We start from the raw sequence: 57,671 nt of genomic DNA on the forward strand, positions 1-57,671 counted from the left end.
CAGGCTTTGGAAGAAGGAATTATAAAAGATTTAGTAGAAGCAGGAGCTGTTGTTTCAACTCCAACTTGTGGTCCATGCTTAGGTGGACATATGGGAATATTGGCTAAAGGTGAAAGAGCTGTATCAACAACTAACAGAAATTTTGTTGGAAGAATGGGGCATGTTGAATCAGAAGTTTACTTAGCAAGTCCAGCAGTTGCAGCAGCATCAGCATTAACAGGGAAAATCACAGATCCAGAGTTGGTTTAAGGAGGATATATATAATGAAGGTAACAGGAAAAGTTTTTAAATATGGAGATAACGTAGATACGGATGTAATAATACCGGCAAGATATTTAAATACATCTGATCATAAGGAGCTTGCGGCTCATTGTATGGAGGATATAGATTTAAATTTTGTTAAAAAGGTTGAAGAGGGAGACATTATTGTAGCAAACAAAAATTTTGGTTGTGGATCTTCAAGAGAACATGCTCCTATAGCAATTAAAGCATCTGGAGTAAGTTGTGTCATAGCTTCAACATTTGCAAGAATTTTTTATAGAAATGCTATTAATATAGGATTACCAATACTTGAATGTGAAGAAGCCGTTAAATCTATTAATGTAGGAGATAAGTTAGAAGTTGATTTCACAACAGGTGAAATAAGGAACTTAACTAAAAATGAAACTTACAAAGGGGAGGCTTTCCCAGCGTTTATGCAAAACATTATAGATAACGATGGATTAGCAGGATATATAAGAAATAAAAAATAAGAAATGTTTAATAAGCAGTAAATAAAACAGGGGGTTAGAAATATGAAATATAATATAGCGGTTATATCTGGAGATGGAATAGGGCCTGAGGTTATTAATGAAACAGTAAAGGTGTTAAATTTAATAGGAGAAAGATCTGGCAATAGGTTTGATTATAAGTATTTGTTGGCAGGTGGATGTGCTATAGATAAACTTGGCACACCACTTCCTGAGGAAACTTTAGATGAATGTAAGAAGAGCGATGCAGTATTGCTTGGGGCTGTTGGAGGTCCGAAGTGGGATGACCCAGAAGCAAAAATAAGACCAGAACAAGCTCTTTTAGGATTAAGAGGAGGGTTAGGTCTTTACTGCAACTTAAGACCAGCAATTCTTTATGCTCCACTAAAAGATGCATCACCACTTAAAGAAAGTATTATAGGTGATGGAATAGATATACTTGTAGTTAGAGAATTAACTGGAGGAATTTATTTCGGTGAAAGAGGACGATGTTCAGATAATGGAGTTCCAGCAGCATATGATACTGAAAAATATAATGAAGATGAAGTGAGAAGAATTGCAAAAATTGGTTTTGAATCAGCTATGAAGAGAAAGAAAAAAGTTACTTCAGTAGATAAAGCCAATATACTTGAAAGTTCAAGATTATGGAGAAAAGTTATTGAAGAAGTTGCAAAAGATTATCCAGAAGTAGAAGTAAATCACTTATATATAGATAACACTGCTATGCAACTTGTAAGAGATCCAAAACAATTTGATGTAATAGTAACTTCAAATATGTTTGGAGATATATTATCAGATGAAGCTAGCATGATTACAGGTTCTATAGGAATGCTTCCATCAGCTTCACTTGGAGAAAACAGTTTTGGAATGTATGAACCAATTCATGGTAGTGCACCTGATATTGCAGGAAAAGGTATAGCTAATCCACTCGCAACAATTCTTTCTGGAGCTATGATGCTTAGAAATAGCTTTAATTTAGAGGATGAAGCTAAGCTTATAGAAAAAGCTGTTCAAGAGGTTTTAGAAGAAGGATATAGAACAGGAGATATCATGAGTGAAGGAATGAAGCTTGTTGGAACAGAAGAAATGGGTAAATTAGTTATGAATAAAATTGAGAAAGGGATGTAACTTATGAGAAGTGACTGTGTAAAGAAAGGTGCTTCAAGAGCCCCTCATAGGTCTCTTTTTAAAGCAGCAGGACTTACAGAAGAAGAAATAGACAGACCTTTAATTGGGGTAGTAACATCACAAAATGATATAATACCAGGACATGTTCACTTAGATCAAATCGTTGAAGGGGTAAAAAAAGGAGTGCTTATGTCTGGGGGAACACCATTAGTATTTCCGACTATAGGAGTATGTGACGGAATAGCTATGGGTCATGAAGGAATGAAGTATTCTTTAGTTACAAGAGAACTTATTGCAGATACTATTGAATGTATGGTAAAGGCACATGGATTTGATGCTCTAGTTCTTATACCAAATTGCGATAAGATTGTACCAGGTATGATGATGGCAGCATTAAGGCTTAATATTCCAGCTGTAATTGTAAGTGGGGGACCAATGCTTCCAGGAAAATTTAAAGGTGGAGATGTTTCTTTAACAACTGTTTTTGAAGCTGTTGGAGCATTTGAAAATGGAACAATGCTTGAAGCGGATCTTAAAGAATTAGAAGATAACGCATGTCCAACATGTGGGTCATGTTCAGGAATGTTTACAGCAAATTCAATGAATTGCTTGGCAGAAGTTTTAGGTTTAGCTTTACCTGGAAATGGTACAATACCAGCAGTTTATTCTGAGAGAATAAGACTTGCGAAGCAAGCAGGAATGGCAGTTATGAATCTTTTGGAAAAGGATATAAAACCAAGAGATATAGTAACTGAAAAATCTATAGAAAATGCATTAACTGTAGAGATGGCACTTGGATGCTCATCAAATTCAGTTTTGCATCTAACAGCTATAGCTAATGAAGCTAAAATTCCAATAAATTTAGATATTATAAATGAAGTTTCAGCTAGAGTGCCGAACCTTTGCCACTTAGCACCTGCATCTCAAGTTCATATTATAGATCTATATTATGCTGGAGGAATTGGGGCAGTAATAAATGAACTTTCAAAGAAAGATCTTGTTTATCTAGATTGCATAACAGCAACAGGAAAAACTCAAGGGGAAAATACTGAGGGGAAATATGTTAAGGATTATAGTGTAGTTATGCCTATAGATAAGCCTTATAGTCAAACTGGAGGAATAGCAATTCTTAGAGGAAATCTTGCTGTAGATGGGGCTGTGGTCAAGAGGTCAGCAGTTGCACCTGAAATGCTTAAGCATGAAGGAGCAGCTAAGGTTTTTGATTCAGAAGAAGAATCTATAGAAGCTATCATGAGCAAAAAGATAAAATCTGGAGATGTTATTGTAATTAGATATGAGGGGCCAAAGGGTGGTCCAGGGATGAGAGAAATGTTATCCCCTACATCCGCAATAGCAGGTATGGGGCTTGATAAAGAAGTAGCTCTTATTACAGATGGAAGATTTAGTGGGGCAACAAAAGGAGCTTCTATTGGACACGTATCGCCAGAGGCAGCTGAAGGTGGAATTATTGCTTTAGTTGAGGATGGAGACATTATTTCCATAGATATAGAAAGTGGAAAGTTAGAACTTAAGGTATCAGATAAAATTCTTGAAGAGAGAAGAAAAAAATTAAAGCCATTTGAACCAAAGGTTAAGGAAGGTTATTTATCTAGATATTCAAAGCTTGTTAGCTCAGCCAGTACAGGAGCTGTGTTTAAATAATAGTAATGATAAATTAAGGTGTAGAGACTTATAAAAAATTATGTTTTATGAAAAGGAGGGGGCTAGATGATTTTAACAGGATCTGACATAGTAATTAAATCTATTATAGATGAGGGAGTTGATCTAGTCTTTGGATATCCAGGTGGTCAAGTAATTAACCTTTATGATTCATTATACAAATATCAAGATGAGATAAAACATGTTTTAACATGTCATGAACAAGGAGCAGCTCATGCGGCTGATGGATATGCAAGAGCTACTGGAAAAGTAGGAGTGTGTATTGCTACATCAGGACCAGGAGCTACAAATTTAGTAACTGGAATTGCAACAGCATATATGGATTCAATTCCTTTAGTTGCTATTACAGGAAATGTACCAATGAACTTGCTTGGAAAGGATAGTTTTCAAGAGGTAGATATAACTGGGATTACAATGCCTATAACTAAGCATAATTATATTGTAAAAGATGTAAATAAACTTCAAGATGTAATTAGTGAGGCTTTTTATATTGCGAGAGAAGGCAGACCAGGACCGGTTTTGATTGATATTCCTAAGAACATTCAAATTGAAAAAACTGAATATAAAAAGAAAACTCCGTTAAGTATTGGAAGAAAAGAATTCACTATTAAAGAAGAGAAGATTGAACAGGCAATAGAGCTAATAAATAAAGCAAAGAAACCATTTATATATGTAGGTGGAGGCGCGGTTATAGCAGGTTGCAGCAGTGAAGTTTTAGCGTTAGCAGAAAAAATAAATGCACCAATTTGTAGTTCTTTAATGGGGATAGGAGTAGTTCCGAAGGATCATCGTTTGTATACTGGCATGATTGGTATGCATGGAACTAAAGCATCTAATATAAGTGCAACAAAGAGTGATTTGTTTATAGCTTTAGGAGCAAGGTTTTCAGATAGAGTAGTTGCAAGTGGAGAGTATTTGAGTAATGCTAAGATACTTCATATAGATGTAGATCCAGCGGAAGTAAATAAAAATGTAAAGGTTGATTTGTCTGTTATAGGAGATTTGAAAAGTGTTTTAGAAAGAATTATTCCAAAGGTTAAAGAAAATAAAAATGAAGAGTGGTTAAAGAATGCAGAGCATTTAAAAAGTTTAAGTGCATATAAAAAAGATGAAGAAAAAGAACTTACTCCAGAATATTTCTTTGAAGTATTAAATTCGCTAGATGATGGTAATTTAATAATTTCAACAGAAGTTGGTCAGCATCAAATGTGGACAGCGCAATATTTTAATTTTAGAAAACCTAGAACCTTTATTTCATCAGGTGGACTTGGAACTATGGGATTTGGGCTAGGAGCTTCAATTGGAGCACAGTTTGGAAAACCGGGAAGTAAGGTTGTAAATATAGCTGGTGATGGAAGCTTTATGATGAATTGTCAGGAGCTTGCTACAGCTGTTAAAAATAATTTGCCAGTAGTAGTTGTTGTTATGAATAACAATGTTTTAGGAATGGTTAGACAATGGCAAACATTATTTTTTGATGGAAGATATTCTCATACAACATTAGATAGGGAAACTGATTTAGTAAAGCTTGCAGAAGCTTTTGGAGCAACTGGATATAGAGTTGTAGAAAGAAATCAGCTTAAAGGAGTATTGGCAAAAGCTTTAAATAGTAAGGGACCAGTGCTCATAGATTATAGGATTGATTATGATAAAAAAGTATTTCCAATGGTTGCACCAGGTGCGCCAATTAATCAAATAATATGTGAAGAAGATATTTAAATTTTAGGAGGAAAAGAAAATGGTAAAAATGTATTATGAAAAGGACACAAATTTAGACTATTTAAAGGGAAAGAAGGTAGCTATAATTGGTTATGGTAGCCAAGGACATGCGCATGCGTTAAATTTACATGATAGTGGAATAGATGTAGTTGTAGGTTTGTATAATGGAAGTAAATCTTGGAAGGTTGCCGAAAATGATGGATTGAAAGTTGCAACAGTTCAAGATGCAGTTAAGGAAGCAGATATTGTAATGATACTTGTACCAGATGAAAAGCAAGCGGCTATATATAAGGAACAAATAGCTCCATATTTAGAAGGTGGAAATGCAGTAGCATTTGCACATGGATTTAATATCAACTTTGGTCAAATAGTTCCACCTGCAGATGTAGATGTATTTATGGTTGCTCCAAAGGGGCCAGGACATATGGTTAGAAGAACATATACAGAAGGATCAGGAGTTCCTTGTTTAATAGCAGTTCATCAAGATGCATCAGGAAATGCTAAAGATTTAGCGTTAGCTTATGCTAATGGAATTGGTGGTGCTAGATCAGGAGTACTTGAAACTACTTTCAAAGATGAAACTGAAACAGATTTATTTGGAGAACAAGCAGTTCTTTGTGGTGGTGTTACTGCATTAATAAAAGCTGGATTTGAGACTTTGGTTGAAGCTGGATATGCTCCGGAAAATGCTTATTTTGAATGTATGCATGAAATGAAGTTAATTGTAGATTTAATGTACCAAGGAGGTATGGCTACAATGAGATATTCGATTTCTGATACAGCAGAATATGGTGACTACATGATTGGTGATAGAATAATCACAGAGGAAACTAAGAAGGAAATGAAAAAGGTTCTTACTGAAATTCAAGATGGTACATTTGCAAGGAATTGGTTGATGGAAAATCAAGTTGGTAGACCAAACTTTAATGCAAAGAGGAGAATGGAAGCTGAACATCCAATCGAAAAGGTTGGTGCTGAATTAAGAGGCATGATGGATTGGATAAATAAAAAATTAGATTAGTTTAAAGTCCTGCATATTGCAGGACTTTTTTTTATAAGGTAAATTGTTTAGCTTGACTAATTAAAAACGTTTACTAAAAATATCAATGTGAAGAAAAAGTGAAGATTTTTATAAAAAAGTTGCAATTTAATATAGAAATGATTATTATGTTAGTTAGCTAAGCTAAACAAAATGGAGGTGGATAAAATTTTGACTACTGAAGAATCAGTGCAAGGTGTTTTTTTTCAAGCAGTTAGATTGGCCTTTACGAGAAGTCATATTTTGCTTGGGGAAAAAGGTATTCATCCTGGACAACAACATGTATTACTAAAACTATTAAAGAAAAATGGTCAAAGTCAAAAAGATCTTGCTAAAGATATGGGAATAAAACCAGCCACAGTAACTGTCATGCTTACTAGAATGGAAAAGGGTGAACTTATAGAAAGAAAAAAAGATGATAATGATCAAAGAATTACTAGAATCTTCATTACCAAAAAAGGTAAAGAAGTTTGTGAAGAAGTAAAAAAGATTGGTAAACAAGTCGAGGAAGAATGCTTTGAAAATTTTACTATTGAAGAAAAAGTATTATTTAGAAGATTGCTAATGCAAATAAGAGACAATCTAACAAAGGATTGTCCTAATATGAAGTGTGAGTAAGAGAAGGGGGATGTAAAAATATATGTTGAAAATGATTAAGTACATGAAAAAGTCGGCAGTATCAGTTATAGCAATAATAGCATTATTAGTTTTACAAGCTGTATGTGATCTTGCATTACCAGACTATACATCTAATATAGTAAATGTGGGAATACAACAACATGGTATTGAAAATGCTGTACCAGAAGAAATAAGTAAGAGTGATTTAGATAATTTGTTCTTATTTATGAATAAAGATGATAAGGATAAGATTTTAGAGAACTATACTTATTTGGACAATGCATCACAAGCTACAAAAAAGAGTATAAGTGGCGATGAACCAGTATATGAGTTAAATACAAAGGATCAAACTACTATAGATGAGCTAAATAATATATTTAGTAAACCAATGTTAGTAGTTTCTGTATTAACTAAAAATAGTGATGAAACAGCTTCAATGAAGGAGCAAATGATAGCTAATTTTCCACCACAAATGGTAAAGGCAGCTAATGGAGATGTATTAAAGCTTTTCTCAATGCTACCAGAGGAACAATTAAGTAAAGTTAGAGATGATATTAATAGCAAATTTGAAGAAATGCCAGATACAATAATAACTCAAGGGGCTGTAGCTTATGTAAGAGATCTTTATGATGATCTAGGAATAGATACAGATGGGCTTCAAAAGAAATATATAATAATTGCAGGAGCACAGATGCTTGGAATAGCACTTGTAAGCATGATTGCAACAGTTGCAGTTGGATTTTTAGGAGCTAAAGTAGCAGCAAAGCTTGGTAGAGATCTTAGAAGTAAGGTGTTTAAGAAAGTAGTGTCTTTCTCTAATACTGAATTAGATAAGTTTTCAACTGCCTCATTGATAACACGTAGCACAAATGATATTCAACAAATTCAATTACTAATGGTAATGATCCTTAGAATAGTATTCTATGCTCCAATACTTGGACTTGGTGGGGTAATAAAGGTGCTAAATACAAATACATCAATGGCTTGGATTATAGGTGTAGCTGTGTTAGTTCTTTTAGCTGTAATATTGTTACTATTTGCAATTGTAATGCCTAAATTTAAGTCGGTACAAAAACTTGTAGATAAGTTAAACTTAGTTACTCGTGAAATTTTAACAGGTATATTAGTAATTAGAGCTTTCAATACAGAGAAGCATGAAGAAAAGAGATTTGATGAAGCTAATAAAAACTTAACTAGAACAAATCTTTTTGTAACAAGAACAATGTCACTTATGATGCCACTTATGATGCTTATAATGAATGCAATTACAGTGCTAATTGTGTGGAGTGGCTCACATAGTGTTAATGATGGAACTATGCAAGTTGGAGATATGATGGCATTTATAACTTATACTATGCAAATTATAATGGCATTCTTGATGATATCTATGGTATCAATAATGCTTCCAAGAGCATCAGTATCAGCAGGGCGTATTGAGGAGGTATTACAAACTGAATTAACTGTAACTGATCCTAAAGAAAAGAAAACATTTGATTCTAGTAAAAAAGGAATAGTTCAATTCAAAGATGTAAGTTTTAGGTATCCAAATGCAGATGAAGATGTAATAGAGAATATATCATTTGTAGCAAAACCAGGAGAGACTACAGCAATTATAGGTAGTACTGGTAGCGGGAAATCAACACTTATTAATTTAATACCTAGATTTTATGATGCTACTAGTGGTGAGATATTAATAGATGGAATTAATGTTAAAGATGTATCTCAACATGATTTAAGAGAAAAGATAGGATATGTTCCGCAAAAGGGAGTTTTATTCTCTGGAACAATAGAGTCAAACTTAAAATATGGTAAGAAGGATGCAACTGAAGATGAGGTTGAAAAGGCAGCTGAGATAGCACAAGCCACTGAATTTATTTCTTCAAAACCAGAGAAATTTAAGACGGAAATTTCTCAAGGAGGAACAAATGTATCTGGAGGACAAAAACAAAGATTATCAATAGCAAGAGCTATAGCAAAAGATCCACAAATATATATATTTGATGATAGTTTCTCGGCACTTGATTTTAAAACTGATGCAACTTTAAGAAAAGCGTTGAAGAACGAAACTTCCAATAGTACAGTGTTCATAGTAGCACAAAGAATAAGTACAATTTTAAATGCAGAACAGATTATAGTTTTAGATGAAGGTAAAGTAGTTGGGATAGGGAATCACAAAGAGCTTCTAAATAATTGTGAAGTATATAAGCAAATAGCTTTATCACAGCTTTCAAAGGAGGAGCTAGGAAATGAGTAATAGTGAAAAGAATAATAAGAGTAGAGGTCCAATGGGTATGGGTAGAGGCCCAATGGGAGGAAATGTAGAAAAGGCCAAAAACTTCAAAGAAACTATGAAAAGTCTTATGACTTATCTTAAGCCATATACATTATCTATAATAATAGTTGTAATATTTGCAATCGGTAGTACCGTATTTACAATAGTTGGACCAAAGATATTAGGAAAGGCAACAACAGAAATATTTAATGGTCTAGTATCAAAGACAACTGGTGCTGAGGGAGCCGGTATTGATTTTGATAAGATAGCAGGAATATTATTAACCTTATTAGGATTATATGTAGTTAGTGCATTATTAGCTTTTGTACAAGGATTTATTATGAGTGGAGTAACTCAAAAAGTTTCATATAACCTAAGAAAAGAACTTGCTGAAAAGATAAATAGAATGCCACTTAAATATTTTGATACAAGAACTCATGGAGAAGTTTTATCAAGAGTTACAAATGATATAGATACAGTGAGTCAAAATTTAAATCAAAGTATGACTCAAATGATTACATCTGTTGCTATGATTATTGGAGTATTAGCAATGATGTTATCAATAAGTATACCTATGACTATTGCGGCTTTATTAATACTACCTATTTCGATGGGGTTAATAGGCGCAGTTGTTAAGAAATCACAAAAGTACTTTAAATCTCAACAAGAATATTTAGGACATGTAAATGGTCAGGTTGAAGAAGTATACGGTGGACATAATATAGTAAAAGCATTTAATGGTGAAGAAGAAGCTGTAAAAGAATTTGATAAATATAATAACACATTATATGATTCAGCTTGGAAGTCACAATTCTTATCAGGTATGATGATGCCTATAATGACTTTTGTGGGTAATATTGGATATGTAATGATATCAATACTAGGTGGATGGCTTGCTATTCAAAAAGCAATTGAAGTTGGAGATATATTATCATTTGTTCAATATGTAAGGAGCTTTACTCAACCTATAGCGCAAGTAGCACAAATTGCTAACTTAATGCAATCAACAGCAGCTGCAGCTGAAAGAGTATTTGAATTTATAGCTGAAGAGGAAGAAGAACAAACTGTTCCAAATCCAGTATCTCCAAACGGCCTTGAAGGTAGAGTTGACTTTAAAGATGTTCACTTTGGATATAATCCAGATAAGACAATAATAAATGACTTTACTGCTAATATTAAGCCAGGGCAAAAGGTTGCGATAGTTGGGCCTACAGGTGCAGGTAAGACTACAATAGTTAAGCTTTTAATGAGATTCTATGATATAAATAGTGGGGATATATTAATAGATGGCAATAGTATAATGAACTTTAATCGTGGTGAATTAAGAGAGCTTTTTGGGATGGTGCTTCAAGACACATGGTTATTCAATGGAAGTATTAGAGAGAATATAAGATATGGTAAGTTAAATGCAACAGATGAAGAAGTTATAAAAGCAGCTAAAGCAGCTCATGTTCATCACTTTGTTAAAACATTACCTGATGGATATGATATGGAATTAAATGAAGAAGCTAGTAATGTATCTCAAGGACAAAAACAATTATTAACTATAGCTCGTGCAATACTTGCAGATCCTAAGATATTAATATTAGATGAAGCAACAAGTTCAGTAGATACAAGAACAGAAGTATTGATACAAAAAGCTATGGATAATCTTATGGAAGGAAGAACAAGCTTCGTAATTGCTCATAGATTATCAACCATCCGTGATGCTGATTTAATTCTTGTTATGAAAGATGGAGATATAATAGAGCAAGGAAATCATGAGGAGTTATTATCTGCTGGTGGATTCTATTGTGATCTTTATAATTCTCAATTTGAAAATTCAGAGATAGCTTAATATATATTAGTGGTATGAATTATGTTTATATTTTGTTATGTGGAGATGGATCTCTTTATACTGGATGGACAAATAATTTAGAAAAAAGATTCAAAGATCATTGTAATTCTAAAGGGGCCAAATACACTAGGGGTAGAGGCCCTCTAAAGATTGTTTATTTTGAAACTTTTGAGGATAAAGTAGATGCGATGAAGCGAGAATATGCTATTAAAAAGCTTAGAAGAGAAGAAAAGGATAATTTGATTAAAAATTTCAAAGAACATGTTGACATTGATTAGGAAAGATGTATAATTATATGTAATTAAATAAATAAGTTTATCTTATTAAGAGTGGTGGAGGGACTGGCCCTTTGAAGCCCAGCAACCTGTAATTATTTATTACGTGGTGCTAAATCCTGCAGGTTTATCCTGACAGATAAGAGGAATTAGTAGTCTCATTATGACTATATATTTGACTAACAATAGTCGCTTCTTATATAAAGAAGCGGCTTTTTTTATTTTGAAAGGGGGCTAATTATGAATTTGAATTTTGAAACAACAGTAGTAAGAGGTGCATCAGGAGGGGATAGGCATACTGGGGCAATAAGTTTTCCTATTTATCAAAGTGCAACCTTCAAGCATCCTGCATTAAATGAAAGTACAGGATATGATTATTCAAGACTTCAAAATCCAACTGTAGAAGAATTAGAAAAGACTGTAGCTTTATTAGAAAATGGAAGGTATGGGTTGGCGTTTGCAACAGGTTTAGCAGCTATAAACTGTATTGTGCATCTTTTTAAAGCTGGGGATCATTTAGTTATTTCAGAAGATCTATATGGAGGTACATTTAGACTTTTTGGAAGTATTTACAAGGAGCTTGGTATAGAATCAACGTTTGTAGATACTAGAGATTTTTTAGCAGTGAAAGATGCTATTAAGGAAAATACTAAAGGGATATTTATAGAAACTCCATCTAATCCATCGCTAAGAGTTACAGACATAAGAGGCATTGGAAGGATAGCTAAGGAGAAGGACTTGATATTTATCGTTGATAATACTTTTCTTACTCCTTATTATCAAAAACCATTAGATCTTGGAGCTGATTTAGTTATTCATAGTGGAACGAAATATTTGGGAGGACACAATGATGTTTTAGCTGGATTAATAGTTGCAAAGGATGATAGATTTATTGAAAGATTAAGATATATTAATATGTCTACAGGAGCAACAATAGGGCCTTTTGAAGCTTGGTTAGTTTTAAGAGGAATAAAGACGCTGCACATACGTTTAGAGAAGTCAGAAGAAAGCGCTATAGTTATTGCTAACTGGTTAAAAGAACAAGATGAAGTTTCGGATGTATATTATACAGGATTGGAAGAACATGAGGGATATGAAGTGAATAAATCTCAAAGTACAGGATTTGGTACAACTTTATCCTTTAGAGTTAAAGATAAAAAACTTGTAGAAAAAATATTAAAAAGAGTTAAGGTTGTATCTTTTGCAGAAAGCTTAGGGGGGGTAGACACACTTATAACGTATCCATTTACTCAAACCCATAGTGAAATACCAGATGATCTTAGAAAAAGACTTGGGGTAGATGAATATTTACTGAGATTATCTGTTGGTATTGAAAATATTAAAGATATATTAGATGATTTAAAACAAGCAATAAAGGGGGAATAGAAATGAGGATAGGGACAAAATTAATTCATTCAGAAGGAAGTATAGATAAAAATACAGGAGCTTTAAGTACACCGATATATCAAGCATCAACATTTCATCAATTTGATATAGATAACTTTGGAAAATATGATTATTCAAGATCAGGGAATCCGACTAGGGATGTTCTGGAAAATTTAATTGCGGAACTTGAAGGTGGAGATGGAGGATTTGCTTTTGCTTCAGGAATGGCAGCAATATGCTCAGTATTAAGCATATTTTCCGCTGGAGATCATATTGTAATATGTGGAGATGTTTATGGTGGGACTTATAGAGCTGTAACAAAGTTATTTTCTAGATTTAATATACAGCATACTTTTGTAGATGCAAGTAATTTAGAAGAAATAAGAGATGCAATAAAAGAAAATACAAAGGGATTATATTTAGAAACACCATCAAATCCGTTATTAAAGATAACAGATATAAAAGATGCAGTAAAGGTAGCTAAAGCAAAGGATATTATAGTAATTGTTGATAATACTTTTATGTCTCCCTTATTGCAGAGACCGATAGAACTTGGAGCAGATATTGTGGTTCATAGTGCAACTAAGTTTATAGGGGGACATAGTGATGTAATATCAGGATTAGTTGTAACTAAAAATAAAGAATTAAGTAGTGAAATTAGACAAATTCAAAATACATTTGGAGCTGTTTTAGGGCCACAAGATTGTTGGCTTCTTATTAGAGGGCTTAAAACATTAAAGGTTAGAGTACTTGAATGTCAAAAAAATGCAGAGATTCTAGCTAAATGGCTTCAAGATAGACCAGAAGTAGAAAAAGTATACTATCCGGGGCTTGAAGGTCATCCAGGGAGAGAGAGTCATTTAGCACAATCTTATGGTGGAGGAGCAGTATTATCATTTAAATTTAAGAGCCTAGAAAAGACAAAACACTTCTTGAATAATGTAGAAAATGTAGGAGTAGCAGTAAGCCTTGGAGGGGTAGAAACTATAGTATCATATCCAGTTAAAATGAGTCATGCAGCTATTCCTAGGGAAGAAAGAGAAAAACTTGGAGTAACTGATACTTTAATACGAGTTTCAGCAGGACTTGAAGATATTGAAGACTTAATTGAGAGTTTTGAAAAGGCGATAAATTAGTTTTGCAAGGTTTAAGATGAAGCAAATTATGCTTCATCTTAAATGATAGATTAAGTCTATTATGGTAACTAAAATGTAAGAAATTTAATAATATAATATATAGACAAAAATATTAATTGTGATAAAATAATCAATAGGTATGAAATAAAGTGAAGGAAGTGATTTTATAAAAGATAATAAAAGTATTTTAGAATAAAGCGCCAGAACTTAAGTAAGTATTGCCAAATCATAGATTTGGAAGTTCGTTTAAGTTGACGAGGTTGGGGAGTATCGAATACTTCGGCGGGTGCCCCACGGTATCGCACTACCGTAAACGGCTGACAAAGCTATGGAGTGATCTATAGTACAAATTCAGCCTGGTGTTAAAACCTTCATATAAAGTTTTAGATTTCTAAGATTATCATACCTTTGTCATTTTTGTTAGGACGAAGCTTTAATGAGGACTAAAAAATTAAATAATTATGAAAAAGGAAGGTAGAAATAATATGTGCGGAATAGTAGGATATGTTGGAAAGAAGAGAGCAACAAACTTCTTAATTGATGGATTATCAAAGCTAGAATACAGGGGGTATGACTCTGCTGGTGTGGCTGTAGAAAATGATGGAAAAGTTACTGTAGTAAAGCATAAGGGACGTCTTTCTAATCTTAGTGATGATTTAGATAAAAATGTTCTAGAAGGAACTGTAGGGATAGGGCATACTAGATGGGCTACTCACGGAGAGCCTTCAGATATAAATTCACATCCACATAAAAGCTCAAAGGGTAATATAACTGTAGTTCATAATGGAATTATAGAAAATTATCTTGAACTAAGAAAATGGTTAAAAGAGCAGGGATATGAGTTTAAATCACAAACAGATACAGAAGTAGTACCAAATTTAATTCATTATTACTATGAAGGAGATCTTTTTAAAGCAGTTGTAAAGGCAACAGAAAGACTTGAAGGAAGCTATGCTTTAGGTGTAATTTGTGGAGATGATCCAGATAAGGTAGTTGCAGTAAGAAAAGATAGTCCATTAATAGTAGGGCTTGGAGAAGGTGAAACATTTATTGCTTCAGATATTCCAGCAGTAATTAGCTATACAAGAAATGTATATCTTTTAGATGATAATGAATTCGTATTAGTTACTAGAGATGGAGCAGAGGTTCTAAATAGTGACGGTTCAAAGATAGATAAAGAAGTGTATAAAGTAACATGGAGCGCAGATGCTGCTGAAAAAGGTGGATATGACTCATTCATGATGAAAGAAATACACGAACAACCAAAGGCTATAAGAGATACTTTAACTGGTAAAATCTCAAATAATGGAGTTTCTTTTGAGGGATTTAACCTAACAAAGGAAGATTTAGATGGAGTAGATAGAGTATATATAGTAGCTTGTGGAACTGCATATCATGCAGGGCTTATGGGAAAAGTAGCAATAGAAAAGTTTGCAAAGATTCCAGTAGAAGTGGATATAGCTTCGGAATTTAGATATAGAGAGCCATTAGTTACAAACAAGACATTGCTAATAACTGTAAGTCAATCAGGAGAAACTGCTGACACATTAGCTGTTTTAAGAGATTGTAAGAAAATTGGAGCTAAAACTTTAGCTATAACTAATGTAGTAGGAAGTACTATATCAAGAGAAGCTGATAATGTTATATACACAATGGCTGGACCTGAAATAGCAGTTGCTTCAACTAAGGCATATACAACTCAAGTTGTTGTAATGAATTTAATTGGGATGTATTTTGGACAGTTAATGGGAAGCTTAACTAATGAATCAGCAAAAGAATTAGAAGAAGCTTTAACATTACTTCCAGAAAAGATTGAAGAAGTATTAGCTAAGAAAGAAGAACTAGAAGAAGTAGCTAAGATTTTAGCTAAGGAGCAAGATGTATTCTTCTTAGGAAGAGGAGTTGACTATGCTCTAGCTTTAGAAGGATCTTTAAAGCTTAAAGAAATAACTTATATTCATTCAGAAGCATATGCTGGAGGAGAGCTTAAGCATGGCCCAATAGCATTAATAGAAGAAGGAACAAAAGTTATAGCTTTATTAACTCAAACTAAGCTTAGAGAAAAGATGGTAAGTAATATAGTAGAAGTTAAGGCTAGAGGAGCTGAAACTATAGGAGTTGCTTATGAAGGTGATGAAATAGATGAATCAGTATTTAATAAAATTGTTAGAATACCAAAAGTATTAAATATGGTAGCACCAGTTGTAGCAGCAGTTTCATTACAATTACTAGCTTACTATACAGCTAAGGAAAAGAACTTTGATATAGATAAGCCAAGAAATTTAGCTAAGTCAGTAACAGTTGAATAGAAATAGATAAATATTTTATATTATTGTTATTTTTAAACAAAGTCTAATCATTTGAAACTTATCAAGACTAAAATTAAAAAAACAAGATAAATAAAAACTTTCCACATATTATAAATATATATTATGTGGAAAGTTTTTTATATTATTAGGATATCAAATTGGAATTTTATTGAATTATGTTATAATTAACTTAAGGATAAATAGAAGTTTTTGGGGAAAGTTTTTTATAATATGAGGTGATTAAGATATGGTATTTCAATATAACGATGAAGATGAATATGAAAAGATATTTGAAGGCTATTGTCTGGATAAATGTCCAAAATGTAATGGCTTTTTGGAAATATCCATGGAGCATATAAAAGTAGAAATATCAAATAGATTTATGGATATTGAAGAAATTCCTATGTTAAAATGTGGAAAATGTGGAACTCTTCATTATACTGAATATGCAAAGGAAATTTTGTATGGGTTATACAAAGAACTATGTAAACGTGGTGAGTATGGAGTAAAAAGTAAACCTAATGGATATAGAAAAAAATACAATTATGCAGTTGAGAATAATTTTATTTATGATCATAGGGATTATGAAAGTGTACCTGGATTAAAATTTGATGATGAACATTCAGAAGTTGGTTTTTTGACACCAGTTTATTTTGATAGGAAAGCATTGTTATATTTTATATCTGATCCAGTATATGAGGTTGATATATTTTCTGAAACATATGGGAATATAGCGAAAAAGGATGCAGAAGGAATTTACAAATACCAATGGGCTGTTCCTTTTGGATTTAATATCAATGGTAAGATTGTTTTTTGGCTTGGTGATTTGCATTCAATGGACGGATTTAGTAAAGGAATATTAAGAAATTTTAATATTGAATCAGATCATTTAATAATAAATTCAGAATTTTATCAAGCTCAGATGAATTGTATTTTTAGTGAACTAATTAAAGAACAACAGATTTTGTTGAATAAGGAAATTTTCATACAAAACATTCAAGACAAATATGGAATCGACTTAAAACATTTAGATGAAGAGTGTAACATTCAATCAAAGAATGTAAAACGCCCAATTGTTTTTAATGAACAGAGTATTTCAGGAGTTATAAACGCTTTTGATAAAATATTAGTAGAAGGAATAAACGTTCAACAACTACGTGTATTATATGAAAAGATGTACAATGTAGATTCTAGCGAAAAGAAACATAAGGAATGGAAGTCAATTCGTTTATTGAAAGAAATATTGATAAAACTTAGCACTAGTTTAGATGAATTAATAGATATAGAGAATTTGATATCACCGCTTTATATATTACATGATTACCGTATATATTTAGATCATTTGCTACCTGAAGAAGAACAAAATAAGTCAAAACAACATATTGCAGAAACTTTAGGTGTAAATGATTTTAGTGAACAGGAAAAGATTTATTATGAAGAAATTAGGAGACTTGATGTTCTATTCCAATATTTGATTTTACTATCAAAATAAAATAGATATGTCAACTTAATTTAATTGATGTGTTATATAAAAAGTAGAGAGGAATTTATTAATTCTCTATATATTTTTTAAATATTTCTTTTTGGAGGTTGTAATAATATAATCTTTATAGCTTGAATAGATTTATAACAAAGTTTTATTTTTATATTATGAATAATAATAAAGATTAGATAATGAATAAGGTAGATAATATAATCTACCTTAATTTTATTGTCATATTGTATTCATTTCACTTGTATATATTTTTTCAAATATATACAAACCTTCTTCTAGCTTATTTACAAGTGTACCGTTTTTATCCAATTCAATTATTTTTTCTAATGTCTCTTTCTTATTTTCACTATTGAATGTAGTAATTCCCTTTGTATTCAATATATTTTTCAAATTATAATTGAAAGATTCGTTTAAATTATAGATTCTTTCTTGTTGCTGTAATATTAGAAGAAAATGTACAATAAAAACACGTCTATAATCTTCATAATTTAATAACTTAGCCAATTCTATTTTATTGTTTTTAAATAACTTAAAATCATTTAGAACATTATCAATCATTTGTTTTACTGTAAATATAGTTAATGGTAAAGTTGATAATAATAAAGTTATGTTTTTAATATAAAAATTTTTCAATCTAATTAAGGCGTCTTCTGGCTTTTCGGATAAAACGTTCACTTGTCCTATTTTTCCAAATTCCATTTTATCCTTACTACCATCAATGTTATATTTATACATACTTATAATATTACTTTCACTTATATTAGGAATATAATTTTCAGCTACTTTAATTTTATATATTATAATGTTCCAAAAATTAAATATTACATAACAACAGCCACTTTTATCTATATACTCATATATACTATGTGTCCCATACTCACAATAATTTAATGCTATATTATACTCATTACCATCAATAACATTTTCAATAATATCACTATAAGTTACATTTTCATCAAGAATATAAGATATAATTTTATTATACTTTTTATCATATCCAAGAATATTATTATTATAGCAATGCCATTCATATGCTATTTTAGCTATTGTACGTTTCATTTCAATAGAATCAAATAAATCATTTAACGAAAATTTACATTCAATTGTAGCATTACTCATATCGATAATATCGACTTTTTTATCAGAAATTTGTTTTAGTTTATCAATATTTCCTATTTTAATTTTTTCTCCATTTTTATTTGTTGTTGTAAATATTTGTTTTGAATATAGCGAAGATTTATCAGATAATTTGGCATCGCTTATTTTAATATCATCAATTATTAAATCACCACGGTATCTTATAGTATTTCCGTCTCTAGTTTTTAAGCCTAAGTGATTTCTAAATACAGACCATTTTTCTATAACAATACTTTCAAATTTCTCATTAGTTTCTTTATTATGTTTCCTACAAACAAATTTCTTAGTTACTTTCGCACCAGTAAGTGCATATGGAATAATATCTGATATCGTTAAATCTATGGAATCACAGTATATACATTTTTGTATTTTTCTCTTCATAATTGTAGTTCCCCCATAATTAATGTTTATATTTGCTTATAAATATTAGCATAATTTACTTTAACTTGCTCTTTAAGATCTTTGTTTTCTGATTCTAATTTTTTAATTTTTCTTTTTAAGCTTTCAATAATAGCATCTTTATTGTTTTCATCCATTTTTTGTTTAATTTGTGATGGAGTATGTACTTTTGATTGTTGTAGTCTAAGCCCCTCAATTCTTTCTCTAATGCTAGGATTATTATATAGAGTAGCTTTTGTAATACCACTTTCATTAGAAACACTATTAAAATTAATAGACTTTTGAGCCTTTATAAGTCTTTTAATTGCTTCATCTACCTTTTGTTGAGTCTTAATCTTACGTTCTTCATGGAGTTGTTTTAATTGTTCCTTGCGATTATATTTAGTCATTATATCCACCTTGCTTCTTTAATCTATCTAATCTACTATAAACAACATTTCCTTTAACTATCTTAGAATAAATATCCTCATATAGGCTTAATAATTCTTCATTTTCTTTGGCCATTTCTATTCTACTGTAAACTTTAGCACTTTCTATCATTGATTTAGTTGAATTTATTAATATTTCATACTTTTGAATATCACCTTCAAATGCACCAACACATAAATCTCTACATGGACTACCACTATTACAAGTTAAACAAGGTGGTTGTTTAGCAAAGCTGCATTTCCCATTTTTTCTTTGCATACAAGTACCATAAGGAGTATCAATAGCATCTAATTTGTGGTTAGTCCAAAGCATATCGAGAACATCAGATGGTATTTCTCCATTGTTTTCTTCTTTTAATTTAATACTTTCATCAAAACTAAAAATACCATGTTTTACAGCATTATCAAATACTTTTCTTTTAGTATCATCAAGCAACCGTGCATATCTCATTGTCATCTCTGGTGAGGCATGAGCTAATAATTCTTGAACTGTTAAAATATCAGCACTACCATTAAGCATTTTAATTGCATAAGTATGTCTAAAAGCATGATTTTTAAATTTATAAATATTACCTATTTCATCAGTTATTTTATGTTCTATTGCTAATAAATTTAGCTTCGTTGCTATCCAGCCTTGTAAGTAAGGTTTACCTTTTCTGGAGCCAGTATATCTAACAAAAATATATTTATGAGGATTATTATCAGTATTACTAAATATTCTAGCATTATCAATTAATACAGCTAAAATATTAGCTAAATCATTATCAATAGGTAGTCTATGTCCTTTTATATAAGTTTTTTCAATATCTGTCTCTATCCAATATTGGTTGTTTATTTTTAGTAGACAATCATATGTTAATTCTAATACATCGGATATACGTAATCCTGTCTTAAACATAATCCATACAACAGGAACAATTTTTTCATCTAGAAAATTAAGTTTATTGAATAATTGTTCTAAAACTGAATCAGGAACATAATTAATTGTATCATAAGGTTTTTTATTGGATGCAGGCTTATCGCTTGGAAATATTAAAATTCTAACATTTTTTATAGGTGCTATATTATAATCTTTAATTTGAATATCTTCTAAAAAAGTTTGAATTATTGATAAGGAATTGAACATGTGAGCATTTGGATTTGAATTTCTATGTTTTATACTATTGGATTTAATAGATAACCATTCAAGATAGTTTTCTATATGATGTCTATTTAATTGTTTTAGATCATTCCATTTGGGTTCTAATTCACATATGAAGTTAAGAAAACTTGGAATGAAATTCATATAATTAATGGCAGTATGCCAAGAAAAGCGTTGCTTACTTAATAATCGTTGTTTGATATATTTTTTCATAGTATTTTTAAAATTAATATTAGTTATTTTATTAAAGTTAAGATAATTTCCATTTCCATTTTTACTTTTAGAATATTTTATACCATAAACTTGTAAGTTTTCTGCACACCATTTATCCTTATCCCATTCGATACGTTCATCAGTAAGTTCATATAACCATTTGTATAAGTTTTCTATTATTTTTGCAATTGCTGTTTTAGCATAACGTGTTGATCCCATAAGTTTTGAATTTACATTTTGAATAGAAATAGTTTTAAAATTATGTTTTTCTAAATAGTCTATCCATTGAAGTGTTACTTTAGGAATATTTATTTCAAATATTGATGTTATATTTGGGTAATTATTATTTATAAAATCAGAAAATTTATTTAGAATATGATTTTCCATACCCATTGTAGATCTTAGACTCCAACATGTATTAAATAATTTATTATGGACAATAAACTTAATTTCATTTTTTAATAATGGATTTATAAAATTAAAAGTAATTGTTTTATTTGTGTATTTGTAGGAATCAATTTCAGCTTTAAACTGGCTAATACTTTTAAAAAAGTCAATATGCCAAATGTCATTTTCTAAAAAATAGTTGCTTTTTATTCTATTATAAGATATTGACTTATCTATGTCGGCAATTAATTCAACATAGCTTGATAGAGCATTTATTATTTTTTCATTATATAGTTTTTCATTATTATAACCTAATATATTAAGGGTATTATTCATTAATATTATCTCCTCGCTTTAAAGTAAATGCATATTGAGCTTTTTGCCAATCAGCTCTTATATCTGCATCTGAAGGATGAAGATACATATTCATAGTTGTTTGTATTTGCTTGTGTCCAAGACGTTCTTGTACTTGTTTGATATCTTTTGTTTGATGATAGTATATAGTTGCATGAGTATGCCTTAATAAATGAGCATGGACATTGATTCCAGTTTTATTTTTAAGCCTTTTAAATAATGCATTAATATCTGAATAATTCATGGGTTGTCCTAAATTAGAACCTTTCAATTTTACAAATACAAAATTAGTATCTATGTTTATATCATCTAAAATTTCATATTCATAATCATCAAATAAGTCCATCAATTCTTGGGATATGTACAATTCTCTTTCACCAGTTTTTAGTCTGCCACCATTAGGCAACTCACCTCTATCAACAAGTTTTATTTTATGACCATTTTTATGGTCATAAACAAAGTCTTCTATAAACAATGATAAAGCTTCACCAATACGCAAGCCACTTTCAAATAGTAACTTTATTAAAAATTTATCTCTTATATTTGTTGTTGAATTATAAATAGTTTCAACTTCGTCTTTAGTTAAGACTTTAAGTTTTTTAGTAGGTTCTTTTAGTTTAAGAATATTTTTGTTTGAATGCTTACTTTGATTAACATGATGTAAAAAACTTTTATAGGCAGTATTCTTTCCAATAAAGATTTTTCTGATAAGTTTTTCAATTATGTCATTATTTATTTCTTCAGTCCTAAATAAATAATCATAAAAATTAGTTATAGCTGTTATTATCAAGTTAATAGTTTTTTCTGTTCTTTTAGCTTTAATAGGTTTTATGCCTGAAGTATTGTTACTTTCAAATGGGTTTCTTAAATAACCAACGAAATCAGATAGAATACTTATATTAACTTTTCTATAATCCATATTTATTTTCTTTAAATATTCAAAGTATAATTTTAATGAATAGCAGTAGGTCTTTTGGGTGTTTGGACTTTTACGAGCATTATCAAGAAATTTCATATATTTTAATACAGGAATTATAGGTAAGCCATTTTCATTAAGTAGCATATATCTTTTTAAAGATCCATCTAATATTACTTCTTGTACTTTAATAATATCATTTCCCTCCTTTACATATTACACATATTATACTACTTAAATATAGCATACTTAATATTTAAAATATGTATAAAAAAATATAGAATAGATAGTCATATTAAACTATCCATCCTATATTTATCTTACTATATTTAATGAAACAAAGTTGAATCAAAATTGTAAAGAGAGTAAATACTATAATTATGATGTTATAGTATTATCTAGTAAGTAAATAATTAGTCAGATAAGGCTAGACATTTTAAGTAAATTTTAAAATGTCTAGCCTTTTATTTATTAAACACATTATTATTTTGAATTTGTGGGGTTAAAATACAAGTCTTCTACTTTTTGATCCTCATAGATCTAATTGAGGATTTCTATAGAAGAAATATATAACTTTTAAAACTTCATCTCTATTCGTTTGAGCTAAAAGATTTTTTGAAGGTTGGTAAATTAGACAAAGCTATCCTTTTCTATTAAGATAGCTTTGTTAAATAAATATTATCTATTTTCTTGAACAAAATAATTTGTTGTCATATTAATTGTATCATCTAGCAATTTTCCACTATTACCATGACCGCCGCCTCTTATAATATTTAAAGTGGCATGTGGGCAAACTTTTGTGTATTTTTGTGCATAGCTTAAAGGAACAACGTAATCATTATCTCCGTGAAGAATAAGAATATCTTTATTACATTTAGCTGCTCTTCCATAAAGATCAAATCCTATTGCATCTTTAAAGAATGCTTTACCATACATAACTCTTCCACCCAATACAGGTATTCTATCTGGAATGTTGTGTATATCTACTTTTGCGTCAAATAATATTCCTTTTTCGCAATTATCTACAAGTACTGCAGCTGGAGCCCAAAGACAGACTGATTTAATTTCCCTAGAACGATCACCAGCTACAACACTTGTTACAGCTCCGCCCATACTAAATCCAAATAGATTAATTTTACTTGAATCAACAAAACTTAAAGTTTTAACATAGTTTATTACAGCACTTAAATCATCCATTTCTGTTTTAATAGAATTATCGATTAAACTTCCACCGCTTCTTCCATTTCCATCGAAATCAAATCTTACTGTAGCAAATCCTCTGCTATTTAAACTTGAAGCAAGTTTTACAAAATCACCGCCAGAATCACGGTTTCCGAAGATTCCATGAGACATAATAACTACAGGAACTTTTTTGTTACCTATTCCTTGTGGCAATTCAACAGTACCTCTTATTGGTACTGATCTAGAGTTCCTACATTCAAATTCAAATTTACTAAATTGAGATTGGTTGGCACCTTGAACATTTTGATATGCTGTAGAATTAGTTCCTGAATTCATAGTTTTTGCGGAAACACTGAAGCTTGAAAATATCATAATTCCTAAAGCTGCACATAAAATTTTTGCTTTTTTCATTTAAATTCCCCCTTATATAGTATTTAATCATTATTTTACATATGTAGATAGAATTAGAACAGTTATTTCTCGTAAACTGCTGTTCTTAAGTCGTAATCTAAAGAACAATGCTCATATAAAGAAGAAATATATATTATGTGTTTCAAATCACAGATTAAAAGATTGCTATAGATATAATTAAGTTATAAAGAAAAAACAGTTGGGAGAGAAGTATATGGCAAATATAAAGAATTTAGAAAGACAACATTTAGAGATAAAGAAATTATTTTCAGAAATAAATGAGAAAATCAATTCAAAGGACGTAGCAGGAAATATAGATGATTTAGTAAAAGATATTAATATCCTTGCAGGTAAATTGAATATTCATATGAGTTCTGAAGATAAATTTTTATATCCAACATTGATTGAAAGTGATAATAAAGAATTAAGAGAAATTGCTAAAGAATATAGCTCAGAGATGGGAGATATTTTTGCTAAATTTAATGATTATAAAAGCAAGTTTAATACAAAAAATAAAATCTTAGGAGATGTAGATGGATTTATAAAAGAAAGTAAACAAATAGTAGGCTTATTAGAGAGTAGAATTTCTAAAGAAGATAAGCATCTATATCCTAGAATTGCAGCTTTATAGGGAGGGATTATAATGATGGATAATTTTAAAAGCTCAGATAAAATAGGAGATATTGTTACAGTTTTTCCAGGAGCAAGTAATTTATTTCTTGAGTATAAAGTAGATTTTTGCTGTGGAGGAAATAGACCTTTAATAGAAGCTATAGAAGAACAAAATATAGATGAAAGTGAAATAATAACTATCCTAAATGAAAGGTATAGAGAATTTATGGATAGTAATGAGAAATTCACTGATTGGGCTAAGGAAAGTCCAAGCAAACTTGTTGACTATGTGGTGGGAAAACATCATTTCTATCTCAATAAGGAATTACCAATAATAAGTGAACTTACATTAAAGATATTAAAAGTGCATGGTGACAAACACACTGAACTTTTTGAAGTTCACAGGTTGTTTAATAATTTAAGAACAGAACTTGAAGGTCACTTAGTAAAAGAAGAAAAATTTATATTCCCAATGATAAAAGAATATGAAGAGAATAAAATTAATTCTGATAAGGAAAAACTATTAAATGATTTAAGAGAGCTAGAAGATGAGCATACAGGTGCTGGGGATATCATTAAAGAATTACGAAAAGTGACAGATCATTATAATACCCCAAAAGATACTTGTAGAACTTATGAATTAACTTATAGAAAGTTAAGAGAAATGGAAGAAGATATATTTCAGCACATTCATCTAGAAAATAATATATTATTTAAAAATTTATATAGGGAAGAAGAATAAAGCAGATGTTTTTAAATACATCTGCTTTATTGTTATATATTCAGATCTTTTTTATTATAAAAAGCGTAAGTGATGATTCCACATACTATAATTATAAAAATTGATAAGGTTATAAATATTATATCAAATTGCCCTCCATACATTAAATTCTTAGCTTCGAAATATTTAAATGGGGTTAGGTACTTTAGAAAATCAAGATTACTATCTATATCGATGACTACAGATAATATGAACATAATTAGGAGTATCCCAGTAGAGATTGATATTGATGTTCTTGGTTTTTTATTTATAGCAGATATTGCTGTACCAATAAATAAGAATAATAATTGTAAAATGAATAGTCCAATCATCAAATTCAAAATTCCTTCATTTAAATTTTCGCCATTATTAAAATAATTAACTATTAATATAGATGAAACAGAAATAAATATATTAAGGATAAGTATAATTATAAATGCTGCAATTAATTTTTCGGTGATAATTTTACTTCTTGAAACAGGTTTTACAAATATAAATTCTGCAGTTTTATCTCTTTCTTCTTTTGAAATAATATTTGCACCTATCATAGCTGAATGAATAGCAGCCATTAAGACTAGATAAAAAAATAATACACTGTAGTATCCACTTGCTTTAGACAAATCAAAGGAGCCAATTCCCATAATGCTTAGCAAGGACTTAGGCATCTTTGATATAAGTTCATTCATAGACTCATTTGAAACTGATGTACCACTAAATTTGGCCATACCAGAGACAATTAAGAAAAATGAGGCAATGCACCATAAAATAAGAGATTTTATAAGAACTTTCATTTCTCTAATAAATATATTCATAACACATTCCTCCTTATACAGCATGAATATCTTTCTTAGAATAAATATAATAACTTATAGTTAAAGAAGTTATTATAAATATAATTTCAATAATTATAAAAGGCGATTCATATGAAGCATTTCTTGTTACATAGGATAAATCAAAATATTTAAATGGTGTTAGATACTTTAAGACATCGCTGTCTATAACTGAATCAAGCATACTAATTATAAAAAGGCCAAAAACAGTACTTAAAGAAACAGCTATTACTGATTTGATCTTAGAAACAATAGTAGAAATAAGAATTCCTAAGGTTAAAAATATAAGCTGTATAAAAAACATAGTTATAGAAATCATTATAAATATTTTAATATCAAAGGATGTATTTGAAACAAAATAAGCTATTATAATAGAAAATGATATAAAAATTATATTTGTAATAATAATAGACGTTAAAATGGCAAGTAATTTAGCTGTCATAATTTCTCTTCGAGTAACTGGTTTTGTTAAAAGAAAATCAGCTGTTTTATCACTTGTTTCTTTTGAAATAACAGAAAGCCCCAAATTCATTGCCTGGATACCACCACAAAGTGATATATATATAAATAAATATGAATAAAATCCTAAAATTGTTGAAAAGGACTCTAATGTTATTCCAAATGCTTTTCTTACTTGCTCAGGATAACTTTCAAGTAAGTTTTTTAATCCGTCTACATCTTTTGAGAATCCTGGGTACATAGATAAAAATACTATAACAATTGCTAGCAAGGATAAAGTCCATATAATTGTAGATTTTCTATAGAATTTTAATTCGTGAAGAAACATATTCATAGACTTAGTCCTCCTTTTCGTAGTAATGCATAAATATTTCCTCGAGGTCTGGTTCCTCAATCCAAATATTTGACATATCTATTTGAGATAACCTTTGAATGATTAGGTTAATATTACCCTTGAATAAAAAGTTTGCCATAGTGTCATTAATTTTAAGATTACTTATACCATCTATATTAAGAAAATTATTATCTATAATAGAATTTGATTGGATTTTTATTTTTTTATAGTTATTTTCTTGTAATGTACTGATTTTTTCAACTTTAATTATTTCACCTTCTTTAATTATTGCAACTCTATTACACATTTTTTGAACTTCGCTAAGGATATGCGAAGAAAATAATATAGTTGTACCTTTTCGGTTCTCTTCTTCTAGAAGTTTGAAAAATTTTTGTTGCATAAGGGGATCAAGGCCACTTGTTGGTTCATCTAAAATAATTAGTTTAGGTTCATGAAGCAAGCCTTGAACAATTCCCACTTTCTTTTTATTCCCAAAGGATAGATCATCTATTTTTCTATTAAGATCAAGACTTAAGATTTCGGATAGTTCTTTGATTCTTTTACTACAATCTTTCTTGTAAAAACTTGCTGAATATTTCAAAAGGTCTATAACTTTCATGTTGTTGTAGTAAAAAACTTCAGAAGGTAAATAGCCTATTTCCTTTGCAATATCTGGAGCAGATTTAATACAATCTTTACCGAATATAGTGGCATTTCCGCTAGTTGGATGTATTAGTCCAAGGAGTGTTCTGATAGTGGTGGATTTACCAGCTCCATTAGGTCCAATAAATCCGAAAATTTCTCCTTCTTCAACGCAGAAGTTTACATTAGATATACCTCTTTGATTACCATATTTTTTTGTAAGGTTGTTAATTTCAATAATATTCATAATATACCTCCTAAGTATAGTAATAAATAACTTAATCAGATTAAAGTATATTTTTTATGTAAGCCATTCTTTATAAAAGTTATGTTTAAACATAAGATTTTATATTGTAATCACTAGGAAGATGGCTGGTATCATTTAGAGATACAATTTTAGGTGTCAAACTATCATCGAAGGATAACTTACATATGGAAGTATTACCGAGAATAATTTGATGGTACATAGTCATTTTCCAGTCAAAAAGGCCTATTAATCCTGCTTTAATGATTCCTCCATGTGCCACAATCATAATTTTTTTACCTTTATGTTTATTTACTATTTTTAAAATAGTTTCTTTAGCACGAATAGATGCCATTTTTATACTTAGGTCTCCACCACAAATTGGACCTGTAGATTCATCAGTTCTCCATATATTAAAGTTTTCAGGATAAAGTTCTTTTATCTCTTTTAAAGTAAGGCCTTCCCAGTCTCCAAAGTTAATTTCTCTTATTGCTGGTTCTATTTCTGGCTTTATATGTACATTTGAACAAATAATATTAGCAGTATCATTAGCACGTCTTAATGGGCTGCAATAAATAAAATCAAAAGAGTTTTCTACTCGATCTCGAAGTAGTTTAGCTTGATAAACACCTTCGTCAGATAGATCTATATCTGTGCATCCTTGAAATTTACCTAAGGCATTCCATTTAGTTTCACCATGTCTAACTAAAAATAATGTAGTTTTCATAGAATATCTCCTCGTTTAATATAATTAACTATATTTTACATGAAACGTATTAGATTTTCTAGGAGATAAGGTATGTAAGTAAAAATATAGTGGAAATTTTAATATATATTGCAAAAAGTAAGTAATGTTTATATAATGTATATAGTTAACAAATAATTATTATTTATAAACAATTTAAATTTATTAAGAATAAAATTTGTTGGATGATAAAAAATATTACTAATTAATTTAAGGGGGATATTATAATGAAAGGTACTGTTGTGTCAACTTGGATGAAGACAAATAGAAAATTGTTTGGAGATTCCATTGTTGATGAAGGGATGAATTATGTTGGATGGGGAAGTTCGAAAATATTTTCCCCAATTGAAAATGTTGATGATGAAGAGGTTAAAAAGATAATTTCATATATAGCTGGAAAAGAAAATATGAAGGTTGGTGTTCTTTGGAGAAAAATAGGACAGGATAATATAAAGGCATTTAGTCAAGACTACCCAGCTTTTTTTAAGCATGAAAATGTGTATTCATTTTTAAAATCTATGTTTGATGTTCATGTGGTAATGACAAAAAAGTTTGCAGGAGCAAAGCCTCCTTTAGTTTTAATTGAACCAATTTCAAGTAGAGAGGCTTATTTTAGTTATAGCTCTAAGAGAGGTATGTTTGATTATTTTCTTGGAATGCTAGAAGGAACTTGTGAATATTTTAATGAAAAAGTAGAAATTCAAGAAGTTTCAAGAAGTGATTACGAATTGAAGTTAAAACTTATTTTTGATAAGGATATATATTATAAGAAAAAATATTCTATTAATAGATTATTGTCTTTTGGATTTATAAAAAGTTTTGGAGCTAAGGTGGGTGTGTTTTCTTTTATAATTTCACTCTTAGTTATGTTGCCTATATTAGGTATGGATAATATATTTAAGGTTTTAATAGGAAGTATCGTATCATTAATAGGAGCAGCTACTGGAGTAACATTAATGATGTCACCTGCAAATCATATTAAGGAGGAACTTGAGCGAATTAAGGCTAATAAATATAATGTTGATGGAAAAATAGAAACTAATGATTTCTTTGAGGATATATACAAACTAATTAATGAGCATAAAAAAGTTATTCAAGCTGACTTTGTTGGATTTAAAGGAGTTACTGATGAAATGAATACTTTTGTAAACTCAATAAGTAAAATATCTAACTCTATGAATTATACTTCTGGTGAGATAAGCGGAGTAGTTGAACAAGTTGCTGAAGGAGCTTCTATGCAAGCAGAAAATACGGATAAAGCGGTACAGGCACTTAATGAAAATGTTAGTTCTTTAAGGCAGATAGTTGAAAATGAAAATGCAAATAAGATGGAACTTGAAGAGGCTGTGAAAAAAATAAATAATAGTTATGAAAATGTTGATAATGCTAGTAAAAATATTTCCACATCTTTAGAAATGTTTAAAGAAGTTAAGATTAAAGGAACAAATTTAGAGGAAAGGGCTAATGATATTACAAGTATTGTTTCAATAGTTTCTGGAATTGCAGAACAAACTAATTTATTAGCTTTGAATGCATCTATTGAGGCTGCAAGGGCTGGGGAGCAAGGAAAAGGATTTGCAGTTGTTGCTGAGTCTATAAGAAAGTTAGCTGAACAGTCTAAAGGCGCAGTTCATGAGATTAACTCTAATTTAAAAGAATTTATTTATGAAATAGAATCTTTAGTTGAAAATATAGAAAGTCAATATGATATTTTGGACAAAGAAACTGGTAGCTTGGTAGTTGTTAGAAATATAAGTTTTGAAGCTAATAAGTCAGTACAAAATGTAGCGCTTTCAATGATAGAGACAATTAATAAGCTTAATATAGAAGCTAATGCTATATCAAAAGTTTATGATAGGATAGAATCTTTAGCAGCTATTGCAGAGGAGAACTCAGCTTCTTCTGAAGAGGTAAGTGCTAATGTATTAAGCTATACTAACGAAATTAAAAAACTTACAGAGGATATACAAGATTTTAAAGGGATTACTGAAGCATTTAAGAAAGATTTAAATAAGTATAAAATTTAATTGTAAGTATGAAAGTACATTTATGATAGGCTTTTTATATTAGTCTATCATTTCTTTTGTTATAATCTTTATAGGCCGTATTTTAAGGAGGTAATTAGTTATGGAGTATTTTCTGCTTTTTTTAGAAGGTGTTATAACATTTATTTCACCGTGTATCTTACCGTTATTACCTTTATATATATCATATTTCGCAGGTGGATATGAGAATAAGATAAAAAGTAAGTATAATGCTTTAATAAATTCTTTGGGATTTGTATTAGGCTTTACAATAATATTCACTTTACTTGGGATGTTAGCAGGAACCTTTGGAAACTTTGTAAAAGAGTACGGTAGAATTATTAATATTTTAGGTGGATTTATAGTAATTCTTTTTGGGGTTAATTACATTGGGATAATCAAGATACCCCTTTTAGAAAGAAGTTTTAAGTTGAATTGTAAAATAGAGGTTTTTAAATTCTTTTCTTCAATTTTATTTGGGATAATATTTGCAATTGGTTGGACCCCTTGTGTAGGAACATTTTTAGGAGTAGCATTAATGGTGGCGGTTAATTCTCAAAACATTTTAATAGGTACTACTATGTTATTAACTTATAGTGTAGGACTTGGGATACCGTTTGTTATGTGTGCTCTTTTGGTAGATAGCTTTAAAGAAACGTTCAATTTTGTGAAGAAGAATTATAGATTAATTAATATATTATCAGGAATTATTTTAATCATTATAGGAATTCTAATTATGACAGGATATATAAATAGAGTTCTCTACTATTTAACTTTTTAGGAGGCATTTATGAAAAATAAAAGAGTGATAACAATGGCATTAGGTTTTGTTATATTTTTAAGTTTTTCTTATGTAGGATATAACTATTTTAAAACAAAGTATAATGAAAGAAGTATAGTAAATGAATCTGATTTTAATGAAGAAAAAGTTCCTGGAGAATTAGAAAATAACGGAAAGACTTTAGCTAAGGATATTACTTTGTATGATGAAAATCTTAATAAAGTGAAGTTATCAGATTATAAGGGCAAGCCAGTTGTAATGAACTTTTGGGCTAGTTGGTGTCCTCATTGTAAGGAAGAAATGCCTGGATTTAATGAAGTTGTAAAAAAGTATAAGGATGAAGAGGTAAGTATTTTAATGGTGAATCTAACTGATGGTCAAAGAGAAACTGTTGATATAGCTAAGAAGTATATAAAAGATAATGGATACAATATGAAAGTTTTATTTGATAGTGATATGAATGCTGCAATGAGTTATAATATTATATCTATACCAAGGACTATTTTCATAGATAAAGATGGATATATCGCTGAAGATCACAAAGGATTAATAACTAAGGAAGAGTTGGAAAAGCAAATTGATTTATTACGTAAGAGTTAATAGTTTATAATATAATAAAGAAAGTTATTTATAAACGTGCTCTTATATTTTTCGACAGTTATTTGAATTTAGTGAAAATTCATGATAATATTAATAGGATTTAATATAGAGAAGTATTGTGTTTATGAACTAAAGTTATATATATCAAAACTAGTTATTATATATAAATTAAAAAAGGGTTATAATTATAGATGGGTATATTGTGTATATAAAAAAAGATGAATAAATATAGAATGGAGTAACTATATTATAAAATTATGTATTTATTCACGTTTTTTTATAGCAATATAGAAAACTTGTGAAACGATATTAAGGTGCAGATATACTTAGTTTATTTTAAATCTTTGTATAGATAAAATTATTATATATTACATGGATAAAATAACTTTTAGAATAATTGTATAATCTGTTCTTCGGGAAAATTTGATTGGAAAATAAAAATTTAGTGGTAACTAAGTTCTAATTTTGTTGCACTTAGTTATTAGTTAGGAGATAATATGGCAAATAAAATTAAAAATAAGAGTAAGATAAAAGTTATACCTTTAGGTGGATTAGGTGAAATAGGTAAAAATATAACTGCTTTTGAATATGAAGATGAGATAGTAATTATAGATTGTGGATTAGCATTTCCAGATGAAGAGCTTTACGGAATAGATCTTATAGTTCCTGACATAACATATTTGAAAAGAAATGTTAATAAAGTCAAGGGGATTTTTATAACACATGGTCATGAAGATCATATAGGAGGATTACCATATTTTTTAAAACAAATTAATGCACCTATATATGGAACTAAACTAACTTTAGGGTTAATTGAAAGTAAGCTTATAGACCATAATATACTTAGTGATTGTACTTTAAATATGGTTAGTGCTGGAGATACAGTAGAATTGGGAAGTTTTAAGATGGAGTTTATTAGAACCAACCATAGCATAGCAGATAGTTGTGCTATTGCATTACATACACCAGTGGGAGTAATAGTGCATAGTGGTGACTTTAAAGTAGACTTTACTCCAATTGATGGAGAAACTATAGATTTGCAAAGGTATGCGCAATTGGGGAAAAGAGGAGTACTCTTATTCATGGCTGAAAGTACTAACGCTTATCATGAAGGTTATACAATGTCGGAAAGAACTGTGGGAGAAAAGTTGGAAAATCTTTTTGATAAAGCAAAAGGGAGAGTTATAGTAGCTACTTTTGCATCCAACATTCATAGAATTCAACAAATAGCTAATGCGTCTATAAAAAATGGAAGAAAGATTGCGTTTAGTGGAAGAAGTATGGAAAAAATAAGTGAAGTTGCTATAGATTTAGGATATTTATTTATACCAGAAGGAACTATAATAAATTTAAGTGAAATTAATAAGTATCCAAGTGGAAATATTACAATAATTACTACTGGAAGCCAAGGTGAGCCTATGGCTGCGCTTACAAGAATAGCATCGGGGACTCATAAAAGCATTCAAATTGAAAAAGGGGATACTGTAATTATTTCGGCAAGCCCAATACCAGGAAATCAAAGAGCTGTTTCAAATGTTATTAATGAGCTAACTGAAAGAGGTGCTGATGTAATTTATAAATCTATAGAAGAGATACATGTCTCTGGTCACGCTTGTGCAGAAGAACTTAGATTGATTCATGCTTTATTAAAGCCTAAATTCTTCATGCCGATACATGGGGAGTATAAGCATTTAATTAGTCATGCTAAAATTGCAGAAAGTATGGGTATGGATAAATCACATATATTCTTGTTAGAAACAGGAAATGTATTAGAATTATCAAGAAGTAAAGCGCAAATTAGTGGAAGCGTACCATCTGGAAGGGTTCTTATTGATGGTATAGGTGTTGGTGATGTAGGTAATGTGGTACTAAGAGATAGAAAGAGTCTTGCTGAAAATGGTATTATAACTGTAGTAATAGCTATAGATAAGGAAAATAGAAATGTAATATCTGGGCCAGATATTATTACAAGAGGATTTGTATATGTTAAAGAATCAGAGAAGCTGATTAGAGATATTAAGGTTATAGCTACTAAGTGTGTAGAGAGATGTCTTGCTAACAATATAATTCAATGGTCAGAAATAAAAAATAGTATTAGAAGAGAAATTGACAACTTTGTATATGGAAAAATGAAGAGAAAACCAATGGTTTTAACCGTAATTACTGAAATATAGACTAGTTTCAAATTTTAATAGAAAGTCTCAACTCTAAAGAAAATGCTTTAAAGTTGAGACTTTTTAATTTTATGTGGGGGTTGAAGTTTTATCTATAAATTTAAAGATTATAGCTCCCAATAAAGCAGCTAATATTGAAGTAATCATAATACTTATTTTAGCTGTGGATAATAAAGTCTCATCTGAAAATGATAGCGAAGAAATAAATAGAGACATTGTAAATCCAATACTTCCTAGAACACTTGCAGCATATAAATGTCTTTTAGTAACTTGTGAAGGAAGCTTAGCAACATTCAATTTAACTAAAATATATGAAACTCCAAAAATTCCTACTTGTTTACCTATAAGTAAACCGAAGATAATACCTAAGCTGATAGGCGAAGATAGGCTTTTTGTTATATTGCTAAAATCAATATGTATACCTGAATTTGCGAGAGCGAAAATAGGCATTATTAAAAACGTAGACCAAGGTGTTAACAGGTGTTCAAGTTTATATAGTAATGATGTTTTAAATTCATTTGTATTTTTACCACAAGGTAGTGTCATTCCAAGTAATACACCAGCAATTGTTGCATGTATTCCTGACTTAAGAAGACAAATCCATAATATTATTCCTCCAACAATGTAAAAAGAAGTAAACTTAACCTTGAGCTTATTTCCTAAAATAAGAGTTATAAGAGTAATTGCTCCTAATAAAAGAGCAATCAGAGAAATTTTCGTTGTATAGAATATGGCAATAACTACAATAGCCCCTAAGTCATCGATTATAGCTAAAGCTGTAAGGAATATTACTATACCTTTAGGAGCTTTCTTAGCTACTAATGAAAGTACTCCTAATGCGAAGGCAATGTCTGTTGCCATAGGAATTCCCCAACCTGAAATAGTTGAAGTATTATAATTTAGTAATACATAAATTATAGCTGGAGCTATCATTCCACCTATTGCAGCTGATATAGGTAATATAGTTTGTTTTATTGATTTAAGTTCGCCAATCACTAGTTCGCGCTTTATTTCCATGCCTACAACTAAAAAGAAGATAGCCATTAATCCATCGTTAATCCAGTGGAGAAGTGATAGAGAGATAGATGCATCTTTATATCCAATAGTTATATATGTGTGGAGTACATGGTTATAAGTCTCGGATAAATTAGAGTTTGCTATTATCATAGCCAAAATAGTACAGAATAGAAGTAATATTCCTCCAGTAGATTCGTTTTTTATAAAGTATGTGAATAGATCAGAAACCTTATTTCGAATTTTATTTTTCATTTCAATTAAATCCTTTCTTATATAATATTTTACGAAAAAAAGTGGGAAACTCAAAAAAATGAGTTCCCCACCCCAGAAACTAAAATTGCTTGAAAACAAATTATAAATTTGTCCAACCGATTATATATATAAACTTTTTTATAGAGTAATTATATTATATGTTAATAGTATATGCAAGTTAAGCAGGTTTTAAAAACTAAATTCAAATTTATAATTTACATTTAATATAAAATCAAATATAATAACCAATATAGTAATTAATTAAATTAATAGGTGATGGAGTTCGCCGTAAATCGCAATAAGCTAATGACTCCTGCTTTAAAAAGCAGGAGTTTTTTTATATTTTTATGGAGGTGATTGATTTGCAAAAGATTATTTTTGTTGGAGTTGGAGGATGTATTGGAGCTTCATTAAGGTATTTAATAACTATAGCTTCTTCAAAGTTAATTAATTCTAATTTCCCATTTGGAACATTAATAGTAAATGTTATCGGAGGATTTCTTATTGGTCTTATTATGGAGCTAAGTAATTCCACAGAACTCATATCTCCTAATCTTAAACTGTTTCTAACTACAGGAATTATGGGAGGTCTTACTACATTTTCAACATTTAGCTATGAAACAATAAATTTAATGAATGATGGAAGATACGTACTAGGAAGTGCAAATATATTACTTAATGTAATATTGAGCCTTGGTGGTGTTATTTTAGCAAAATTTTTATGTAAAGTTGTAGTTTAATAAAATCCTTTTTAGATTATTGATATTTTACCTTGAGTGATTAAGTTACAGAAGAAAGAAGATATATTGAATATTATAAGAGAGAAATAATTCAATAAGGTAAAAATAAATAATCTTCGGAGGGGTATATATGGAAAAGTTTTTAGTGTTATGGAAGAAGTATTCTTTTTTATTACTAGTAGCGTTTTTAACATTAGGATTAATTGATTTGAGATTTGCAATTGTAGCAGTAATTTGTATGATAGCGCCTATAGTGGTTTCTGTATTTAAGGGGAGATTTTGGTGTGGGAATTTATGCCCAAGGGGAAATTTTTATGATAATGTAGTTTCTAGATTTAGCAATAAAAAAAGAGTACCAAAGTTTTTGAAATCATACTATTTTAGAATTATAATAGTAGTATTTATGATGACTATGTTCACCATTGGGATTGTACAAAACTGGGGGAACCTTTATGGAATAGGGATGGTGTTTTATAGAATAATATTTGTGACTACTTTAATAGGTGTAATACTATCTTTGTTTTATAATCATAGGACTTGGTGCAATTTTTGTCCTATGGGAACATTAGCATCAGTTGTAGCTAAGTTTAGAAAGAGTAAGAGTGTGTTGAATGTATCATCGAGTTGTGTTTCTTGTAAGTTATGTGAGAAAAAATGCTCGATGGGGATAGTGCCTTATGATTACAAAGATGATATTTTAAGTCACCCAGATTGCATACAGTGTGGTAAATGTGTTATAGCATGTCCTAAGAAAGCTATAGGATATGATAAAGAATAGGTGAATTTTATGATTAAGAAACCTTGGCTTTTTTATTAAACAGCCAAGGTTTTTATTTATACAGTAAATTTTGATATTGAATTTTGTAAATGGCTAGATAAATCTGTTAGGTAGTTCATAGAAGCAGCGATTTCTTGGATAGATGCAGTATGTTCTTCTGTTGAAGCAGCAATTTCTTCTGTACTTGCAGCATTTTTTTCAATTATAGATATTATATTTTGGATAGATTTTTCCACATATATAGCATTAGTGTTAACCATTGCAGTTTCAGTAGCAACTTCTTCTATTTTGTTAGTAACATCAAAAACAGATTTTTGAATAAGTATAAGAGAATCTGTTGCTTTGTTAAGAGATGATGCTTGTTCATTTATAGAAGAATTTGTAGCATTAACCTCGGTAACAGCTTTACTTATATCTGATTGAACATCTATTATAAGATTACTTATTTTTTGGGTAGATTCTTTTGATAATTCTGCTAGATTACTAACTTCGCTAGCAACTACAGCAAATCCCTTGCCAGCTTCGCCAGCTCTTGCTGCCTCTATATTAGCATTTAATGCTAGCAAATTAATTTGGTCTGTAATTCCATTAATAAATTCTACAACATTTCCGATTTCATTTGATTTTATAGATAAATCAGAAATTACATTACTAACATTGTAAGAGGCATCCTTGGTGTTGTTCATTAATTGGACTTGTTGATTTAAGTTGTTAACACCTTCAGTTACAGTTTCTATTGCATTGTTTGCGAGTTTGTTCATATATACTGTATTTTCTGTTATACGCTTTACTTCTTGTACAACGTCTTGCACAGAAGTATTACTTTCATCAGCCAATTGAGATTCTCTTGAAGCGCTTTCTGCTATGTTGGAAATTGTATATGCAACTTCTTCGAAAGTCTTACTTACATCATCTGAAGTTTTCATAATATTAGATGAAGAAGAGGCTACAGATATGGCTGCATTATTTGCTTCAGAAATTAATGATCTAATTGTACTAATGAATTTATTGAAGCATTCGGTAACCTCACCCAATTCGTCATTTTTGTGTATTTTACCTACAATTGTAAGATCTCCTTTTTCTGCTTGTGACATTAAGGATTTAAACTGTTCTATAAAAATAGTAATATTTTTATATGTGGCAATAATTAATATTGAAAAAATAACTATTAAAATAACACCAAAGGCTGCAATAATGGCTAAGTTTCTATTGAAGTTGCTAATATCTATATCAGAATCTTTGATCATTTTTTCAGTTTCATTACTTGATATGTCTTCTATACTTTTTACTAGGGAATCCATATCATCTGTGGGTTTTCTGTCGATTCCTTTTACTAATCCATCTACTATACGATAACTTTCAGGATTATTTGAATTATAACTTTTTATAGCTGTATTGTACTTTTGACATAAATCATTATGTTCAGTTATTAGTGAATCAACAGAAGAAGTATCTATATTTTTTGAGTTCATTTTTTCTTTTAAGTTTAATAATTTACTTTGAACATTATCTTTCTCTTTAGTAAATTGAGAGAAATATTTTTTAAAGGATTCATTATCATAGCCTCTAAGCAAAGTATCTTTCCATTCTTGGACTTGTTTTTTAAATTCAACTTGAGCTTGTCTTGCATCATCAACTATAACTATGTAATCTGAAGTGTTTTGTAATCTAGATTTATTCTTTTCATTATAATTTTCAATTGTAATCCATGAAAAACTAGTGACTCCTAGTATAAAAATCATAATAAAGCCTATTAGTAAATATAATCTTGTTCCTATTCCTTTGCTTTTTTTCATTTTTATTTATAGCCTCCCCTTGTGTTTGAGATGATAATATTTTTTATATATACCATGTTACAACATAATGTGATAAAAAATGCGAATTTAACATACATTTTACAAATCATAAATACATAATGATGTAAGAAAAAGTTAGGTTGTAGAGAGAATATTAGGTGACTAAGTCACACAAAATTATATAGATTTAATTTATAATAAAGTCATGGAGGGAATGAAATGGATAAAATTAATGGAAATTTAGACAATAGAAAAAGGAAAATAGAATCTTTGTTTAGCACATATCCAATTCTAAAAGCCATAGATTTAAAGAATAATGAATTATTAAGAGAGCAAGTGATATTTAAGACACTGTATTCAGATGAATATGTAGGACCCGGTGCCTGTTCTGGAATTTTATTTGTAATAAAAGGATCAATAAAGGTACAAAAGATTAACAAAGAAGGAGAGGAAACCAATCTTTATAATATAAAAGAAGGTGAACTTTGCCATGAGGCGCTAAGTTGTATAGCTAATTTCGAGTCATTAAATATTGCAGGAAGGGCTATTCAAGATTCTGAGGTGGGTGTAATTCCAATAGACATAGTTAGAAAATACTTTATTCAAGATGAAGAGTTTTTGTTATATATGTATAGAGATTTGTATAAAAAGTTTAGTACAGTTATAGAAAATAAGGAAGAGAGAATGCATGAACCATTAGAAATAAGACTTGTAAAATTGCTTATTAATAAAAAGAGCAAAATAATTTATGCAACACATGGAGAGCTGGCTTTTGAGGTCGATTCAGTTAGAGAAGTTGTAAGTAGAAAACTTAAGAGTATTGAAAAAAGAGGATATATAAAACTAGAAAGAGGCAAAATAGTAATAATAAATGATTTAGGAGAATTACTGAAATAAACTTTTGGAGGAGAAGACTATGTTTGGATTTTTAAAAAATAATGAAAAAGTGATAAATGTTAATGATATGGATAATTTATTGGGAAAGGTTGAATTAATTGATATTAGAGAACCTTATGAATATAAGAGTGGAAGTTTAAAAACCTCCAAGAATATACCTATGGGAGAACTTTTAGATAGTCCAGAAAAATATTTAGAAAAGAATAAAGAATATTATATTATGTGCCAATCAGGGGGAAGAAGTTCAAAGACTTGTAGCAGTTTAAAGAAAAAAGGTTTTGATGTTATAAATGTTGCAGGTGGAATGGGTTCATATGTAGGAACTATGAAAAAGTAAGGGGGAAGGAATTGTGAAGAGAAAGATATTAATAGTAGGAGGAGTTGCAGGTGGAGCATCAGCAGCTGCTAGACTTAGAAGAAATAGTGAAGATGATGAAATAATAATGTTTGAAAAGGATCCTCATGTATCTTTTTCAAATTGCTCGCTTCCGTATCATTTAAGTGGAATAATTAATGAAGCTAGTAGATTAGTACTTATGAGTCCAGAAAAATTCATGGCTCAATATAGAATAGAAGCGAGAGTAAATAATGAAGTTTTATCAATAGATAGAGTAAACAAGTTCGTAACTGTAAGAAACAATGAAACAGGAGAAGTTTATAAAGAGACTTATGATAAGCTTATACTATCTCCAGGAGCAAGACCTATAGTTCCTAATATTCCTGGAATAGATAAGGTTAATTTATTTACTATAAGAAATGTAGTGGATATAGATAGACTTAATAGATTTGTAAAAGAGATTGATACAAAGGATGTAGTTGTAATAGGTGGAGGTTATATTGGAGTAGAAGCAGCTGAAAATTTAAAAAAAGCTGGGTATAATGTATCACTTGTAGAAGCTACTAATCAAGTTTTGAAACCATTTGATTATGATATGGTCCAAATTCTCCATAAAGAAATTTATGATAATGGTATTAATTTAATTGTTGGAGATAAGGTTCAAAACTTTGAAGAAAATAAAGTTATTCTAGCTTCAGGGAAGAAGATTGAAGCAAAGGCTGTGATTATGGCTATAGGTGTCTCTCCGGAAACGGATTTAGCTAAGGAATCTAATTTAGAAATTGGAGAAACAGGAGCTATAAAAGTAGATAGAAATTATAAGACAAATGATAATGATATATATGCAGTTGGAGATGCAATAGAAGTTTATAATTCACTAACTCATTCTAAAACTAAATTATCATTAGCAGGACCAGCTCAAAAACAGGCTAGGTCAGTTGCAGATCATATAAATGGAAAGAATTCGTTAAATAAAGGATATATAGGATCGTCTGGTATAAGAGTATTTGATTACAATGGAGCTTCTACAGGGTTAAATGAAGGGATAATAAAGTCTCTCAATATGAATATAAACTACGATATAGTTAGAGTCATACTTACAGATAAGGTTGGGATTATGCCAAATTCATCCCCAGTTCATTTGAAGTTATTATATGAAATTCCTACAGGAAAGATTTTAGGTGCTCAAGCAATAGGTAAAGGGGATGTAACAAAGAGGATAGACATAATTGCAACAGCTATAAAATTTGGAGGAACAGTAGAAGATTTAAAAGATTTAGAGTTATGTTATGCACCTCCATTCGCAACAGCAAAGGATGTTGTAAATTATGCTGGATACGTTGGGTCAAACCTATTAAGTGGGGAATTTAAGCAAGTTAATGTGGATAAAGTGAGAGAGCTTGTGGATAATAATGCAACTATAATAGATGTTAGGGAAAAAAATGAATATGAAAATGGTCATATTAATAACTCGAAAAATATACCTTTAAGTGAGTTGAGAGATAGAATAGATGAAGTGCCAAAGGATAGACCTGTATATCTTCATTGCAGAACAGGGCAAAGGAGTTATAATGCTGTGTTAGCTCTTCAAAATTTAGGGTTTGATAATGTTTATAACATAACAGGAAGTTTTTTAGCATTATCATTTTATGAGTATTTTAATGATAGAACTATGGAAAGAGCCAGTATACTAACTGAATATAATTTTAGATAAAGTATAAATGTCCTAAAATCACCTGAACGTGATTTTAGGACATTTTTTATTTTGTAGAATAATTTTACATAAATACAATTTTGGATATAAAAAAAGAAAAAAATTCATTATATTCATAATTATATTAAAGTTTCCTATAAAGGTATTTCGATTTGAGGCGATACATAATAAGTAAAAGAAAAAAATGGGAGGAATATGGTGAAAAATATGTTTAAATGATGAAATTATAGTTAGCATATTTAAAGTATACCTCAAGAAAAGGAGAATCGAGATGAAGTTATATGAGAAAAAGTTAAGTAAGAGTGGAGTGGATAAGGAGAATTTAGAGAAAAAAAGTACTGGCAGATTAAACAGCATAAGAAATAAGTTAGTTGTTAGTTTGGTAGCAATTTGTGTAATCCCTTTAATTATTTTAGGATGTAGTTCTTATTCAAAATCAAAATCAATACTTAATGAAAAGTTAAGAGTTACAAGTGAGCAAACTCTTTCGGAAGTAAATAGTGGGATAGATGATTATTTCAATGGACTAATAAGTTTAATTACTATTACATCTAATAATTATGATATAGCTAATTGTGATAACAGTGCAAATGATCCATATATATCAGATATACTAAAATCTTTACAAGAAAGTAATAGTGATATAGTGAGTGCATCTCTTGCAAGAGATAACGGGAAATGTGATGTGTATCCTAATGAAAATATGCCAGACGGATTTGAAGCCAGTAAAACATCTTGGTATAAACAAGCAATAGATAATAAACCGAAGGTAATAGTAACATTACCTTTTAAGGATAAACAAAAGAATGTTAATGTTGTTTCAGTTGCTAAAGCATTGATAAAGGATAACAAGGTTATTGGTGTAATATCAATAAATATTTCGTTGAGCACATTTTCAGATAAAATTGCAGAAAAATCAATAGGAAGTTCTGGATATGTGTATATAACAGATATAGATGGTAAGAATATGATAGCTCATCCTAGTAAAGAATTAATAGGAACAGATGAAGCTTCCAAACTACCAATTTGGAATGATATAAAGACATCTAAAAATGGGTTTGTTGATTATACTTTTAATGGAAGTGAGAAGTTTGGTGCTTATGATACAAACGATATTACTGGGTGGAAATTAATGGCTCCAATGGAAGAGGAAGAACTAACTAAGGATACTAATCCTATACTATATAACACTTTATTTATGGTGATAGGTATTGGGGCAATAGCAGTAGGGCTATCTTTAGTGTTAAGTAAAAGTATAGCTCAAAATATTAAAAATTTAAAACAGGTATTTGCAAAGGCTGCAGAAGGCGACTTGACTGTAGTTATAAAACCTACAACTAAAGATGAGTTTATGGATTTAGCTAATTCATTTAATAATATGATAAGTAATATATCAAACCTTATGGATAATGTTACAAAATCATCTAAAGAAGTTTTAGAAACTTCATCTAATCTTGCAAGTATGTCAGAAGAGGTTACTGCTTCTGTTGAAGAAGTCGCAAAGGCTATAGAAGAGGTAGCAGAAGGGGCAACAAATCAATCTCAAAATGCTCAAAATAGTGCAGAAGAAATGAATGAGTTATCGGATAAATTAGATAATATGACTTTGAGTTCAAATGAAGTTGATAGACTTTCAACAAATACAAAGAATTTAGGCGCTAAAGGGCTATCTATGATAGATACATTGATAGAAAAGTCTAATAAAACTAAGGTGGTAACTAACGAAGTTAATGATATAGTTAATGATATGAATGAAAGCACTAAGCAGATAAATACTATATCTGAAACAATTTCTCAAATAACTGAGCAAACAAACCTTCTTTCTTTAAATGCAAGTATAGAGTCAGCTCGTGCAGGAGAAGCAGGTAAGGGATTTGCTGTTGTAGCAGAGGAAATAAGGAAACTTGCTGAACAATCTAAGGATTCAACCGAAGAAATAAAGATAATTATAGCTAATATACAAGAGAAATCAGATACTGCAGTAAATTCTATAAAATCTACTGAAGAAGTAGTAAATGAGCAAAATGTGGCAGTTAACGAAACTAAAGAAATATTTAATGAAATTCTTCATTCAATAGAAATAATGATAGATAAGGTCGAAGAAATAAAAGAATCTATAATAGAAATCGATAGAAAGAAGGATAGAGTGGTAGGGGAAATAGAAAAGATATCGTCTATTTCACAAGAAACAGCATCAGCAACAGAAGAAGTTACAGCATCTACAGAAGAGATATCTTCTGCTATGAGCAACTTTACAAGTTATGCTGAAAATCTTCAAGTGCTGGCAGAACAGTTAGAGGTTGAAATAAGTAAATTTATAATAAAGTAATATAATATGTTTATATTAACCCCTTTTGCAAAGTAATGCAGAGGGGGTTCTTTTTTTATTAAGTTAGCAATATATAAGACGTTTTGGTAATTGTATAATTAAATTGAAATTTTTATATAAAGGTATTTCTAATTAATCCGATATATAATAAGTTGGCAAAAAATATGGGGAATAATGCTGGAGATGAGTTTAAGATATCCATTTATATATCTGTAAAAATACTAGGAAAAAGGAGAATCAACATGAGATTAGACAGGATTAAGTTAATTAAGACAAAATCAACTAGTGAAAAGGTAAATAATAAAAATGCCGAGAAATTTAAGTTAAACAGTATTAGAACTAAGTTAGTAGTAAGTTTAGTTGCGATTTGTGTAATTCCATTAATTATATCAGGATATAATTCTTATTCGAAATCAAAATCAATACTTAATGAAAAACTTAAGGTTACAAGTGTGCAAACTCTTTCGGAAGTAAACAATGGGATAACTGATTATTTTAATGGGTTCATTAATATGATTTCAGCAACAGCAAATAATTATAATATTATTAATAGTGATAATATTAATAATGATAAATATATAGATGATATATTAAAGAATGTTAAAGAAAGTAATGTAGATATAAATAGTGTGTTTTTAGCAAATGAGGATGGGAAATATAAAATATATCCAAATGAAAATTTACCAGATGATTTTGTGGCTACTGAAAGGCCTTGGTATAAAGAAGCTTCAGCACGTAAGGGACAAACAGTAGTGACGTTACCGTTTAAAGATGCGCAAAAAAATATATACGTAGTATCTGTGGCGAGAGCTGTTATAAGAGATAATAAAGTTGTTGGTGTTTTATCTATGAGTATTTCATTAACTTCATTTTCGGATAAAATAGTTGCAAAAGCGGTAGGATCTACAGGGTATATTTACATAAGTGATATAGATGGGAAAAGTATGATAGCACATCCTAATAAAGAGCTCATAGGGACTGAGGAAGCATCAAAATTAACAATTTGGAATACTGTAAAATCAAATAAAAATGGGTTTTTAGAGTATAATTTTAACGGTGCAAAGAAGTTTGGCGCTTATGAAACAAATAATATTACTGGTTGGAAGTTAGTAGCTTCTATGAATGAGAAAGAATTAACAAATGATACCAATCCGATTTTATATAATACATTAATGATATCATTAGTTATGGGTGTTATAGCACTAATTTTATCTTTTATCTTAAGTAAGGGAATAGCTCATAATATCAAAAATTTAAAGGAAGTATTTGCGAAGGCTTCTGAAGGAGATTTAACTGTATCTATAAAGGCAACAACAAAAGATGAATTTAAAGATCTAGCGGATTCGTTTAATTATATGATAAATAATATATCAAGTCTTATGAAGAGTGTAACAGAATCTTCTAAAGAGGTGTTAGAGACATCATCAAATCTTGCAAGTATGTCAGAAGAAGTGAATGCTTCAGTAGAAGAAGTTGCAAAAGCTATTGAAGAAGTTTCGGCAGGAGCAACAAATCAATCTCAAAGTGCTCAAAATGGAGCAGAAGAAATGAATGAATTATCTTATGGATTAGATAAAGTGTCTGTAGGTTCAAATGAAGTTGATAGACTTTCGACAAATACTAAAGAACTAAGCGCTAAAGGATTATCTATGATAGACACGTTAATAGATAAATCAAATAAAACAAAGGTAGCAACCAAGGAAGTTAATGATATAGTTCAAGATATGAATGAAAGTACTAAGAAAATAAATACAATATCAGAAACTATTTCGCAAATAACAGAACAAACAAATCTTTTATCCTTAAATGCGAGTATAGAATCTGCACGTGCAGGGGAAGCAGGTAAAGGGTTTGCAGTAGTTGCAGAGGAAATAAGAAAACTTGCTGAACAGTCAAAAAGTTCAACTGAAGAAATAAAGTTAATTATAGCAAATATACAACAAAAATCTGATACAGCTGTTAATGCTATAAGATCTACTGAAGAAGTGGTTAATGAGCAAGATGCAGCAGTTGGTGAAACAAAGTTAATATTTAGTGATATCCTTAGCTCTATAGGAACAATGATAAACAAAGTAGAAGAAATAAAATCATCTATTAGTGAAATTGATACTAAGAAGAAAGTGGTGCTAGAAGAAATAGAAGACATTTCATCTGTTTCACAAGAAACAGCGTCAGCTTCAGAAGAAGTTACGGCATCAACAGAAGAGATATCTTCTGCTATGAATAACTTTACAAGTTATGCAGAAGAGCTTAGAGATTTAGCAGAAAATTTAGAAAATATGATATTGAAGTTTAAAATAGATTAATATAGGAAATGGGTAAGTGGCAGGTAACTTAAGTAGATAAGTTACCTGCTATTTTTTTAATGATCTTCACAATATCTTCAAATATGATATATATAATTAAAGTTTAAGAAGGAATTTTATAGTATGTATATTTAAATAATAAATATAGAGGTGAATAGGCAATGAATAGTATTTTGATAATTGAAGATGAAGAAAAGGTGTTAGAAGTATTAAAGGCTTATCTACAAAGAGAAGGGTACAATGTATATAGTACAACTAGAGGACTTGAAGGAATAGAATTATTTAAAAGAAATAACATTAAGCTTATTATACTTGATTTAATGTTGCCAGATATAAGTGGAGAAGATGTTTGTAAAACAATAAGGCAGAATTCAGATGTATATATATTTATGATTACAGCTAAAGGAGAGTTAACTGAAAAGATAGAAGGGTTGAATATAGGTGCAGATGAATATTTGGTAAAACCTTTTAGTCCTAGAGAATTAACTGCAAGGGTAAATGCGTTATTTAGAAGAATAGGTTCTGACGAAGATGATGTAAGTTATTGTTATAATGATGGAAATTTAGTAGTTGATTATGAAAAAAGAAGTGTTACATTAAAAAATGAAGAAATTCCACTTACTCCAAATGAATTCAATATATTATATTCATTAGTTATCAACAAAGGGAAGGTTTTATCAAGAGAGCAACTTATAGAAAAGATAGGTGGTATAGATTTTGATGGATATGATAGAACCATAGATGTACATATCAAAAATATACGAAAAAAAATAGAAAAAGATACTAGAAAGCCTAAATATATTATAACTGTGATGAAGGTAGGGTATAAGTTTGGTGGTGAGAGTTAGATGCAATCCATAAGGAGAAAGTTTAGTATTTTATTTGTTATATGTTCTATGGTAGCCGTTTCTTTAATTATAATTTTTGTAAATATAACTATTAATAATAAGTTCGATGATTATATGGCTGATATTCAGGAAAAACGTTATGAGAGAATTGTCTCTTACTTTGAAGAAGTTTATAAAAGAGAAGGAAATTGGAATAAGGAATCTGGAATCGAGTTAATGCATGAAGCCTATATGGGAAATTATTGTTTAGCACTTCTTGATAAAAAAGAAAAACCAATATGGGCAATGGATGCTGATGAACTTAAATCTAATATACATCTAAGTCCTATGGAAGTTAAGGATAGTGGAGTTTATAATTCAAAAAGGTTTGAGATAAAGGCTGATGATGAAATAGTGGGATATGTTGATATTGGACAATATTCGTCTATTTTGTTGTCAGAAGAAGATGTTAACTTTAAAGCATCTATAAATAAAAGCATAATTTTAAGTGGAGTTATAACCCTTGCGATTATAATTGGAGTAAGTTTATATTTTTCTAAGCAGTTATCAAATCCAATTAAAGAAGTGGCTAGTATGTCTGTTAATTTAGCCAAAGGAAATTTTGATAAAAGATCAGCAACAAAAAGTAATATAAAAGAATTAGAAAATTTAAGGGAAAGTATTAATGTATTAGCTGAAAAATTAAAATATCAGGATATTTTAAGGCGAAGATTAATATCGGATATATCTCATGAAATAAGAACTCCGTTAAATGTTTTGCAGAATAATGTTGAGGCTATGATTGATGGGATATTTCCGATAACGAAAGAAAGACTAAATTATCTTAACGATGAAGTGGTGAGATTCGGAAAGTTATTAAATAACTTAAATGTGTTAAAAGAATTTGAGCGAGAAAGTATTAAGTTGGATTTTGAAATATTAGACTTAAGTGAAATATTAAAGATAATGCATGAGGACTTTATTTTAATGGGGAAAGACAAAAATATAGAGGTAAAATATAATTCGCAATCCAATAAGAATTATAATGTAGTTTGTGACAAAGATAAAATAAAGCAGGTATTTATTAACATAGTATCAAATGCAATTAAGTTCACTAAAGAAAATGGAGAAGTAACTATCAGTTTGTTTGAGAAAAGTGGAAGAATTATAGTTGAAATAAAGGATAATGGTATGGGGATAGAAGAAGAGGATTTACCTTTCGTTTTTGAAAGGCTTTATAGAGGAGATAGAAGTAGACATGTAATTGAAGGTAGTGGTATAGGATTAACTATTGTAAAAAATATATTAGATCTTCATTCTGCGAGCATAGATGTAAAAAGCAAAGAAGGGAAAGGAACTAAGGTAAGTATTACCTTTAACAAAATTAAGAACAACTAATAATTATTTTATTTTTTATATTAGAATACCTATAGATTAAATAAGTGACATTTTAATCTATAGGTATTATTTAGTTAATTATTACATGCCAGACATATTAGACATGTTTCCTATAATTTCGGGATTTACCATACCAAAAATCATTGCAATATGAGCAACGACTAAGAAGCCTCCTACTAGAATAAAATGAATTTTCATCTTTTCTTCTACTGTTTTTCTTTTGAATATTATGCCTAACTCCATCAGCGCAATTGGTAAAAGGAAAAATACTCCGCTTAAGTAGAAAAATACAGCTAAAACATCTACCCAAGTATGCCATCCGTTAGATGTGGTAAGGGGGATAACAGCTGTGATTAATAAATAAATAAAAATACCTGTAAAATAGAATCCGTCAAATATGCCTACAATTTTGTTAAGAGTTCTTAAACCTCCTGTTTTTGCTCTGTTGAAAATAATAAAGAACTCTGTAATAGTTAGAGTTTCTGCGCATATTACAGGGATTGCCATGAATATAATGAGATTCCATGGTTGATTCTCTGCTAGAAGAGACATGTAATGTGTCATACTCATAAATAAAACCTCCTAAAATTTATATTTATACATTACAAAAATAATATGTAGATTTTATGAAGGTTTTTATAAAAAAGCACCATGCATAACATGTTTATGCATGGCGTTCAAAGAAATATTAAATCATTATAATAATGCTGTTGCTAAATAGTTTAATACAAATAATAAAGTAACTATGTACATTATTGGATGAACTTCCTTAGCTTTACCCTTAACAACTTTTGTAATACAGAAGAAGAAGAATCCAGCTGATATACCGTTTGAAATTCCATAAGATAAAGGCATTAAAGCTATTATAAAGAATGCTGGAACAGCAATTTCTAAGTCATCCCAATGTATTTTACTAACAGATTCCATCATAAGTATTCCCACAACTATTAATGCTGGTGCAGTAGCTGCAGTTGGAATTATACCGATAAATGGTGAAAGAAATACTGAAAGTAGAAATAGCACTGCAACTGTAAGGGATGTAAGACCTGTCCTTCCGCCAGCACCTATACCAGTTGCACTTTCAACAAAAGTTGTAGTGTTACTAGTACCAAGTAATGCTCCTATAGATGTTGCTGTAGCATCTGCAAATAGAGCTTTTTCTAATTTTGAATCAAAATAAACTCCGTTTTCAAATTTTTCTTCATCTTTAGCATCGAATATTCCTGATTTTCTACCTGTTCCTAGAAAAGTACCTATTGAGTCAAAAGTATCAGATAAAGAAAATGCAAATATAGTTGCTATAACTATGAAAATCTTTGAAGGATCACCAAATAATCCAGAAAAGTCAAGCTTTAAGAAAGTTGGAGCTAAACTTGGTATTGATAAAGAAATAGTGCTTAAATCAGGTAAGTGGGTAATACCAAATGGTAGAGCCACTAAAGTTGTAGCTAAAATTCCGATAAGTATGGCTCCTTTAACATGTCTTACCATTAATATTAGAGTAATTACTAAACCAATAAGAGCGACTAAAGTAACTGGATCCTTGAAATTAGCTAGTGAAGGATTAATATCACTAAATATAGTAGAAGTTCCTGAGGAAATTCCATTTTCCCCTGAAAAACTTAAAAAATGTCCTTGCTTAAATCCAAGATATGCTATAAATAAACCTATACCAGCTGAAATTGCATATTGAAGAGATTCGGGTATAGCTTTTATTATCATTTGTCTAATTTTTGTTACGGTAATAAGAATATTTACTAAACCGCAAAGAAAGACTATAGCTAAAGCTTGACTCCAAGTAAATCCTAAGCCAAGAACTACAGTAAAAGTAAAAAATGCATTTAATCCCATTCCAGGAGCTTGTGCGAAAGGTACGTTGGCAATTAACGCCATAACAGATGTACTTATAGCTGCAGCTAAAATTGTAGCTATGAAAACAGCACCTTTGTCCATACCTGCTTGTGATAATATTACAGGATTTACAAAAAGTATGTATGCCATAGTTAAGAAAGTGGTTATACCAGCAGAAATCTCCGTTTTTATAGTAGTACCATTTTCTTTAAGTTTAAAAAATTTTTCCATTAAATTATGCCTCCTACGAAAGTTATATTAGAATTATAAAACAATATTCGTATTAGTACAAATTAAATACAAAAAATTAATTTATTATTAACAAAATATGAAATAAGTTGACATTTCTAAGTGATTTGAATGGTGTTTTATAAGTGTTTATAGTATATTATGTGAAAGTAAATATATAATTATTTAGTTATAAGTAGTATATTTATATAAATAGATATTGAGGATGATAAAATGAAGAGTGGATACATAACTTGTAGTGATGCAAAAATATATTATGAAGTGCATGGAGATGGAGAGCCGTTAGTCTTTTTACATGGAAATGGGGAAGAGATGGGATATTTCTCTCCTCAAATTAAAGCTTTTTCCAAAGAGTATAAAGTTGTGCTAATAGATAGCAGGGGACATGGGAAATCTTCATATGGGAAAAGAAAGTTATCTTTAGATTTGATGAGTAACGATGTTGTTAAAGTATTAAATGAATTAGAGCTAGATAATGTGAATTTAGTTGGTTTTAGTGATGGTGGGAATATTGCATTAAATATTGCATTGATTGTTCCTGAAATATTAAAGACAATTACTATTATTGGTGCTAATTTGAAACCGAAAGATTTGATAATAAAAGAGCGGATAGCGATATTTTTTGAGCACATGCTTACTTTTAATAAAAAGAAAAGAGAGATATTAGATCTTATGATACATGAACCTAATATGAGCACGGAAAGTTTGAAGAAGATTAATATTCCAGCTCTAGTAGTTGCAGGAGAAAGAGATGCAATTAAAGAGAAAAGTACAAGACTTATAGCAAATTCTATTAGAGGTAGTGAACTACAAATAGTTAAAAATAGTGATCATTTTTTAACTAGTAATAATTCTGAGGTTTTTAATACCATATTAATAGAATTTATTAGATCATACCAATAATTTTAGGAGGATCTGTGTATATAAAGGGAGATTTTCATATTCATTCAAGTGAATCAGATGGTGCGTTGAAACCTGGGGAGATAGTACTTTTAGCAAAAGAAAGAAATATAGATATAATTTCATTAACCGATCACAATACGGTTAAAGGGAATAAGCAAGCAATAGTAGTTGGAAATATACATGGAGTAAAGGTGATACCAGGAATAGAGCTATCTACCAGGTATCATAGAAATCAGGTGCATATACTTGGATATTTTTATAATGATTTTTATAAGAGTAAAGAATTTAATGAAACTTTAGAACTTATTAATTGTGGTAAGTTTAAAATGTGTAGAACAAAATATAAGAGATATATTTTGGAATTTAAATCAGAAGAAAATAAGCTCACAACTATGGCAGGAGTTGAGTTTTTAAAGTATAGTGGAGCTAAGGTTGTATTAGCTCATCCAACATTGCTGAAAAGAGACGTTTTTGAAAGCTTGATAAAGTTAAATTTTGATGGAATAGAAGCAAAATACTACAGAAATAAAGAAAATGAAACTGAGTATTTTATTGAAGTAGCTAAGAAAAAAGGGATCGTATATACAGCTGGATCAGATTTTCATTCTTTGAAAAAGAATGATTTAAAACATGGAACTTTGGGGCAGATTTATCTTGAAGAAGAAGAGATAAAAGAATTTTTAAAGATGTTTTAATGTTCAATTAGTTTAAATAAAAAGGTACTATCTAGAATTCGCATCTAGGTAGTACCTTCTTTGCTTATTTATTTTTGAATCCAAACAACTCTTTTTTTTGGTTTAAGAATATACCCATTAGTGTAGGTAAAAATAATACTGAAATTATAGATGTAATGCTAAATCCGTATAAAATGGTATTTATCAAGTTTGCAATTGCAGCTATGTAATAAAGTATTATTCCTATTTTTGTTTTATTAAGAATAAGTATACATCCTACGGAAAGTGTAATTGATATAATTGCGCTTATTACAAATGTGGATGTAGTTGCTCCGAGTTGAGCTAGTTGGTCTTTCATTAAGAAGCTACCTACTAAAGTAAGTAAAGTAAGAGCCAATCCTATAAAATGCAAAACACAAATAGTTATAATTCCTCCGCCTAATTTTTCATCTTCATTATTGTATTCCATAAGTAAATCCTCCTTGTTAGTAAATGGGTGATATTATAAATTATAATACAATTTGTCTAGATATAACATAAGATAACCTTAAAATTACTATTTTCATCTAAAGGATGGAACTTATCTTAGATGTGGAACTGGTACCGCAAGAAAAATACATAATGATAGTTAGTTTAATTAAAGTAAGTGAATAACTATAAAACGTTAATATAACTACTCTCAACAGGCTTGAAAAAAGTTTTAAAAGTATGCTTGACAGAACATATATGGAACTGGTATTATGAGTTTGTAAACAATTTAAGTAAACGTTATAAACAGGAGGAGATGTAGATGAGCAAAGAACAAAATGTCGCAAGAGAAATATTGAAAAATATTGGTGGAAAAGAAAATATAAAATCCATGGAACATTGTGCTACAAGATTAAGGCTTATTTTAAAGGATAAAGAACAGATTAATGAAAAAGCTATAGAAAATATTGACAGGGTTAAAGGACAATATTTTGCAGCTGCTCAGTATCAAATTATTTTAGGGACAGGTTTTGTAAATAAAGTATTTGCAGAAATGAGCAAGGAAGGTGTAGAAGCTGGAGATGCAAAAGAAGATGCATATAAAAATATGACTACATTGCAAAAAATTTCTCGTACATTAGGAGATATTTTTGTACCAATAATTCCTGTATTAGTTGCAACGGGTCTATTCATGGGGGTACGTGGATTAATAACTAGCTTAGGTGTAGAGTTAAATCCAACATTTCTTGCATTAACACAAGTTTTAACTGATACAGCATTTGCGTTTTTACCAGCTTTAGTTGCATGGTCAACAGTTAAAAAGTTTGGAGGAACACCTGTTATAGGAATGGTACTAGGACTTATGCTAGTTGCACCGCAATTACCAAATGCATATAGTGTAGCAGGTGGAACAGCAGAACCAATGTATATTGGTTTATTAGGATTAAGTATTCCGATAGTAGGTTATCAAGGATCAGTTTTACCAGCTTTAATTTTAGGAATTATTGCTGCAAATCTTGAAAAGAGATTTAGAAAATTTATACCAGATGTTATTGATTTAATCGTTACACCGTTTTTAACATTAACTATTTCAATGATATTAGGATTATTAATTGTTGGACCAATTATGCATTCTTTAGAACAAGTTATACTTGGTGGGTGTAAATCATTCATTGGATTGCCATTTGGAATTGGTGGAGCTATTATTGGGGGATTACATCAAGTAATAGTTGTATCTGGAATACACCATGTATTTAATGCATTGGAAGTTGAATTATTGTCTTCTACAGGGCTTAATCCATTTAATGCAATAATTACAGGAGGAATTGTAGCTCAAGGTGCAGCTGCTTTAGCAGTAGCTTTTAAAACAAAAGATAAAAAGAAACGTTCATTATATATTTCATCAGCAGTTCCAGCATTTTTAGGAATTACTGAGCCAGCTATATTTGGGGTGAACTTAAGATTTATTAAACCATTTATATTTGGTTGTGTAGGTGGATTCACAGCTGGATTGTTTTCAGGAATTATGAATTTAGCAGGAACAGGAATGGGAGTAACTGCTCTTCCAGGTATATTATTATACTTAAATACTAATATAGTAGGCTATTTGGTAGCTTGTTTAATTGCTATAGTAGTTGCATTTACATTAACTTTTATATTCTTCAAAACTGAAGAATAATAAAAATAGAGAGTTCTAATAATAGCTATAGAACTCTCTATTTAGGTATCTGCATGTATTTTTGATCTTCACTTATGATATAATATCTTTACGTAAATAAGGGTAAATTCCTTTGTTGTTTAGGAGGATTATTATGAAAGTTACTATTCAAGATATTGCAAACATGGTTGGAGTATCAAAGAGCACTGTATCTAGATATTTAAATGGTGGATATGTAAGTGATGAAAATATAAAGAAGATTAGTGAAGCAGTAGAGAAGACCGGATTTAAATCTAATTTTTTTGCAAAGAGATTGAAGGCAAAGAATAGTGGGTTAGTAGGAGTTGTCATTCCTAGAATAGATTCTTTTACAGCGGGTAAAATTTTAAAGAGTATTAACATGCAGTTAGAAGAAAAGGGATATCAGATAATAATTTTATCTAGTGAGTTGGACAAAGCCAAAGAGATTAGATCTATTGAAAAACTACATGAACAAGGGGTAGATGGAATAATAGTAATGGCATTTGATATTACTAAAGAAAATATTGCATTGGCAAATAAAATAACAATTCCTATTATTTTTACTGGTCAAGAAAATAGCTTAGTTAGATGTATTAAGATAGATGATAGAAAAGCAGGAAAAATGTTGGGAGAGTATATAAGAGATAAAGGTCATAGGGAAATAGTATTTTTAGGAGTTACTGAGGATGATAAAGCTGTTGGAATAGAAAGAAAAGAAGGTTTTTATGAAGCTTTCAATAATGTTGAAAGTAATATAAATTTTGTTCAAGCAGATTTTTCTTTCAATAAAGCTTATGAAATGGCAGAGAAGGTTATTTCGTACAACCCAACAGCAGTAATAGGTGCTACTGATAATATAGTTCTCGGATTTATAAGGTATGCCTTTGAAAAAGGATATGAAATACCTAAAGATTTTTCGGTAGCTGGTTTTGGTGGATATGATATAGGATTAGCAGTTCACCCTACTATAACGACTGTAGATATAGATTATGAAGCGCTAGGTAAAAAAGCAGCTAATTCTATAGTAGCATCTATAGAATTAGAAGAAATAGAAGATGAGACTAATATTAATTTAGAGTTAATTGAAAGAGAAAGTGTAAGAAAAGTAGAATAGTGAGGTAAGAGATGGGAGAGTTTAAATCTTTAGAAGATATAAATTTAGATGTTGTAAATAGTTATAAGAATAGCAGTAATAATGATCTTTGGAAATTAAACTACCATATTGAAGCTCCATTTGGATTAGTTAATGATCCAAATGGATTATGCTATTATGATGGAGAATATTATATATTTTTTCAGTGGAACCCTTATGGATGTGAACATAAGTTTAAGCATTGGGCATTAGTTAAAACTAAGGATTTTGTAAACTTTACTATGCCGAAGGCAGTGCTTGCTCCAAATGATTGGTATGATAAGAACGGTTGTTATTCTGGGAGTGGTATAGTAGTAGATGGTAAATTAGAGCTTCTTTATACAGGAAATGTTAAGGATGATAAGGGAAATAGAGAATCATATCAGTGTAGAGCAACTTGTGACAAAGAAGGAAATATCACTAAGTTAGGACCTGTTATACCGGAAATTCCAAAAGGATACACTGCGCATTTTAGAGATCCTAAGGTATATAAAAAAGGTGATGTATTTTATTGTGTTATAGGAGCTCAAAACGAGGAGCTTAAAGGTAGAGTAATTTTATATTCTTCTGAAGACTTCAAGTCTTGGAAATTAGAAGGTGAAATAGGCACTAAATATAAAGAGTTTGGATATATGTGGGAGTGTCCAAGTGCCTTTGAATTAGATGGTAATGATATATTGGTATTTTCACCTCAAGGACTTGAAAAGGAAGAGTTTAAGAATCAAAATATATATCAATCAGGTTATATAATCGGAAACCTTAATTATGACACACTTAACTTTGATCATTGTGAGTTTAAAGAACTGGATATGGGATTTGATTTTTATGCACCTCAATGTTTTAAAGATGATAATGGAAGAAATTTAATGATAGGATGGATGGGGCTTCCTGAGGAAGAGGATGGACATCCAACTAGAAAGTTTGGAAGAATTCATTGTTTAACAATGGTGAGAGAGTTATCTATAAGAGAGGGAGTTTTATATCAAAGACCTATAGAAGAATTTAAAAACCTGAGAAAAGAACTTATAGTTGATCTTCAAAATGTTCAATGCAATGAGTATAAATTTGATAGCATAAGAAGCAATAGTTATGAATTATTGTTAGATCTAAATAGAATAGATTCAAGTAAGGTAGAATTAAAATTTGCATTAGGAAAAGATGAGCATATGTCTTTTAAGTATGATTTTGAGTCTGGAATTGCTATAATAGATAGAAGTAATATGCTGGAAGGTGATAAAGGCATAAGAAAGTTTAAACTTTTACCTAAGGATAACATAAAAATACAAATGTTTATGGATACTTCTGCTTGTGAAATATATTTACAAGATGGATTAGAAGTTGCTTCAAGTAGAATCTATCCTAAAGAAGATAGTTTTGAAGTTAAATTAATATCAGAAGGTGGAAGTGTAGAAATTCATAAAGCAAAAGTTTGGAATTTAGAAGGAGTAAAATATAATGAATAAAGTATTTTGCATTGGTGAGTTATTAATTGATTTTATAGGTAAAGATATTAATAAGGGATTAAAGAATGGATTTAATTTTGAAAAGAAAGCAGGAGGAGCACCAGCTAACGTTGCGGCGGCAGTTTGTAAGCTTGGTGGAGAATCAGCTTTTTTAGGTCAAGTTGGAAATGATTCTTTTGGGAAGTTCTTAGTCGAAATGTTAGAGTCGGTAAATATAGATTCTGAAATGACGAAAATGGAAGGTTGTACAACATTAGCTTTTGTTGCTATTGATGAAAATGGAGAAAGGGATTTTGAATTTAATAGAGGTAGCGACGGAGATTATTCTTTTGATAGTATAGATTTAAGTAAGATACATAAGGAAGATATAATTCATTTTGGATCAGCTACAGGATTTTTAGAAGGGGAATTAAAGAATACTTATTTCAAGTTGCTAGAATATGCAA

Annotated in this window: 49 protein-coding genes, 2 riboswitches and 1 other annotated feature (2 of these 52 cut by a window edge); of the genes, 35 read left to right on the forward strand and 14 right to left on the reverse strand. The window is 29.8% G+C overall.

Features of this window, described 5'->3' with window-relative positions; genetic code table 11:
• The 14 genes from leuC to FAY47_RS12315 all read left to right on the forward strand — a co-directional run.
• On the forward strand, positions 1–249 hold the 3' portion of the coding sequence (gene leuC / locus FAY47_RS12250; RefSeq protein ID WP_143317015.1) for a 3-isopropylmalate dehydratase large subunit. Its footprint begins 1,011 nt before the window's first position; only the last 249 of its 1,260 coding nucleotides appear in the window; its start codon lies beyond the left edge, outside the window; it ends in the stop codon at positions 247–249.
• A gap of 14 nt (positions 250–263) precedes the next feature.
• Positions 264–752 (forward strand): 3-isopropylmalate dehydratase small subunit, encoded by a 489-nt coding sequence (leuD, locus tag FAY47_RS12255; protein WP_143317017.1) that lies wholly within the window; start codon positions 264–266, stop codon positions 750–752.
• 42 nt (positions 753–794) lie between these two features.
• The gene (gene leuB / locus FAY47_RS12260; RefSeq protein ID WP_143317019.1) at positions 795–1,877 is read left to right on the forward strand and encodes a 3-isopropylmalate dehydrogenase; all 1,083 of its coding nucleotides are present in this window, start codon (positions 795–797) and stop codon (positions 1,875–1,877) included.
• A gap of 3 nt (positions 1,878–1,880) precedes the next feature.
• Positions 1,881–3,539 carry a dihydroxy-acid dehydratase gene (gene ilvD, locus FAY47_RS12265; RefSeq protein ID WP_143317020.1) on the forward strand — a complete coding sequence of 553 codons (1,659 nt, stop codon included), beginning with the start codon at positions 1,881–1,883 and terminating at the stop codon, positions 3,537–3,539.
• Between the two features lie 66 nt (positions 3,540–3,605).
• Positions 3,606–5,276 (forward strand): biosynthetic-type acetolactate synthase large subunit, encoded by a 1,671-nt coding sequence (ilvB, locus tag FAY47_RS12270; RefSeq protein ID WP_143317022.1) that lies wholly within the window; start codon positions 3,606–3,608, stop codon positions 5,274–5,276.
• A gap of 19 nt (positions 5,277–5,295) precedes the next feature.
• The gene (gene ilvC / locus FAY47_RS12275) at positions 5,296–6,297 is read left to right on the forward strand and encodes a ketol-acid reductoisomerase (RefSeq protein WP_143317024.1); all 1,002 of its coding nucleotides are present in this window, start codon (positions 5,296–5,298) and stop codon (positions 6,295–6,297) included.
• A 189-nt stretch (positions 6,298–6,486) separates the two neighbouring features.
• Complete coding sequence (locus FAY47_RS12280) at positions 6,487–6,933, forward strand: MarR family transcriptional regulator (RefSeq protein WP_243129614.1); 447 nt, start codon at positions 6,487–6,489, stop codon at positions 6,931–6,933.
• 22 nt (positions 6,934–6,955) lie between these two features.
• Positions 6,956–9,187, forward strand: a complete 2,232-nt coding sequence (locus tag FAY47_RS12285; RefSeq protein ID WP_143317028.1) for an ABC transporter ATP-binding protein — start codon at positions 6,956–6,958, stop codon at positions 9,185–9,187.
• The gene (locus tag FAY47_RS12290) at positions 9,180–11,042 is read left to right on the forward strand and encodes an ABC transporter ATP-binding protein (RefSeq protein ID WP_143317030.1); all 1,863 of its coding nucleotides are present in this window, start codon (positions 9,180–9,182) and stop codon (positions 11,040–11,042) included. The genes FAY47_RS12285 and FAY47_RS12290 overlap by 8 nt, the downstream gene beginning before the upstream one ends.
• A gap of 14 nt (positions 11,043–11,056) precedes the next feature.
• Complete coding sequence (locus FAY47_RS12295) at positions 11,057–11,320, forward strand: GIY-YIG nuclease family protein (protein WP_143317031.1); 264 nt, start codon at positions 11,057–11,059, stop codon at positions 11,318–11,320.
• A gap of 39 nt (positions 11,321–11,359) precedes the next feature.
• A riboswitch (SAM riboswitch) is annotated at positions 11,360–11,463 on the forward strand.
• Positions 11,464–11,557: 94 nt separating this feature from the next.
• On the forward strand, positions 11,558–12,703 hold the full coding sequence (locus FAY47_RS12300; RefSeq protein WP_143317033.1) for a PLP-dependent aspartate aminotransferase family protein: 1,146 nt from the start codon (positions 11,558–11,560) through the stop codon (positions 12,701–12,703).
• Between the two features lie 2 nt (positions 12,704–12,705).
• Complete coding sequence (locus tag FAY47_RS12305; protein ID WP_143317035.1) at positions 12,706–13,839, forward strand: aminotransferase class I/II-fold pyridoxal phosphate-dependent enzyme; 1,134 nt, start codon at positions 12,706–12,708, stop codon at positions 13,837–13,839.
• Positions 13,840–14,324: 485 nt separating this feature from the next.
• Entirely contained in the window at positions 14,325–16,148 is a 1,824-nt protein-coding gene (gene glmS / locus FAY47_RS12310; RefSeq protein ID WP_143317129.1) for a glutamine--fructose-6-phosphate transaminase (isomerizing), read from the forward strand.
• 247 nt (positions 16,149–16,395) lie between these two features.
• The gene (locus tag FAY47_RS12315; protein WP_143317037.1) at positions 16,396–17,640 is read left to right on the forward strand and encodes a hypothetical protein; all 1,245 of its coding nucleotides are present in this window, start codon (positions 16,396–16,398) and stop codon (positions 17,638–17,640) included.
• A 222-nt stretch (positions 17,641–17,862) separates the two neighbouring features.
• Here FAY47_RS12315 and FAY47_RS12320 read toward each other — a convergent pair whose 3' ends face one another.
• The 5 genes from FAY47_RS12320 to FAY47_RS12345 all read right to left on the reverse strand — a co-directional run bounded on the left by FAY47_RS12320 (position 17,863) and on the right by FAY47_RS12345 (position 24,211).
• The gene (locus FAY47_RS12320; protein ID WP_143317039.1) at positions 17,863–19,161 is read right to left on the reverse strand and encodes a hypothetical protein; all 1,299 of its coding nucleotides are present in this window, start codon (positions 19,159–19,161) and stop codon (positions 17,863–17,865) included.
• A gap of 26 nt (positions 19,162–19,187) precedes the next feature.
• Complete coding sequence (locus tag FAY47_RS12325) at positions 19,188–19,568, reverse strand: DUF6262 family protein (RefSeq protein ID WP_143317041.1); 381 nt, start codon at positions 19,566–19,568, stop codon at positions 19,188–19,190.
• Complete coding sequence (locus tag FAY47_RS12330; RefSeq protein WP_143317043.1) at positions 19,561–21,684, reverse strand: tyrosine-type recombinase/integrase; 2,124 nt, start codon at positions 21,682–21,684, stop codon at positions 19,561–19,563. Before FAY47_RS12330 ends, FAY47_RS12325 begins: the two co-directional genes overlap by 8 nt.
• Positions 21,677–22,765: a tyrosine-type recombinase/integrase gene (locus tag FAY47_RS12335; protein ID WP_243129615.1), complete on the reverse strand. Its 1,089-nt coding sequence runs from the start codon at positions 22,763–22,765 to the stop codon at positions 21,677–21,679. The genes FAY47_RS12330 and FAY47_RS12335 overlap by 8 nt, the downstream gene beginning before the upstream one ends.
• Positions 22,766–23,296: 531 nt before the next feature.
• Positions 23,297–24,211, reverse strand: coding sequence for an alpha/beta fold hydrolase (locus FAY47_RS12345; protein WP_143317047.1), 915 nt, complete (start codon positions 24,209–24,211; stop codon positions 23,297–23,299).
• Between the two features lie 214 nt (positions 24,212–24,425).
• Between FAY47_RS12345 and FAY47_RS12350 the strand changes: the two genes are divergently transcribed.
• Positions 24,426–24,842, forward strand: a complete 417-nt coding sequence (locus FAY47_RS12350; protein WP_143317049.1) for a hemerythrin domain-containing protein — start codon at positions 24,426–24,428, stop codon at positions 24,840–24,842.
• A 12-nt stretch (positions 24,843–24,854) separates the two neighbouring features.
• Positions 24,855–25,565, forward strand: coding sequence for an iron-sulfur cluster repair di-iron protein (gene ric, locus FAY47_RS12355; protein ID WP_143317051.1), 711 nt, complete (start codon positions 24,855–24,857; stop codon positions 25,563–25,565).
• Positions 25,566–25,597: 32 nt separating this feature from the next.
• On the opposite strand, the gene FAY47_RS12360 is transcribed toward ric, so the two are convergent.
• From FAY47_RS12360 to FAY47_RS12375, 4 genes are all read right to left on the reverse strand, one after another.
• Positions 25,598–26,395 carry an ABC transporter permease subunit gene (locus FAY47_RS12360; RefSeq protein WP_143317053.1) on the reverse strand — a complete coding sequence of 266 codons (798 nt, stop codon included), beginning with the start codon at positions 26,393–26,395 and terminating at the stop codon, positions 25,598–25,600.
• A 13-nt stretch (positions 26,396–26,408) separates the two neighbouring features.
• Complete coding sequence (locus tag FAY47_RS12365; protein ID WP_143317055.1) at positions 26,409–27,206, reverse strand: ABC transporter permease subunit; 798 nt, start codon at positions 27,204–27,206, stop codon at positions 26,409–26,411.
• A 4-nt stretch (positions 27,207–27,210) separates the two neighbouring features.
• The gene (locus FAY47_RS12370) at positions 27,211–28,095 is read right to left on the reverse strand and encodes an ABC transporter ATP-binding protein (protein WP_143317057.1); all 885 of its coding nucleotides are present in this window, start codon (positions 28,093–28,095) and stop codon (positions 27,211–27,213) included.
• Positions 28,096–28,180: 85 nt separating this feature from the next.
• Positions 28,181–28,819, reverse strand: coding sequence for a histidine phosphatase family protein (locus FAY47_RS12375; RefSeq protein ID WP_143317059.1), 639 nt, complete (start codon positions 28,817–28,819; stop codon positions 28,181–28,183).
• Between the two features lie 245 nt (positions 28,820–29,064).
• On the opposite strand from FAY47_RS12375, the gene FAY47_RS12380 reads away from it, so the two are divergent.
• From FAY47_RS12380 to FAY47_RS12395, 4 genes are all read left to right on the forward strand, one after another.
• Positions 29,065–30,864: a heme NO-binding domain-containing protein gene (locus tag FAY47_RS12380; RefSeq protein ID WP_143317061.1), complete on the forward strand. Its 1,800-nt coding sequence runs from the start codon at positions 29,065–29,067 to the stop codon at positions 30,862–30,864.
• Positions 30,865–30,964: 100 nt separating this feature from the next.
• Complete coding sequence (locus FAY47_RS12385) at positions 30,965–31,642, forward strand: cytochrome c biogenesis protein CcdA (protein ID WP_143317063.1); 678 nt, start codon at positions 30,965–30,967, stop codon at positions 31,640–31,642.
• Positions 31,643–31,651: 9 nt separating this feature from the next.
• Positions 31,652–32,242, forward strand: a complete 591-nt coding sequence (locus FAY47_RS12390) for a TlpA disulfide reductase family protein (protein WP_143317065.1) — start codon at positions 31,652–31,654, stop codon at positions 32,240–32,242.
• Between the two features lie 497 nt (positions 32,243–32,739).
• A complete protein-coding gene (locus FAY47_RS12395) occupies positions 32,740–34,416 on the forward strand; it encodes a ribonuclease J (RefSeq protein ID WP_143317067.1) in 1,677 nt (558 codons plus the stop codon).
• A gap of 69 nt (positions 34,417–34,485) precedes the next feature.
• Here FAY47_RS12395 and nhaA read toward each other — a convergent pair whose 3' ends face one another.
• Entirely contained in the window at positions 34,486–35,685 is a 1,200-nt protein-coding gene (gene nhaA, locus FAY47_RS12400) for a Na+/H+ antiporter NhaA (protein ID WP_143317069.1), read from the reverse strand.
• Positions 35,686–35,746: 61 nt separating this feature from the next.
• Positions 35,747–35,803 (reverse strand) — a sequence feature (sodium ion sensor (DUF1646 type); this cis-regulatory element may regulate processes involved in with the transportation of sodium ions).
• A 145-nt stretch (positions 35,804–35,948) separates the two neighbouring features.
• A riboswitch (Fluoride riboswitch) is annotated at positions 35,949–36,008 on the forward strand.
• A 24-nt stretch (positions 36,009–36,032) separates the two neighbouring features.
• On the opposite strand from nhaA, the gene crcB reads away from it, so the two are divergent.
• A complete protein-coding gene (gene crcB / locus FAY47_RS12405; RefSeq protein ID WP_341480423.1) occupies positions 36,033–36,425 on the forward strand; it encodes a fluoride efflux transporter CrcB in 393 nt (130 codons plus the stop codon).
• A gap of 130 nt (positions 36,426–36,555) precedes the next feature.
• A complete protein-coding gene (locus tag FAY47_RS12410) occupies positions 36,556–37,203 on the forward strand; it encodes a 4Fe-4S binding protein (RefSeq protein WP_143317073.1) in 648 nt (215 codons plus the stop codon).
• Between the two features lie 56 nt (positions 37,204–37,259).
• On the opposite strand, the gene FAY47_RS12415 is transcribed toward FAY47_RS12410, so the two are convergent.
• A complete protein-coding gene (locus tag FAY47_RS12415) occupies positions 37,260–38,999 on the reverse strand; it encodes a methyl-accepting chemotaxis protein (RefSeq protein ID WP_143317075.1) in 1,740 nt (579 codons plus the stop codon).
• 219 nt (positions 39,000–39,218) lie between these two features.
• Here FAY47_RS12415 and FAY47_RS12420 point away from each other — a divergent pair, with 219 nt between their 5' ends.
• The 7 genes from FAY47_RS12420 (at position 39,219) to FAY47_RS12450 (ending at position 48,807) form a co-directional block, all read left to right on the forward strand.
• Positions 39,219–39,896 (forward strand): Crp/Fnr family transcriptional regulator, encoded by a 678-nt coding sequence (locus FAY47_RS12420; RefSeq protein ID WP_143317077.1) that lies wholly within the window; start codon positions 39,219–39,221, stop codon positions 39,894–39,896.
• A 19-nt stretch (positions 39,897–39,915) separates the two neighbouring features.
• The gene (locus FAY47_RS12425) at positions 39,916–40,233 is read left to right on the forward strand and encodes a rhodanese-like domain-containing protein (protein ID WP_143317079.1); all 318 of its coding nucleotides are present in this window, start codon (positions 39,916–39,918) and stop codon (positions 40,231–40,233) included.
• A 13-nt stretch (positions 40,234–40,246) separates the two neighbouring features.
• Positions 40,247–41,947 (forward strand): FAD-dependent oxidoreductase, encoded by a 1,701-nt coding sequence (locus FAY47_RS12430; protein WP_143317081.1) that lies wholly within the window; start codon positions 40,247–40,249, stop codon positions 41,945–41,947.
• 271 nt (positions 41,948–42,218) lie between these two features.
• Positions 42,219–44,276, forward strand: a complete 2,058-nt coding sequence (locus FAY47_RS12435; protein WP_143317083.1) for a methyl-accepting chemotaxis protein — start codon at positions 42,219–42,221, stop codon at positions 44,274–44,276.
• Between the two features lie 242 nt (positions 44,277–44,518).
• The gene (locus FAY47_RS12440) at positions 44,519–46,582 is read left to right on the forward strand and encodes a methyl-accepting chemotaxis protein (protein ID WP_143317085.1); all 2,064 of its coding nucleotides are present in this window, start codon (positions 44,519–44,521) and stop codon (positions 46,580–46,582) included.
• A 161-nt stretch (positions 46,583–46,743) separates the two neighbouring features.
• Positions 46,744–47,430, forward strand: coding sequence for a response regulator transcription factor (locus FAY47_RS12445; protein WP_143317087.1), 687 nt, complete (start codon positions 46,744–46,746; stop codon positions 47,428–47,430).
• Positions 47,431–48,807 (forward strand): HAMP domain-containing sensor histidine kinase, encoded by a 1,377-nt coding sequence (locus FAY47_RS12450; RefSeq protein WP_143317089.1) that lies wholly within the window; start codon positions 47,431–47,433, stop codon positions 48,805–48,807.
• An 81-nt stretch (positions 48,808–48,888) separates the two neighbouring features.
• On the opposite strand, the gene FAY47_RS12455 is transcribed toward FAY47_RS12450, so the two are convergent.
• Both FAY47_RS12455 and FAY47_RS12460 read right to left on the reverse strand, forming a co-directional pair.
• Positions 48,889–49,377 carry a DUF6803 family protein gene (locus tag FAY47_RS12455; protein WP_143317091.1) on the reverse strand — a complete coding sequence of 163 codons (489 nt, stop codon included), beginning with the start codon at positions 49,375–49,377 and terminating at the stop codon, positions 48,889–48,891.
• A gap of 126 nt (positions 49,378–49,503) precedes the next feature.
• Entirely contained in the window at positions 49,504–50,889 is a 1,386-nt protein-coding gene (locus FAY47_RS12460; protein ID WP_143317093.1) for an NCS2 family permease, read from the reverse strand.
• Positions 50,890–51,120: 231 nt separating this feature from the next.
• On the opposite strand from FAY47_RS12460, the gene FAY47_RS12465 reads away from it, so the two are divergent.
• Both FAY47_RS12465 and FAY47_RS12470 read left to right on the forward strand, forming a co-directional pair.
• Positions 51,121–51,810, forward strand: coding sequence for an alpha/beta hydrolase (locus FAY47_RS12465; protein WP_143317095.1), 690 nt, complete (start codon positions 51,121–51,123; stop codon positions 51,808–51,810).
• 14 nt (positions 51,811–51,824) lie between these two features.
• Positions 51,825–52,505: a PHP domain-containing protein gene (locus tag FAY47_RS12470; RefSeq protein WP_143317096.1), complete on the forward strand. Its 681-nt coding sequence runs from the start codon at positions 51,825–51,827 to the stop codon at positions 52,503–52,505.
• A 64-nt stretch (positions 52,506–52,569) separates the two neighbouring features.
• On the opposite strand, the gene FAY47_RS12475 is transcribed toward FAY47_RS12470, so the two are convergent.
• The gene (locus FAY47_RS12475; protein ID WP_143317098.1) at positions 52,570–52,953 is read right to left on the reverse strand and encodes a hypothetical protein; all 384 of its coding nucleotides are present in this window, start codon (positions 52,951–52,953) and stop codon (positions 52,570–52,572) included.
• 321 nt (positions 52,954–53,274) lie between these two features.
• On the opposite strand from FAY47_RS12475, the gene FAY47_RS12480 reads away from it, so the two are divergent.
• The 4 genes from FAY47_RS12480 to FAY47_RS12495 form a co-directional block, all read left to right on the forward strand.
• Positions 53,275–54,630, forward strand: coding sequence for a sucrose-specific PTS transporter subunit IIBC (locus FAY47_RS12480; RefSeq protein ID WP_143317100.1), 1,356 nt, complete (start codon positions 53,275–53,277; stop codon positions 54,628–54,630).
• A gap of 133 nt (positions 54,631–54,763) precedes the next feature.
• Positions 54,764–55,744 carry a LacI family DNA-binding transcriptional regulator gene (locus FAY47_RS12485; RefSeq protein ID WP_185966820.1) on the forward strand — a complete coding sequence of 327 codons (981 nt, stop codon included), beginning with the start codon at positions 54,764–54,766 and terminating at the stop codon, positions 55,742–55,744.
• An 11-nt stretch (positions 55,745–55,755) separates the two neighbouring features.
• On the forward strand, positions 55,756–57,225 hold the full coding sequence (locus FAY47_RS12490; protein ID WP_143317102.1) for a sucrose-6-phosphate hydrolase: 1,470 nt from the start codon (positions 55,756–55,758) through the stop codon (positions 57,223–57,225).
• Positions 57,218–57,671, forward strand: partial view of a carbohydrate kinase gene (locus FAY47_RS12495; protein ID WP_143317104.1) — the 5' portion only. Its footprint extends 485 nt past the window's final position; only the first 454 of its 939 coding nucleotides appear in the window; it begins with the start codon at positions 57,218–57,220; its stop codon lies off the right edge, out of view. Before FAY47_RS12490 ends, FAY47_RS12495 begins: the two co-directional genes overlap by 8 nt.

This window comes from Clostridium sp. HBUAS56017 (genome assembly GCF_007115085.1).
Taxonomy (GTDB): Bacteria; Bacillota; Clostridia; order Clostridiales; family Clostridiaceae; genus Clostridium; species Clostridium cibarium.

Excerpts from the sequence above, each read along its gene's own strand:
- leuD (WP_143317017.1), top strand. The coding sequence starts at position 264 with ATGAAGGTAACAGGAAAAGTTTTTAAATATGGAGATAACGTAGATACG.
- FAY47_RS12450 (WP_143317089.1), top strand. The coding sequence starts at position 47,431 with ATGCAATCCATAAGGAGAAAGTTTAGTATTTTATTTGTTATATGTTCT.
- FAY47_RS12455 (WP_143317091.1), bottom strand. The coding sequence starts at position 49,377 with ATGAGTATGACACATTACATGTCTCTTCTAGCAGAGAATCAACCATGG.
- FAY47_RS12415 (WP_143317075.1), bottom strand. The coding sequence starts at position 38,999 with ATGAAAAAAAGCAAAGGAATAGGAACAAGATTATATTTACTAATAGGC.
- FAY47_RS12285 (WP_143317028.1), top strand. The coding sequence starts at position 6,956 with ATGTTGAAAATGATTAAGTACATGAAAAAGTCGGCAGTATCAGTTATA.
- ilvD (WP_143317020.1), top strand. The coding sequence starts at position 1,881 with ATGAGAAGTGACTGTGTAAAGAAAGGTGCTTCAAGAGCCCCTCATAGG.
- FAY47_RS12345 (WP_143317047.1), bottom strand. The coding sequence starts at position 24,211 with ATGAAAAAAGCAAAAATTTTATGTGCAGCTTTAGGAATTATGATATTT.
- leuB (WP_143317019.1), top strand. The coding sequence starts at position 795 with ATGAAATATAATATAGCGGTTATATCTGGAGATGGAATAGGGCCTGAG.
- glmS (WP_143317129.1), top strand. The coding sequence starts at position 14,325 with ATGTGCGGAATAGTAGGATATGTTGGAAAGAAGAGAGCAACAAACTTC.
- FAY47_RS12315 (WP_143317037.1), top strand. The coding sequence starts at position 16,396 with ATGGTATTTCAATATAACGATGAAGATGAATATGAAAAGATATTTGAA.
- FAY47_RS12360 (WP_143317053.1), bottom strand. The coding sequence starts at position 26,395 with ATGAATATATTTATTAGAGAAATGAAAGTTCTTATAAAATCTCTTATT.
- FAY47_RS12290 (WP_143317030.1), top strand. The coding sequence starts at position 9,180 with ATGAGTAATAGTGAAAAGAATAATAAGAGTAGAGGTCCAATGGGTATG.
- FAY47_RS12335 (WP_243129615.1), bottom strand. The coding sequence starts at position 22,765 with ATGCTACTTAATGAAAATGGCTTACCTATAATTCCTGTATTAAAATAT.
- FAY47_RS12445 (WP_143317087.1), top strand. The coding sequence starts at position 46,744 with ATGAATAGTATTTTGATAATTGAAGATGAAGAAAAGGTGTTAGAAGTA.
- FAY47_RS12305 (WP_143317035.1), top strand. The coding sequence starts at position 12,706 with ATGAGGATAGGGACAAAATTAATTCATTCAGAAGGAAGTATAGATAAA.
- ric (WP_143317051.1), top strand. The coding sequence starts at position 24,855 with ATGATGGATAATTTTAAAAGCTCAGATAAAATAGGAGATATTGTTACA.
- FAY47_RS12395 (WP_143317067.1), top strand. The coding sequence starts at position 32,740 with ATGGCAAATAAAATTAAAAATAAGAGTAAGATAAAAGTTATACCTTTA.
- FAY47_RS12435 (WP_143317083.1), top strand. The coding sequence starts at position 42,219 with ATGAAGTTATATGAGAAAAAGTTAAGTAAGAGTGGAGTGGATAAGGAG.
- FAY47_RS12420 (WP_143317077.1), top strand. The coding sequence starts at position 39,219 with ATGGATAAAATTAATGGAAATTTAGACAATAGAAAAAGGAAAATAGAA.
- FAY47_RS12465 (WP_143317095.1), top strand. The coding sequence starts at position 51,121 with ATGAAGAGTGGATACATAACTTGTAGTGATGCAAAAATATATTATGAA.
- FAY47_RS12385 (WP_143317063.1), top strand. The coding sequence starts at position 30,965 with ATGGAGTATTTTCTGCTTTTTTTAGAAGGTGTTATAACATTTATTTCA.
- FAY47_RS12480 (WP_143317100.1), top strand. The coding sequence starts at position 53,275 with ATGAGCAAAGAACAAAATGTCGCAAGAGAAATATTGAAAAATATTGGT.
- ilvB (WP_143317022.1), top strand. The coding sequence starts at position 3,606 with ATGATTTTAACAGGATCTGACATAGTAATTAAATCTATTATAGATGAG.
- FAY47_RS12365 (WP_143317055.1), bottom strand. The coding sequence starts at position 27,206 with ATGAATATGTTTCTTCACGAATTAAAATTCTATAGAAAATCTACAATT.
- FAY47_RS12295 (WP_143317031.1), top strand. The coding sequence starts at position 11,057 with ATGAATTATGTTTATATTTTGTTATGTGGAGATGGATCTCTTTATACT.
- FAY47_RS12370 (WP_143317057.1), bottom strand. The coding sequence starts at position 28,095 with ATGAATATTATTGAAATTAACAACCTTACAAAAAAATATGGTAATCAA.
- FAY47_RS12475 (WP_143317098.1), bottom strand. The coding sequence starts at position 52,953 with ATGGAATACAATAATGAAGATGAAAAATTAGGCGGAGGAATTATAACT.
- FAY47_RS12300 (WP_143317033.1), top strand. The coding sequence starts at position 11,558 with ATGAATTTGAATTTTGAAACAACAGTAGTAAGAGGTGCATCAGGAGGG.
- FAY47_RS12440 (WP_143317085.1), top strand. The coding sequence starts at position 44,519 with ATGAGATTAGACAGGATTAAGTTAATTAAGACAAAATCAACTAGTGAA.
- FAY47_RS12490 (WP_143317102.1), top strand. The coding sequence starts at position 55,756 with ATGGGAGAGTTTAAATCTTTAGAAGATATAAATTTAGATGTTGTAAAT.
- ilvC (WP_143317024.1), top strand. The coding sequence starts at position 5,296 with ATGGTAAAAATGTATTATGAAAAGGACACAAATTTAGACTATTTAAAG.
- FAY47_RS12350 (WP_143317049.1), top strand. The coding sequence starts at position 24,426 with ATGGCAAATATAAAGAATTTAGAAAGACAACATTTAGAGATAAAGAAA.
- FAY47_RS12460 (WP_143317093.1), bottom strand. The coding sequence starts at position 50,889 with ATGGAAAAATTTTTTAAACTTAAAGAAAATGGTACTACTATAAAAACG.
- FAY47_RS12425 (WP_143317079.1), top strand. The coding sequence starts at position 39,916 with ATGTTTGGATTTTTAAAAAATAATGAAAAAGTGATAAATGTTAATGAT.
- FAY47_RS12325 (WP_143317041.1), bottom strand. The coding sequence starts at position 19,568 with ATGACTAAATATAATCGCAAGGAACAATTAAAACAACTCCATGAAGAA.
- FAY47_RS12390 (WP_143317065.1), top strand. The coding sequence starts at position 31,652 with ATGAAAAATAAAAGAGTGATAACAATGGCATTAGGTTTTGTTATATTT.
- FAY47_RS12410 (WP_143317073.1), top strand. The coding sequence starts at position 36,556 with ATGGAAAAGTTTTTAGTGTTATGGAAGAAGTATTCTTTTTTATTACTA.
- FAY47_RS12380 (WP_143317061.1), top strand. The coding sequence starts at position 29,065 with ATGAAAGGTACTGTTGTGTCAACTTGGATGAAGACAAATAGAAAATTG.
- FAY47_RS12375 (WP_143317059.1), bottom strand. The coding sequence starts at position 28,819 with ATGAAAACTACATTATTTTTAGTTAGACATGGTGAAACTAAATGGAAT.
- crcB (WP_341480423.1), top strand. The coding sequence starts at position 36,033 with ATGGAGGTGATTGATTTGCAAAAGATTATTTTTGTTGGAGTTGGAGGA.
- nhaA (WP_143317069.1), bottom strand. The coding sequence starts at position 35,685 with ATGAAAAATAAAATTCGAAATAAGGTTTCTGATCTATTCACATACTTT.
- FAY47_RS12320 (WP_143317039.1), bottom strand. The coding sequence starts at position 19,161 with ATGAAGAGAAAAATACAAAAATGTATATACTGTGATTCCATAGATTTA.
- FAY47_RS12330 (WP_143317043.1), bottom strand. The coding sequence starts at position 21,684 with ATGAATAATACCCTTAATATATTAGGTTATAATAATGAAAAACTATAT.
- FAY47_RS12485 (WP_185966820.1), top strand. The coding sequence starts at position 54,764 with ATGAAAGTTACTATTCAAGATATTGCAAACATGGTTGGAGTATCAAAG.